The sequence below is a fragment of the Streptomyces sp. NPDC043746 genome (genome assembly GCF_056436485.1).
Genome location: NZ_JBWKCM010000007.1, coordinates 216,580 through 268,859, shown reverse-complemented (window position 1 = coordinate 268,859; position 52,280 = coordinate 216,580). Strand labels below are relative to the sequence as shown.

Here is a 52,280-nt window from a genome sequence, read left to right as displayed (position 1 = left end):
CCCCCCCCCCCCCCCCCCCCCCCCCCCCCCCCCCCCCCCCCCCCCCCCCCCCCCCCCCCCCCCCCCCCCCCCCCCCCCCCCCCCCCCCCCCCGCCCCCGTGGCGGGCCGTGATCCGACCGGCCGCCACAGCCACCCGCGCACGACCCGCGCGGCCTTTCCCGAAACGCGGCCTTTCCCGAAACGCGGCCTTTCCCGAAACGCGGCCTTTCCCGAAACGTGGCCTTCGCCCCTCTGCGGCACGCCGTCTTCTGTCGAAGTCTTCTTTCGAGGAATGGGGGAACTCTCGTGCTCGATCTCGCGCGCGCCGATGCCGACGGCGACCGCTATCTGCTGCTGCTCGGCTCCGACATCCTGCTGCGCGAACGCGGCATCGTCTCGGCGCTGCGGACCTACCCGGCCCCGTGGTCGGGATGAGCCCCCCGACGAGCTCGTCAGCGGACGATCGAGCGGGCGATCCCCAGCTCCACCAGGTCCTGCGGCCGCAGCCGGAGCTGGTCGGCGGTGGCGCCGGTCTCCTCCGGCGGTCGCTTGAGGATGGCCGCCGCGAGTTCGGGGGCGATGACGGAGAAGTAACTGTCGGCCGTCACGTGGGTGTTGCCGGGTGCCGCGAGGGCCAGCGCACCGCCCGATCCGCCCTCGCCGATCACCAGCGTGGTCACCGGGACCCGGGCCGCCGCGATCGCCGCGAAGGTGTCCGCGATGGCCGCGCCCGCGCCCGCCCGTTCCGCCTCGGCGTCGTTGGCGGCGCCGGGGGTGTCGACCAGAGTGAGGACGGGCACACCGAGCCGGTCCGCGAGCCGGATCGTCCGGGCCGCCGCCCGGTATCCGGCCGGGCGCGTCGGGGTCCCGCACTGCGCGACGTACGCGACGGCCTGCCCGTCCGTCCGCAGCCCGAACCCGCTGAGCAGCCCCGGGTCCCTGCCGCCGCACCGGTCCCCGTGGAGGGGGAGCCGTACGGCGAAGTAGTCGTCCAGATACGCCTTTGCGCGTGGCCGCCCCACCGCCCGCGCCCGCTCCACCGCCTCGCGCCCACTCCCCGGCAGCCCGCCGGAGGAGGTCTGGGCCCGGGGGAGGGGTGCGCCGGCGGATCTCCCCACAAGGCCGGCCCCCTCCTCGCGCACCGCGCCCGCCCCCAGCGCCCGCAACCACAGCCCCACCGTGCGGGGCAGTTCCGGGCCCGCGACCACCGCGTCCACCTGGCCCGCCGCCAACTGGCCCTCGGCGCCGTACGCGTACGGGTCGGCGTCCGGCGGCCGAACCCGGGAGCCGGCGAACCCGATCTGGGCGCCCGGCAGTGCCAGCACCACATCCGCGCCCGCCCCCACCGTGGCCCAGCCGCCGCCGGTCGTGGGGTCGCGGACCACGGCGATCTGCGGGAGCCCCGCCGACCGCAGCCGGGTGGAGGCGGCGGCCACCCGCTGGAGCTGGGTGAGCGCGACCATGCCTTCCTGCATCCGGCTGCCACCCGTGGCGACGAGCGCGACCAGCGGCAGGCGGCGGGTGAGGGCAAGACCGTACGCGGCCTCCAGCCGGTCCCCTGTCAGCTGCCCCAACGAGCCGCCCAGGAAGCCGAATTCGAAGGAGAGCAGCACGCACTCCCGGTCGCCGACGACCCCCGTCCCGTACACGACCGACTCGTCTTCGCCGGTCCGCGCCGCCGCCCGCTCGCGCGCCGCGTCGTACCCCGCCCAGCCGAGCGGGCCGTCCGGCGGGAGCGTGCGCGGCGCCGGGGGCCGGTGCTCGGTGAAGCCCGCCCCGCCGGTGAGCAGGGCGATGGCCTCGCGGGCGGTGGCCCGGGGCGTCGTCCCGCCGGTGGCGTCACCGGACATGGAGCGACCTCTTCATGATCTTCCCCAGGTCGTTGCGGGGCAGCGCGTCCAGGTAGCGCACGGTACGCGGACGCTTGTGCGGGGCCAACTGCCCCGCCACCAGATCCGCCAACTCCTCGGCTGAGGGTGGCGCGTCGGGGTCGGTCGCGACCACCCACGCCACCACCCGCTCACCGAGGTCCGGGTCCGCCTCGCCGGTGACGGCGGCCTCGCGGACCCCGGGGTGACCGAGGAGCACGTTCTCGATCTCGCCCGCGCCGATCTTGTAGCCACCGCTCTTGATCAGGTCGGTGGCCTTGCGCCCGACGATGGTCACGTACCCGTCCGCGTCCACCCTGCCGACATCGCCCGTACGGAACCAGCCGTCGGCCGTGTGCGCGGCGGCGGTGGCGTCGGGCCGGTTCAGATAGCCGGTGAACAGGTTCGGGCCCCGGACCTGGATCTCCCCGATCGCCTGCGGCCCCTCCAGCACCGTGCCGTCCTCCTCCACCAGCCGCAGCTCCACCCCGGCGAGTGGCGGTCCGACCGTGCCGGGGCGCGGTACGCCGTCCGCCCGGGTCCCCGTGTTCATCAGGGTCTCCGTCATCCCGTACCGCTCGATCACGCGCCGCCCGGTCGCCGCCGCGATGCGCTCGTGGTCGTGCACGGGGAGCGCCGCCGAACCGGAGACCAGCAGCCGCGCCCCGGCCAACGCCCCTGCCAGCGCATCCCGTTCGGCGGTCCCCTCAGGGGCGTCCAGCCCCTCCGCCAGCCGGTGGTACATCGTCGGAACGCCGAAGAGCATCGTGCCCCCGGACCCCAGCTCGCGAGCCACGCCCCCGGCCGAGAACGCCCCCAGGTGACGCAGCGAACCGCCCCGCCGCAGCGGCCCGAGGACGCCCAGGATCAGCCCGTGGACATGGAACAGCGGCAGGGCGTGGACCAGGACGTCGTCGCCGGTCCACCCCCAGGCGTCCGCCAGCGCGTCCAGGGACGCGGCGACGGCCCGCCGGGGGAGCACGGCCCCCTTGGGCGGGCCGGTGGTGCCGGAGGTGTAGACGATGAGTGCGGGGGACTCGGGGCCACCCGCACCGGGCGCGCGGCCGTCCGCCGGGGCGACGCCTCCGTCCGTCGCGTGGCCGTCCGCCGCGACGGAGGCCTCGGGCGCGCCTTCGGTCGCCGCGCAGCCGTCCCTTCGGTCGGACTCCCGCGCGTCCACCGCCACCCGCCGCAGTCTCGCCAGCGCGGGCGGCAGCTCGTCGTCCGGCCCCGCCAGCACGGCCGCGGGCCCGCTGTCGGCCAGGATGTGCGCCAACTCGGCTTCGCCCGTCCGCGGGTTGAGCGGCACGACGGGCACCCCGGCCCGCACCGCCGCCACCACCGCGATGACCGTCTCCGCGGTCGGGGTGGCCCAGACGGCGACCCGGCCCGCATCCGCGATCCGGGCGGCGAGCGCGGCGGAGGCCTCGGCCAACCGACCGTACGTCAGGGAGAGATCACCGAAGCGGACGGCCTCCCGGGAGGCTGCCGGGCCGGTGGGGGACTGGAGCGCCGGAAGAAGGAGGGTCACGCCGAGAAGCCTAAGGGCTGGGCCCCGCCGGCACCCCCGTACCGAGTGAGGGCCGCGTCACCATCGGCCGCCCGCGGCCGTGCCCCGGGAGGTCGCCGACCGGGAAGCCGCCGGCCTGGTGAACGCGTCCCGTACCGGGTGGGCAGGTGCCTTGGATATCAGTCGTCATCCGATATCAAAGGCCGTGCTGGGCATACGCAGGACTCCCGGAGCGGGACGGTGGGGCGGGTGGTATGTCGAATGCCGGCATGCCGGGTGATATCTGCGAGGCGAAAACCGCGGCCTGCACCCGGTTGGAAAGGTGGAGTTTCGCGAGGATGCTGCTGATGTAGTCCTTCACTGTGGCTGGGCTCATGAACAAGCGTCGGGCGATCTGCGCGTTCGACAGTCCTTTGGGAAGCAGGACGAGAACCTGGAGCTCCCGCTTGGTCAGGGCGGACAACTGCCGGTGCTCCACAGCGTCCGGCCGGGCGGACGACAGGCGGTCGGCCAGCGCGGTCCCCGCCACGGCCGGCGACAGCACGATGGATCCCGAGGCGAGCACCCGTACGGCGTCGATCAGCTCCGACGGGGCCGCGTCCTTGAGCAGATACCCGGAGACCCCCAGCCGCAGGGCCTCGGTGACCTGTGCTTCTTCCGCGTCAGCGGCCAGTACGGCGACTGCCGGAGGATCCGGGCATTCCCGCAGTGCCGAAAGGGCGGTGAGCTCGTCGGTGCCCGGCTCCCGCTGAGCGACGAGGAGTACATCAGGCCGGTGGCGCATCACTTGGGCCACCGCGTGCGGTTCCTCGCACGCGTCCGGCACCTCTATGCCCGGAGCTGACGCAAGTACATACCGAAGACAGTCGATGAGCAGCTTTTCATCGCCTATGACCATAACCTTAATCACGTGCTGTTTCCCCCGACTTGGATCATCTCAGCTACATGTGTGCGAGGGCGGTTCGCCTGCGGTGGGAGCGCATTTCTCGGCGAGCGCCTCGCCCACCCCGCCGACCGGCGGGGGCCTCTACCGCTGGTCGGCGGATGTGGAGGCGTGAGCGTTGCGCGATTGTACTTCGAGAGGGTTCGTGGCCAGAAGGCCGTCGAGCCCGCCCGGTCCCCGCCCTGCTCGAATCAGGGCGGGGACCGGTGCGCGGTCGTGCCCGGCACGCCGCGAAGTCCAGCCTAATTCGCACACTGCATGAAGGGCCGGTGCTCCGGCCCTCGGGAGGTATGTCATGACGAAGTCATTCAGCCGCGCCACGATCGCCGGCGCGGGTGTCGCTGTCGCGGGCAGCGCTCTGCTGTTCCTCGGCGTGGTCGCCCCGGCCGTCCTGACCGCTTGGTTCGGGTTCACCTCGGCCCAGGCCGCCGGTGCCGCGACCGCGATCATGGCAGGCATGGACGTGGCCACCGCGCTCTCCGTGTTCGGTGGCGCCACCGCCATCGGCGGCATCGGCCTGGCTCTGCTGCGCAAGGCCGTCGGCAAGGCCGCGATCGTCAAGTAACCGGGAGGGCCGGGCTTCCGGCCCGCCCGCCCCTGCCTCCCGCGACGACCATCGCGGGGGGCGGGGAAACTGCCGGCGGTCCCACGGGGAGCCAGGACCGCCGAGAGCGCCTGCGAAGGAATGACGTGAGTGGGGGATCCGTAGTGACCGTAGTGCCGCTGACCGACCTGCTACGGCGGCAGCGCTTGGCGCTCCTGCTGGGTGCCGCCATGTGGTTCGGGCCCATGCTCATCGGCATCGTGATCGGCGACCGCCTCGACTTCGGGGTCGAGGCACGCAAGGTCGAGGCGACTCCAGGTCTGTGGTGGTCGATCTACAGCACGAACGCGAGCGTCGCCCTGCTGGCGTTCGGGGGCATTCTCACCTGCGGGCTGGCGACCATCGCCTTCACCCTGGTAAGCGGCCTGCTCACGGGCATGGGCCTCGCTCAGGCGACCGCGATCGGCGGGTTCGGCCCCATGGCACGGCACATCCTGCCGCACGCCTGGCTGGAACTGCCCGCCCTGGGCATCGCCGTGGCGGCCGGGCTGGTGCCGCTGGTCACCCTGGGCAGACATTTCCTGGGGCGAGGCGGGCCGCGCCCCAGCGTACGGGGCATCGTCAACGACGCGTTCGGCCTCCTGGCAGTCTCGCTCTCCCTGCTTCTGATCGCCGCAACCATTGAGACTTGGGTGAGTACCTGATGGAGTTCGCCGCGCCACGCACGAGCGACGCCGTGGACGAGCGCCGCACCCCCGCGCGTTCCCTCGCCTCCCACGACCATCCCGCTGAACCCGGAGCGGACGGTTCGCCCCGGGAAGCCTCGCGAGCGCGGCGGGCCCAGCAGGTCGGACTGCTGGGCTGTGTGACCCTGCTGGCTCTTCTGATGGGCCGCTTCCTCGGCGTCTACCAGGAGGAAGCCTCCCGCAAGCTGACGGACGCCACGGCCGGAGAGCTGGACGTCGCCGTGTGGGCGGCCTGGGCGACAGCCTGGCTGTTCAACTCCGTCGCCTACATCGTCCTCGCCCTGGCGATCGGTGCGCTGGGGGCCGCCGGCTGCCGGTGGTGGGGAGTCCAGGCCGACTTCCGCCGGCTCAGACACCTGCTGGGCGCCGTCATCGCCGGGTATCTGGCGGTGCGTACCGGCGTTCTTCTCCTTGCCTCACTCGCGGGAGCCGAGGACCGCACGGTCCTCTCCTGGCTGTCGGCCCCGGAGCCCGGTCTGGCCGTCCTGGCCGTGGTGATCGGCGTACTGCTGCGACGCATCGCGCCGGGCCTGGGATGGCCGCGCACGGCGGCCTGTGCCGCACTGCCGGCAGCGGCGCTCGCGCTGTTGATGGCAGTGGTGTGACCAGGGGCCCGGCACCCCGTCCCCCGACCGTAGAGCGAAGGCGTACGACCGTGAACGACCGCACCGAACACTCCGCGAGCAGCCGTCGACGGCGGCTGGCCTGCGCGGCCCTCCTCGCTGCCGCGCTCGTCGCGTGGACCCGCGCGTTCCTCTACTCGGCACGCCACGACGAGGTGCGGGAGGTCGTCGCGTCCTCCGGCCGACTGGCGGACAGCAACCGGGACTTCGTGCTGTCCGCTCAGGACTGGCTGCAGTGGGTGTGGTGGTTCTTCCCGCTGCTGCTGCTCGTTCTCGCCTTCGTCGTCATCACGCTTCGCGTGGGGGAGTTCGTCCTGGTGCTCGTCGCGGGCGCGGGCGGAGTGGTGCCCGCGGTGGCCGGTGTGCTGTTCCCGGCTCCCGGTCCCCTGCAGGTGCTGGCGGGGGCGTTCCTCGTGGCGCTGGCGACCGCCACGCTGCTGACGGTTCTGCCGGGGCGGCGATGACGCCCCACGGCCGGGCGGAGCGCGCTCGCGGACCGCTGGCCTACGCGTCGGACTGTCTGGCGCTGGGCATCGCGGACGGTCGCCGGAAGATCAACCTGCTTCAGGGGCGGGCCACCCCGCTCTGGATGCAACTCGCGGTCGTGGGCTGCTATGTCCTGGGGGCCGTGCTCGCGTTCGCCGCGGTTCTGGGCGCGGGGCTGCTGGCCGCCCGGTTCGGCCCGGTGCAGGAGGCCGGCCTCCCGGAACTCGCCCGCTACTCCTGGCCACTGGTGGTGCTGTTGGTGGTGACGCTCGCCGCCGGTACCCAGCCGCACCAGGTGCGCCTGCTGATCGACCCCCCCGACCGGGCCATGCTGACCGCGCTGCCCCTACGTCCCGGCCAGGTCATCCTGGTCCGAGGCGTGCTGCCCGCTCTGCTGGGTTCGGTGGCGTTGGCGGCCTTCGCCTCGGTCTTCCTGGGTTCCTGGCTGAGCGCCTCCCCGGCGGGGCGTGAACTGCTGCCGTACGCCTGGACGCTCACCCTGTGCACCGTCCTGCTCGGCAGCTGCGTCCAGCTGTTCCTGCTGGGCGTCTACGCGCGCAGTGGTGGCGGGGAGGTGGGTCTGGTCAAGATCCGCCAGCTCGTGGTGATGGCGGGCCTCGGCGGCCTGGCGGGCTGGTCGCTGGCGCTGGTGACCGGGGCGCTGCGTGAGCAGGGCCCGCTGGTGGAGGCCCTGCCGCGGATCCTGCGCGACACCCTCACGGCCGTACAGCCGGGCTGGTGGGAGGAGCTGTTGCGCTCGGGAACCTGGTGGACGGGGCTGGTGACCGTCGCCGTGTCGCTGCCCTTCGCGCTGCTCGGCGGCTGCTGGCTGGCCGCTGCGGGCAGGCACCGGATGCTGCGGGCCGACGCACCCGTCCGGTACGCGCCCCGGCCCGGGCGCCTGGTGATGCCGAGAAGCCTGATGGCCGGATTCCTGCTCAAGGACGCGTATGCGGCGGTCCGCGGTCTGCCCGGCACCACTGCCGTACTCCGGCTCTGGTTCGCGGGCAGCGTCGCGCTGGGGGCGACCGGCCTGGTCCACTCCGCTGTCGGCGGCGTACCGCTCGACGTACCGTTCCCGGCCGCCGCCGCCATGCTGGTCGGCGGGATGCTGGTGATCGGAGACGAGGCTGTACAGACCGCGGGGGTCGAGGGCGAGCGCCGCGCCTGGGACCTGCTGCGCCAGTCGACGTTGTCCGAGCGGGCCCTCGGTGGCTACAAGGCGCTCTCGGTGGCCGCCACCACCGCTGTGCTGGCGGCACCCGGTGCGCTGGGCTGGGCGCTGCTGACGGCGGGAGGCGGCCGAGGCCTGCCGGCGATGGCCGCCGTGGCGCTGGCGGCGGCCGCGTCCTGCGGCGCGGCGGCCACCGTGACCGCACGCATCACCCCACCCGCCGAGGCGGCGGGCCAGTCCAGGGTCACCCGGGCGCCCTCGGCGGGCATTCTGCAGGCCGTGCTGACCTGGGTCCCCCTGGCGCCCGTGCTGCTGCTCGCCCCGTCGCTGCCAGGCGGCACCGGGGTCGTGAGCGACCTGCTGGCCTGCGTGCCGGCGCTGGTCGTGCTCGCTGTGCTGGCCGCCGCTGCCGCCTGGACCGTCCGGCCGGGCCGCCGCACTACCGCCGCGGTCGTCGACCCCGCGGACCTGAGGAGCTGACCAGTGATTCGAATGCGAGACCTCTCCGTGAGCTACGGCGACCGGGAGGTGCTGCGAACGCTCGACACGGAGCTGGGACCACCTGGTCTCATCGCGCTGTCCGGAGAGAACGGCTCCGGCAAGAGCACCTTCCTGAGGCTGCTGGCGGGACTGCTCTCACCGACCACGGGAGAGGTGACCATCGACGGTCACCGCCCGGACAGCGCCGCGGCCTGCGCGCTGCGCGGCTTCGTCCAGGACGAGCCCCCGTTGTACGAGTACTTGACGGTGCGTGAGCAGCTCGCCTTCGTCAGCCGGCTGTGGGGGACACCACTGCGCCGGGCGCTGGCGGAGCTTGAGCGGTACGGCGCACAGCACTGGTGCGACACCCTCGTCAGGGAACTGTCACTCGGCACCCGCAAGAAGATCGGCCTGGTGGCGGCGACCCTGCACGAACCCCGGCTGATCCTGCTCGACGAGCCGTTCAACGCACTGGACGCGGCTGCCGCGGCCGAGCTCGACGGGCAGCTCACGGCATGGAAGGAGGAGGGGCGTCTCGTCCTGGTCGTCAGCCACCGGACGAGCGGTGAGTACGCGGACCTCGCCGACCGGCGGTTGACCCTGGTGGACGGAGAGCTCACCGAGGAGGCGGCACCGTGATCGAAGTCCACCGCCTCACCAAGAAGTACGCGGGAAAGACCGTGGTGGACGACCTCGGTTTCCGGGTCGAGCCGGGCGCCGTGACGGGGTTCCTCGGGCCGAACGGCGCCGGCAAGTCGACGACCATGAGGATGATCCTCGGGCTGGACCGCCCGACGTCGGGATGGTCCACGGTCGCCGGCCGCCCGCTGCGGGACATACCGCACCCGCTGCGCACGGTCGGCGCCCTGCTGGACGCCCAGGCCCTGCACCGCGGCAGATCGGCGCGGGATCACCTGCTGTCGCTCGCCCAGAGCAACCGCATCGCGCCTTCCCGCGTGGACGAGGTGCTGACCCGGGTCGGGCTGCAGACGGTCGCGGGCCAGCGGGTCAAGGGCTACTCCCTCGGGATGCGGCAACGTCTCGGCATCGCGGCGGCGATCCTCGGCGACCCCGAGGTGCTGCTGCTCGACGAGCCGGTCAACGGCCTTGATCTGGACGGCGTCCGCTGGCTCCGCGGTCTGTTGCGGGCACTGGCGGCGGAAGGGCGGACGGTGCTGGTGTCCAGCCACATGATGAGCGAGATGGCGCTCACCGCCGATCGGTTGGTGGTCATCGGGCAGGGCAGGCTGCTGGCGGACACCACGGTGCGGGAGTTCAGGGAGTCGCATTCACCCAGGCGCGTACGTATCGCATCGCCCCGGCCGGACCGGCTGCGACAGCTCCTGGAAAGCGCAGGAGCCTCCTACACACCGGCGCTCCCGGCGGAGGCCGAGGAGCCCGGCGACGCCGACGGTGGCTTTGACGTGTACGACCTCTCACCCGGCGCGTTGGGCGAGATGGCCGCGCGCGAAGGGCTGCCCCTCTGCGAACTCACCCCACACCACGCCTCGTTGGAGGACGCCTACATGAACCTCGTCGGCGACACCGCCCAGTTCCGCACTCGTCAGGCGGTTGTCGCCCCGGCGGGCCCCGGACACCGGCAGGAGGGCTGACGCATGGCCGGAACCGTTCAGAAGGCGGACACCGCTCCTCAGGGCGCCCCGAACGCCGTCGGCCGGATGGCCACCGCCGTACGCCCCGTCCTGCTGTCCGAGTGGACCAAGCTGCGCACCGTCCGTTCGACGCCGTGGACCCTGGGCACGGTCGTCGCCGTCACCGTCCTGCTCGGTCTGGGGTTCTCGTGGCTCACCCGGCACAGCGCCGACGGCCTCACCGAGGCGGACCTGGCGGCGCTCGACCCGACCGCCACGAGCCTCGCCGGCCTCAACCTCGCCCAGCTCGCCGTCGTCGTCCTCGCCGTACTCAGCGTGTCCGCCGAGTACTCCACCGGGCTGCTCGCCGTGTCCCTGCACGCCGTGCCCCGGCGCGGGCTGTTCTACGGCTGCAAGGCCGCCGTGCTGGCGGGGGTCACTCTCCTCACGGGGTGGGCGGCCTCGGCGGCCGCTTTCGGCGTCGGCCGGCTCGCCATGGGTGACTACGCCGCCTCGGTGTTCGACCCGGGTGTCCTGCGCGCCTTGCTGGGCGCGGGGCTGTACCTCGCCTTGCTGGCCCTGTTCTCGTACGGCGTCGCGATGGCGCTGCGCAGCGCGGTGCCGGCGCTCGGCGTGCTGATGCCGCTGTTCTTCCTCGTCTCCCCCCTCCTGTCGGTGCTGCCCGCCACGGAGCGGTTCGCCGGCTATCTCCCCGACACCGCCGGGATGCGGATCACGCAGACGGGACTCGACGGTTCGAGCGCGTGGACGGGCCTGGGGGTGCTGCTGGTGTGGGTGGCGCTGGCGCTGGCGCTCGGGTACTCCTGCCTGCGGGCCCGGGACGCGCATACGGGGTGACGCCCCGCCGCCGCCCTCCGCGTACGGCTCACCCGCCACGCCGCAGGGTCCGCATCCGCCCGTACGCGTACACGCAGCCCGCCGGCGCCGGATCGGACAGGAGCATGAAGCCGACCAAGGGCGCGGGGGCGCGCACAGCCCGCTGGTCTGCGCCGACCGGGTGACGGGGGGCTCCCCCGGCCGCCACGCGCTCCCTGCGGTCCTCCCCGGTTCTTCTTCGGCTCCAGTCCTCGCCCTTCCCCTGGACTCCCTCAGCCGATATCGCCGCAAGCTGGGACAATCGCGGTATGGATCGGCTGGACAGGGAAATCATCGGCATCCTCCAGGAGGACGCGCGGATCTCGTACCGGGACCTGGGCGTCCGGGTGGGGCTCAGCGCCAACGCGGCGGGCGACCGGGTCCGTCGGATGCGTCGCGACGGGGTGATCCGGGGCTTCACCGTCATCGTCGATCCGGCCGCCGACACCCGTTCGGGCCTGGTCGTCTTCATCGACGTGACGCTGCGGCTGGACACGACGAACGAGGAGTTCGAGCGCTCGGTGCTGATGCTGCCCGGGATCACGGAGGTGGTGCACCTGACGGGCGGCCACGACTATCTGATCCGCGCCACGGCGGCCGACCCGGTGGCGCTGGACACGCTGCTGCGGCGGCTGAAACGGGAGGCGGGCGTGGCCCACTCCACCACCCGGATCGCCCTGCGGGCGGCCCCGAAGCACTGACAGCGCGGAGCTACGGGCGGCTCCCGAAGCACGGACAGGGCCGAAGCTACGGGCGGCCCCCGAAGCACCGGCCGCCACGGCTTGGCCCCGCCTCTACAGGGCGGCCCCGAAAGCACCGGCCGCCCCGGCCCGCCCCGCCCCGGCCCGCCCCGCCCCGGCCCGCCCCGCCCCGGCCCGCCTCACAGCGGCGCCTGCCAGGTCACCGTCGTCGACCGGCCCCCCTCCTCGTCGCGGCCGTCGTCCACCACCACCAGCCGCACCGCGCCCCGCCCGTCCTCCAGCCGCACCGTCGCGTCCACCTCCACCTCGATGGCCGAGACCCCGGGCCTGCGGTGAGCGGCGGCCAGCGCCTTGCGGAGCACGGCCAGCAGCTCCCGGCCCGTCGCCTCGCGCACCAGCGCGTCCACCGCCCCCGTGAAGTGCACCGACGGCAGGAAGCCCAGCAGCGCCGAGGCGCCTCCGGTCTCCCGCAGCACCCGCCCCCGGAACGTGCTCGGAGCCTCGGTCGGCGGCTGCTGGAGAGCGAAGATCGCGGTGCGGACCTCCTGGATGGTGGAGTCCAACTCGTCCACGGCCCGCCCCAGCAGCTCACCGGCCTCCTCCGCCGTGGCCCGCCGGCGCGTCGACTCCAGCATCATCTCCGTGGCGAAGAGCCGCTGGACCACCAGATCGTGCAGGTCGCGGGCGATCCGGTCGCGGTCCTCGTACACCGCGAGCTGCTCCCGGTCCGCCTGCGCGTCCGCCATCACCAGCGCCAGGGCGGCCTGCGAGGCGAACTGGGTCGCCAGCAGCCGGTCGACCGCCGTGTACGGGGGTGCGCCGCGCCGCCGGGGCAGCGCGAGGGTCCCGATGAGCCGACCGCCGCTCTGCAGCGGCAGCATCATGCTGGGCCCGAACCGGGACCGTACGTCGGTGGTCATCCGGGGGTCGGTGGCGGAGTCGTCGATGAAGACCGGTTCGCCGCCGAGCAGCTGGACCAGGACGGGGGAGCCGGGCGCGATGGTCGTGCCGACGATGCCCCCCGGGCCGTCGGGGGTGGAGGCCGTCACGATCTCCATCCCGCCCTCCTCGGTGGGCTGGAGGATCACACCTGCCGAGGCTCCGGCGAGCACCCGGGCGCTCTCGGCCACGGTCGTCAGGGCGTCGGCCGCGTCCGTCCCGGTCAGCAGGGCCGTGGTGACCGCCGCCGCCCCCTCGATCCACCGCTCGCGCTGCCGGGCGCTCTCGTAGAGCCGGGCGTTGCCGATCGCGATGCCCGCCTGGGAGGCGAGGACGTGCAGCAGCGCCCGGTCCGTCTCGCTGAAAGGGCCCGAACTCTTCCCGGCCAGGCTGAGGTGGCCGAAGAGTTCGGTGTGCACCTGGACGGGGGCGACGAGGAACGCCGGAGCGGGTGCGCCCTCCGGCTCCCCCTCCCCGGCCTCCGTCGGCAGCCCCGCCCGGCGCTCCGGGAGGAGCCGGTCGACGAAACGCCGCTCGGCCTCCGTCATCCCGGTCGTGTAGAGCGCCCCGGTCCGGTCGTCGTCGGGCTCCAGCATGCCGAGGGCGCCGTGCCGGGCCCCGGTCAGGGTCGTGGCGGTGTCCACGATCTGCTGGAGGGTGGCGCGGAGCCCGAGGTCACTGCCGATGCTGAGGACGGCCTCCAGAAGCATCGGCAGTCGGTCGACGGGGGACAAGGGGCCCGGGAGCCTTCCGGGCCTAGCCCGCCAGCGGGTTGAGGACCATGGGCTGGATCCTGCCGTCCAGCATCGCCCCGAGGCCGAGCACCGAGCAGACGTCGGGGCGGTCCGCGATGAGCACCGGCATACCGGTCGCGTCCCGCAGCATCCGGTCGAGGCCCGGGAGCAGGGCGCTGCCGCCCACCATCATGATCCCGCGGTCCGCGAGGTCGGCCACCAGATCGGGCGGGCACTCCCGCAGCACCTTGCCGACCCCGTCGAGGACGGCGGTGAGCGGGGCGTGGATGGCCTGCCGTACGGCGGCGGTGTCGACCTGCACCGAACGGGCGAGCCCGGTCGCCACGTCCCGGCCGTGGATCTCGGTCAGGGCGGGTCCGGTGAGCTGGAGGCCGTTGCCGTGCAGCGCCAGCTGGAGCGGGCGCACGGACTGGCTCGGGAGCATCAGCGCGTGGTGCTGGCGCAGGTACTGGATCACGGCCTCGTCGATGGCGTTGCCACCGACCGGGATGCGGACGGCCGTCACGATCGAGCCGAGCGAGAGCACGGCGATCTGGGTGGTGGCCGCCCCGCACGCCATGATCATGGTCGCGGTCGGCTGCTCCACCGGCAGCCCGCATCCCGCCGCCGCCGCGATCAGCGTGTCCACCAGCTCGACCCGCCGGGCGCCGAGCCCGACCAGGGTCTCCACCGTGGCGCGCTGGGCCAGCGGATCGGCCTCGTGCGGGATGCAGGCGGCGGCGCGCAGCCGGGGCTTGCGGCGCAGCTGGCGGCGGAGCTTGTCGCCGAGGAGGTGGCGCAGCATCCGCTGGGCCATCTCGATGTCGACGACGGAACCGCCGGAGACCGGGCGGACGACCCGGATGTACTCGGGGGTGCGGCCGGTCATCTGCTCGGCGAGCACGCCGACCGCGATGAGCGATCCCGTACGGACGTTGACGGCGGCGACGCTCGGTTCGTCGACGACGAGCCCGAGCCCCTTCACGTAGACCCGGGTCCTCGCGGCCCCGAGATCGACGGCGACGTGGCAACGTTGCAACTGCTCAAGGCTGACGGTCACGGCGGATTCTCCCGAGGGCGCGGACGGTGGCACCGGCGGCGAGCCGGCTTCTCCTCGCATCGTCGCGTTCCGCACCGGGTCGCGCGCGCTGGGCTGGTCCGTCGAGGGGACCCGCGAGCCGACGCCCCGCCAACCCGGGGTCGGCAGGCAGCCCCGGGCCACGGACCGCGTCGCGCCCCGCTTCGCGGCTTCTCCCGCCGACTCCCCGCTCAGCCCGGCAGCAGGCGCTGGAAGAGCCCCCAGGTGAACTCCGCGACATACGGCCGGCCGCTCCCCGGGTCCGTGACGGCCAGCGCCCACCGGGTCGGCGCACTCCCCTCCATCGGCCGTGCCGGGGGAAACGCCCGCGCCACCTCGTCCACGGTGCACGACCAGGGGCGCAGCGAGGCCACGGAGGTCAGCCCGGGGCCCGCCGCCCCCGGAGCCCGGACCAGCCACTCGTTCCACACCGCCCCGCCCGGTCCGGCCATCACCTCGAAGCGCAGGTCCGGCCAGAGCGGCGCCGGCCAGAGCAGCGCCTCGCACTCCACATCGCCCACCCGGCGCCTCAGCGTCAGCTCCGGCTCCCCGAGCACCGCGCGGTAGCGCCGCAGCGACCCCCGCCCCCGGGGCGCCCGGACCATGGCCTGCCAGCGGCGGTTGGCCTCCCGCATGTCGGCGGGCGAGGCGCTCAGCTCCTGGCGGGCCTCCTCGACCAGCTCCGGCTGGTGGTCGGCCATCCGGCGGAGCAGGACGAGCTGGAATTCGAGCGGGCCGAAGGGGGCGGGGGCGGTCATGCCGCCCATCTTCCCGCAGGTCAGGCGTATCGGACCGGCTGCTCGCGGAATCCGGTGTTCCGCACCGGGCCCCCGCCTGGGCTGCTCCTCTGCCGATCCGCCCGCATCCGACCCGCGGGCGGATCGGACTGCCGCGGCACGGTCCCTCCGGTGGTGCGCGCGGAAAGCGGGCCTTCACTGCGAAGGTCTGGTCGCCTGCTCCCACTGCCGCGTGATGCGTTCGAGCGCGGCTTCGAAGGACGGATCGGCTCCGGCATCGGATGTCATCGGAGTCGGCAGGCGAAACGAACTGCCGTCGTGGCGATCGATCCGGATCCAGTAGTCGTAGCGCCCGTGGTACCCGCCCTCCTTGTCCACTTCGATCTTCGCGATCTCGTGCCAGGCGGCAGCGGAACGAGTGATCAGCCTCCGGGCCCGGATGCCCTGCGCGTCCACGGTCGTGCGCCCGAGCGCCATGCCTGCCAGCCAGGGGGCCGCGGGAATGCCCATCAAGCCCAGCGCCGAGAGGAACGCGCCGGTGTTCGTCCCCCGGGACCACCCCGTCGCGAAGGCGGCGACGGCGTAGACGGACAACGCGACCGCGACCGCGAACCAGAACCACCAGGTGTTCCGCTGGGCGGGCAGATACTCGACCTCCTGCATGAAGTCACCCTAAAGGAGTGGCTGATCGCCCCTTCGTCCGCCGTCGGCGCTCGACCGGGGCCGCGTCGCCTCACCCGCGCCCAGCATCCGCCGCAGCAGATCCCGTAGCGCCGTCCGCTCCGCCTCCGACAGCTCGGCCAGCGGCTCCCGGGCGAAGTCCAGCGAGTCCCGCAGCTCCCGGGCCGTCTGCCGGCCCGTCTCCGTCACGGCGGCCAGCTTCACGCGGCGGTCGGCCGGGTCCGGGCGGCGTTCGACCAGGCCGCGGGTCTCCAGGCGGTCGACGATGCCGGTCACGTTCGACGGCTCGCACTTCAGCTTCACGGCGATCTTCCGCATCGGGGTCGGCTCCAGCGCCAGCAGCCCGAGGACCCGCGCCTGGGCCCCGGTGAGGGAGTGTGCGGCGGCGGCACGGTCGTACTCCTCGTGGTAGCGCGCCACGACGGTGCCGATCAGCTCGACGACCTCAAGGGTCAGGGGGTCTGTGCGGGTGGCCATGGGGACCAGCGTACCGATTTACTTGACATCATGAAACATCTAGGAGCATGGTTGTTTCATGTAATGAAGCTTTTCTGCAAGGCTTCCCCCGTAGGACATTGAGGAGAACCCGAGCCCATGTCTGCAGCACTTCCCACGTCCAGCCGTGAATGGCACCTCGTCGCCCGCCCCCACGGCTGGCCCGAGGCCGAGGACTTCGCGCTGCGCGAGGCCGCCGTCGCCGCTCCGGCGGAAGGCCGCATCCTCGTCCGCAACAAGTACTTCTCCGTCGACCCGTACATGCGGGGCCGGATGAACGACGTGAAGTCGTACACCCCGCCGTTCAAGCTCGACCACCCCATGGACGGCGGCGCGGTCGGTGAGGTCATCGCCTCGAACGCCGAGGGCTTCGCCGTCGGCGACCACGTCCTCCATGGTCTCGGCTGGCGCGAGATCGCCGATGTGCCCGCGAAGCACGCGGTCAAGGTCGACCCCGACCTCGCCCCGCTCTCCGCCTACCTCGGCGTGCTCGGCATGACCGGACTCACCGCCTACGCGGGCCTGTTCGAGGTGGCCTCCTTCAAGGAGGGCGACGCGGTCTTCGTCTCCGGCGCCGCCGGTGCCGTGGGCAGCCAGGTCGGCCAGCTCGCCAGGCTCAAGGGCGCCTCCCGGGTCATCGGCTCGGCCGGCTCCGACGAGAAGGTCAAGCTGCTCGTCGAGGAGTACGGCTTCGACGCCGCGTTCAACTACAAGGACGGGCCGGTCCGCGACCAGCTCAGGGAAGCCGCCCCCGACGGCATCGACGTCTACTTCGACAACGTCGGAGGCGACCACCTCGAAGCCGCGATCGGCGCGCTCAACGTGCACGGCCGCGCCACCATCTGCGGGATGATCGCCCAGTACAACGCCACCGAGCCGACCCCCGGCCCGCGCAACATGGCGCTGATCATCGGCAAGCGGCTGCGGCTCCAGGGCATGCTCGTGGGCGACCACGCCGACCTCCAGCCGAAGTTCGTCGAGGAGGTCGCCGGCTGGCTGGCCTCGGGCGAGCTGAAGTACCAGGAGACGGTGGTCGAGGGCATCGAGAAGGGCTACGACGCGTTCGTCGGCCTCCTGCGCGGCGAGAACACCGGAAAGATGATCGTCTCGCTCGTCTGACCCGTCCCGGGCCGAGGGCCGGCCGTACCGGGGCGAGGGCCGGTCGCCCGCGCGCGCGGGCCGGTCCACGTCGTACTCGATGCGGCGGTCCCGCTGTCCCGGTCGTACCCGAGCGAGGGCCGGTCCCCCCGTTCGGGGTCCGGCCCGCACCCGCGCGAGGAAGGTCACCCGTTAGGCTCATCCCCAGGCCGTCGCGATCGTGGGCGCGAGTCGCGGCGCACCAACAGGAGGAATCCTCACATCATGACCATCCAGAAGATCGACGTCGCCTACACCGCTGTCGCCACCGCCGAGAACGGCCGCGACGGCCGGGTCTCCTCGGACGACGGCCGGCTCGACGTCGTGGTCAACCCGCCGAAGGCGCTGGGAGGCAGCGGTGCGGGCACCAACCCCGAACAGCTCTTCGCGGCGGGCTACAGTGCCTGCTTCCAGGGCGCGCTCGGCGTCGTCGCCCGCCAGGAGAACGCCGACATCTCCGGCTCGACGGTCACCGCCGAGGTCTCGATAGGCAAGACCGAGGCCGGTGCCTTCGGCCTGGAGGTCGTCCTCAGCGCGACCATCCCCAACGTCGCCGCCGACACCGCGCGGGCGCTCGTCGAGAAGGCCCACCAGGTCTGCCCGTACTCGAACGCGACCCGCGGCAACATCAGGGTCGAGCTGTCCGTGGCCTGACCACCGCACCGTCGTCCGAGGACCGCACCCCGCCCCCGGGGTGCGGTCCTCGCCGTATTCCGTACGCCAGTACGCTGACGCCCATGAACGATCTCGGGGCAGGCTTCGGCTACCTGCTGAAGGGGCAGCGCTGGGTCGTCCGGCACGGACGGTGGTTCGGCTTCGGACTGCTGCCCGGACTCATCACCCTCGTCGTCTACGCCGGAGCCCTGGTCGGACTCGGTTACGGCGCCGACGACTTCGTCGCCTGGGCCACCCCGTTCGCGGACGGATGGTCCTCGCCCTGGCCGGGCCTGCTCCGCACCACCCTGACCGCGCTGGTCTTCGTCCTCGGCCTCTTCCTCGCTGTGATCACCTTCACCGCCGTCACCCTCCTGGTCGGCCAGCCGTTCTACGAATCGCTCTCGGAGGAGGTCGAGCGCGGCGAGGGCGGAGACGTTCCCGAGTCGGGGCTGCCGCTCTGGCGCGAACTGTGGATCTCCGCCCGCGACTCGGTCCGCGTCCTGCTGCGCGTCGCGCTCCTCGGGATCGCCCTCTTCGCCTGCGGCTTCGTCCCGGTCGTCGGCCAGACCGTCGTCCCGGCCCTCGGCTTCTGCGTCTCCGGCTACTTCCTGGCCCAGGAGCTGACCGGTGTGGCCCTCCAACGGCGCGGGCTGCCCCTGAAGAAGCGGCTCGGGCTGTTGCGCGGCCGACTGCCGCTGGTGCTGGGCTTCGGCGTCCCGCTGGCCCTGTCGTTCCTGGTCCCGTTCGTCGCGGTGTTCCTGATGCCGGGAGCGGTCGCCGGGGCCACCCTCCTCGCCCGCGACCTGGTCGACCCGGCGAGGGGCTTCCCGGCCACCGGCCCCGGCGGGGCCGCCACCCCGAAGGAGCGGGCCGTATGACCGAGCCGCCGGTCACCGCCGCCGACGCCCACACGGTCCGGGCGCCCCGCCCCCCGGCGGACGTCCGTGCGACCACGATGGTGGGGATCACCGGGGATCAGTCGAAGTAGGACTCCAGGGTCCCGCGCCGCCGCACGTCCAGCGTCGCGCAGTGGAAGGAGCCGCCGAACGGCGCGTAGTGCATCAGGTCGCACGGGATGGGCTCGAAGCCCCACCCTTCGAGCGCGCGCAGCATCCCCGTGTGGTGCCGCTCAGCGATGACCCGCTTCTCGTCGACCATGAGGATGTTCATGCTGAGCCACTTCCCGCACATCGAGGTCGTCCGGAGCACCAGGTCCTTGACCGGCTCGGGCTCGGGGGCGACCAGGATGTCCCAGGAGTCCAGGACGGACGGCAGCCGGTCGACGTCGATGTACTCGGGGTTGACCAGCGCCTTGCCGGGCGCGAGCACCATGAACGTCGTGTCGATGTGCATGGGCGTACGGCAGCGGCTCTCGATCTCGTGGACGCGGTAGCCGCGACCGAGGTGGCGGCGCAGCCACTCGATGCCCAGGGCGTTGGTGACGTTGGAGCGCGTGACGAAGAGGTCGCGCCCGGCCCGGACGAAGTCCGCCGCGTCGAAGACCGGCTCGAACTCGGTGAGGATGTACCGCATCGGCTCGCCGCTCTTCGGCGCCCGGAACTCCTTCTCGAACAGCTCGTCGGTGAGCTGCGGTTTCGGCGCGGAGGTCCAGCGGGCCCCGCGCCGGAAGTAGTCCTTCAGGATCCGGCGGTAGGAGTGCGTCTCGAAGTACCGGCACGGCCACGCCATCGGAGTCTCGATGATCTCGTCACCGATCACCAGCATGCTGTCGCGCGGACAGGTGTTGCAGAAGCCCCGGGACGACCAGCCCGGGGTGGTGAACCGCTGCCGGTGGTCGACCGCGTCGGGACGGGTGACGGTGACGCCCAGCGAGTGCAGCAGCGAGACGAACCCGTCCAGCTCCTCCTGGGCCGGCTCGATCAGTCGGCGCGGGTACTTGTATCCGGCCGCCAGCCCCTGGAAGCGGGCCGCCCAGGGCGGGATGTTGCAGGAGACCACCGGGTGGCTGGAGGGGATCGTGGCATCGTCGAGCCGCCCGACGATGATCTCCTCCAGCGGGTCCCACTCGTTGTGTGAGTTGACCGGCGAGACGAGCTGGGCGGTGCCCTCGGGCTCCGGGGCGCCCGGCCTCTGCTCCACTGTCGTCATGATCAACCACCCTTGGTCGCCGACGGGCACGTCACGCTCCCCATGGTGTACGGGGGGACCGGGGTCGCGCCACCCGCCGGAGCCGTGCGGCGCGGCCGCGCCGCACGTCGGGCCCGGGTATCGGGGTCGCTCCGTCCGCGGGGCCGTGCACCGGGGAGGCGCCGACCCGTGCCCGGCCTACGCGGGTGGCTCGGCCGCCGTGATGTTGCGGTACGCGATCTCCGCCAGCCGCGCCTGCCCGTCCCGGCTCGGGTGGAACCAGTCCCACGGGCTGAGCTGCGTTTCGGTGAAGCGGAAGCCGAAGACCGCTCCGTCGTCGTACCGGCAGTGCCGGTCGTTCGCGCAGACGTCCCGCAGCACCTCGTTGTACGCCACCACCCGCTCCCGCACCGCGTCCCGCCGGGCCACGGCGGCCGGCCCCAGGTCGTCGGCGTCGGCCAGCATGGACCGGCAGACCCCCAGCTCCCAGATCCGCTTGCCGGTCTCGTTCGTCCGCCCGGTCGACCAGAGCCGCTTCAGGTCCGGCACGCTGGCCACGTACACCTGGGCCTTCGGCGCCCCGGCCCGCAGCTGTCGCATCGACGCCTCGAACGATGCCCGGAAGTCCGCCACCGGCGTCATCAGCCGCACCGAGTCCCGGCAGGCGTCGTTCGCGCCGATCATCACCGTGACCAGCTCGGGCCGCTCCTTCGCCGCCAGCGCCATCTGCTCCGGCAGCTGCACCATCCGGGCCCCGGAGACGGCATGGTTCCAACTCCGGTCCGCCGCCTTCGCCTCCCCGAGCAGCCGCACGGCGACGCTGCGCACCAGGCGGTCGCTGCCGGTCGCCCAGGACACCTCGGGGCAGTCCGCCAGCATCGAGCAGGCGTCGAAGCCCCGGGTGATGGAGTCCCCGACGGCCGCGACGGACCCGGGGTTCGGATTCCAGCCGGAGGCGGACGTGGGGGAGGGCGACGGTGATGCGGAGGGTGATGTTCCGGACGAGGGGGCCGCCGTGCTCCGTGACACGCCGTCACCCGAACCGCTCCCCGGCCCGCCACCGCCGCACCCCGCGAGCGCGGTGGCACCGACGAACGACAGCGCGACGGCCGCCGCCCCGGCCCCGCGCATCCGAGGGCGTGTCGCACGCTCCGCCATCTCGCTGATCCCCTCCGGTCAACCCCTGCTCCATGCCCCTGGTCAATGCCCCCGGCACGTCCGCGATCCCCAGGTCGCGGGCGTGCGCGCCCTGGCGGGTGAAAGCAGGCGAATCAGGGGCCCGGGACCGACGGTACGTCACACGGACGGCCCCGGCGCACGGTAGCTTTTCCCCGTCGAACCAGCGGCACCGCTTCCGCCCCCGTCGGCGCGGGCGGCTCCGGTACATTACGTCACGTCACACACTGTCCCTTTTCAGGAGATTGACCCCCGATGCTGTTTACTGATGACAACCTCGGGCCCTGGCCGGAAAAAGATGGTCCGGAAAGAGACGGTGCGGACGCGAGGCCGCTGGGGAAGGCGTACCTCGTCCCACACGGGAGGTTCCGGTGACGACACGTGGAGTCCTGTACGTTCACTCCGCACCGCGCGCGCTGTGCCCACATGTCGAATGGGCAGTGGCGGGCGTCCTCGGTGTGCGGGTCCAGCTGGACTGGATCAGACAGCCGGCCGCGCCCGGCACCTGGCGGTCCGAATTCTCCTGGAAGGGCCGCGCCGGCACCGCCTCGCAGCTCGCCTCGGCCCTGCGCGGCTGGGACATGCTCCGCTTCGAGGTGACCGCCGAGCCGTGCCCCACCGCCGAGGGCGAGCGCTACAGCTCCACCCCCGGCCTCGGCATCTTCCACGCCGTCACCGGCATGCACGGCGACATCCTGATCCCCGAGGACCGGCTGCGCGCCGCGCTGGCCCGCTCGACGCGGGGCGAGAGCGACCTGGAGGCGGAGATCGCCTCCCTGCTCGGCAAGCCGTGGGACGACGAGCTGGAGTCCTTCCGCCACGCGGGCGAGGGCGCGCCGGTCCGCTGGCTGCACCAGGTCGTCTAGCGGCCTGACCCAACTCCCCGGCGGGGGCAGAATCAAGCCCCTCCGGCGATTGAGGAGCGGGGACCGGGGCAGCGCCCCGAAACGCCCCGCGCACGCGGAAGCCCGCCTCCCAGAACCTCGGGAAGCGGGCTTCACGACGTACAGAGTCAGGCGGACGGCCGCCCCGTCACACGGAGCGGAACGCCAGCACCACGTTGTGCCCGCCGAACCCGAACGAGTTGTTGATCGCCGCGATCGGCCCCTCGGGCAGCGGCCGGGGCTCCCCGCGCACGATGTCCGCGTCGACCGCCTCGTCGAGGTCGTCCACGTTGAGCGTCGGCGGCGCGGTGCGGTGGTGCAGCGCCAGCACCGTCGCGACGGTCTCGATACCGCCCGCGCCACCCAGCAGATGACCCGTCATCGACTTCGTCGCCGAGATCGCGACATGGTCCAGGTCGTCGCCCAGCACCTTCCGCAGCGCCTTGATCTCCGCGATGTCACCCTGCGGCGTCGACGTGGCGTGGGCGTTGAGGTGGACCACCTCGGACGGCTTGAGGTCGCTGGTGTCCAGCAGGTTCTGCATGGCGGCGGCGATCCCGCGCCCGGTCGGCTCGGGCTGCGCGATGTGGTGGGAGTCGGCCGACAGGCCCTGGCCCAGCACCTCGCAGTAGACCTTGGCGCCGCGCTTGGCGGCGTGCTCGGCCGACTCCAGGATGACGACGCCCGCACCTTCGCCGAGGACGAAGCCGTCCCGGGCCGTGTCGTACGGGCGCGAGGCCTTCTCCGGCTCGTCGTTGCTCTTGGACATCGCCATCATGTTGGCGAAGGCCGCGATCGGCAGCGGGTGGATCGCCGCCTCGGTGCCGCCGGCCACGACCACGTCGGCCCGGCCGGTGCGGATCATCTCGACGGCGTACCCGATGGCCTCGGCGCCGGACGCGCAGGCGGAGACCGGGGTGTGGACACCGGCCTGCGCGTTGACCTCCAGGCCGACGTTGGCCGCCGGGCCGTTGGGCATGAGCATGGGAACGGTGTGCGGGGAGACGCGGCGTACGCCCTTCTCCTTCAGCACGTCGTACTGGTCGAGCAGGGTGATCACGCCGCCGATACCGGAGGCGATGACCGAGCCGAGCCGCTCGGGGGCGATGGACTCGTCCTCGCCGGCCTTGGCGGTGAAGCCCGCGTCCGCCCAGGCCTCGCGGGCCGCGATCAGCGCGAACTGCGCCGAGCGGTCCAGCTTGCGGGCGAGCGGGCGGGGGAGTACGTCGTTCGGGTCGACTGCCGCGAGGGCGGCGATCCGGACGGGCAGCTCGGCGAAGCGCTCGCCTTCGAGAGGCTTGACGCCGGACCGGCCGGCCATCAGACCTTCCCAGGTCGATGCGGAGTCGCCACCCAGCGGAGTGGTTGCGCCGATACCGGTGACGACCACGGTGCGATTGGTCGAGTTCACTGGAAAATCTTCTCCACGTGTAGAGGGTCGTGAATCAGCGGCGCCACCGCCGGGTGGCGACACAGCCGGGCTGGGATCAGCCCTGGTGCTTCAGGATGTAGTCGGCAGCGTCGCCGACCGTCTTGAGGTTCTTGACGTCCTCGTCGGGGATCTTGACGTCGAAGCGCTCCTCGGCGGCGACGACGACCTCGACCATGGACAGCGAGTCGACGTCCAGGTCGTCGGTGAAGGACTTGTCCAGCTGGACGTCCTCGACCGGGATCCCGGCGATCTCGTTGACGATCTCGGCGAGACCGGCGACGATCTCTTCCTGCGTGGCGGCCATTTTGGCGCTCCTTCGGTGGGTTTGTTCGATGTTCGTACACGCGGACCGGAAGGCCCGGTGTGACTAGGGGAGAGTAACGACCGTCGCGGCGTAGACGAGACCCGCCCCGAAGCCGATGACGAGCGCGGTGTCGCCGCTCTTGGCCTGACCGGTCGCCAGGAGCCGCTCCATCGCGAGCGGGATCGAGGCGGCGGACGTGTTGCCGGTGGACTCGATGTCACGGGCGACCGTGACGTGTTCCGGCAGCTTCAGGGTCTTCACCATCGAGTCGATGATCCGCATGTTGGCCTGGTGCGGGATGAAGACGTCCAGGTCCTCCGGGGCGATCCCGGCCGCGTCCAGCGCCTGCTGGGCGACCTTCGCCATCTCGAAGACGGCCCAGCGGAAGACCGCCTGGCCCTCCTGGGTGATGGCCGGGAACTTGATCTCGCCCTTGGAGTCGAGCGGCAGCTTGGAGACGTCACCGACGTGCAGGTCGTTCCAGGCCACCGTCTGCTTGATGGTCTCCGACTTGTCGCCCTCGGAGCCCCACACGGTCGGGCCGATGGCCGGCTCCTGGGAGGGGCCGACGACGACCGCTCCCGCGCCGTCACCGAAGAGGAAGGCCGTCGCGCGGTCCTCCAGGTCGGTGAGGTCGCTGAGCCGCTCCACGCCGATGACCAGGACGTGCTCGGCCGAGCCCTCGACGATCATGCCCTTGGCGAGGGTGAGGCCGTAGCCGAAACCCGCGCAACCGGCCGAGATGTCGAAGGCGGCGGGCTTGCCCGCCCCGATCCTGTGCGCGATCTCGGTGGCGACGGCCGGGGTCTGCTTGAAGTGCGAGACGGTCGAGACGATGACCGCGCCGATCTGCTCGGGCGTGATGCCCGCGTCGGCGATGGCCTTGCCGGACGCCTCGATCGACATCGCGGCCACGGTCTCCTCGTCGGACGCCCAGTGGCGGGTGACGATGCCGGAGCGGGAGCGGATCCACTCGTCGGAGGAGTCGATCTTCTCGAGGATCACCTCGTTCGGCACGACCCGGGTCGGGCGGTAGCCGCCGACCCCGAGGATGCGCGCGTACGGGGCGCCCTTGCTGGGCCTGATCTTCGACATGCTCTCGGGCTCCTTAGGCGCCTGCGTGCTCGGAGATGAGCGCGCGGGCCGCGTCGAGGTCGTCGGGTGTCTTGAGCGCGAGCGTCCGCACACCGGGCAGAGCCCGCTTGGCGAGCCCGGTGAGAGTGCCGCCGGGGCTCAGCTCGACCAGAGCGGTGACGCCGAGCTTCTGGAACGTCTCCATGCACAGGTCCCAGCGGACCGGGTTGGCGACCTGGCCGACCAGCCGGGCGACGACCTCGGTGCCGGTGGCGACGGTGTGGCCGTCGGCGTTGGACACGTACCGCACCGTCGGGTCGGTGACCGTGAGGTCCCCGACGGCCGCGCGCAGCTTCTCCACGGCCGGGGCCATGTGGTGCGTGTGGAACGCGCCGGCCACCTTCAGCGCGACGACCCGGCGGACGCCCTCGGGCTTGTCGGCCTCCAGGGCGGCGAGCTGGGCCGCGGTGCCGGCGGCGACGATCTGGCCGCCCCCGTTGACGTTGGCGGGGGTCAGGCCGAGCTTCTCCAGGTGCGGGACCGTGACGGCGGGGTCGCCGCCGAGCAGGGCCGCCATACCGGTCTCCGTGACCGCGGCGGCCTCGGCCATGCCGAGCCCCCGGGTGCGGACGAAGCGGAGCGCCGCCTCGTCGTCGAAGACGCCGGCGATCGCCGCGGCGGTGATCTCACCGACGCTGTGACCTGCGACGACGTCAGGGGAAACGGCATCCAGGGCGGCAGCCGAGAGCAGTCCGGCGGCGACCAGGAGCGGCTGGGCCACGGCCGTGTCGCGGATCGCGTCGGCGTCGGCCCGCGTGCCGTAGTGGGCAAGGTCGAGCCCGATGGCGTCGGACCAGGCCGCGATGCGGTCGGCGGCACCGGGGAGGTCGAGCCAGGGAGTCAGGAAGCCGGGCGTCTGAGCGCCTTGGCCGGGAGCGACGAGTACGAGCACCCTCACACTCTCTCTTGTGGACGGCTCCGGCCGCCCGTGGGGACAGGGACGAAGAACCGTCAGGGGAATTGTTGAAGTCCGACAAAAGTCTAGGACTGCTGATCCGCCGCGGCCAAGCGCCCCAGAATCAGGGCGATCCGCAGGGTGAACGCCGAGCGGACATCGGAGGGTGACCACCCGGTGACGTCGGTCACACGTCGCAGCCGGTAGCGCACGGTGTTGGGATGCACGAAAAGCATCCGTGCCGCCCCCTCCAGACTGCTCGCCTGCTCCAGATAGACACTCAGCGTCTCCAGCAGCGCGGAGCCGGCTTCCTCCAGCGGTCTGTAGATCTCCTCCACCAACTGCTCCCGCGCCGCCGGGTCCCCGGCCATCGCGCGCTCCGGCAGGAGATCGTCCGCCAGGACCGGGCGCGGGGCGTCCTGCCACGCCAGGCACGCCTTGAGCCCCGCTGCCGCCGCCTGCGCGGACCGGGTGGCCGCCAGCAGGTCCGGCACGACGGGCCCGGCGACCACCGGCCCGGCCGCGTACGGCCCGATCAGGCCCTTCGCCACCTGGAGCGGGTTGTCGCTGCCGCCCGCGATGACGACGAGCCGGTTGCCGAGGACGCCGGTGAGGACCTGGAGCTTGGCGTGGCGGGCGGCCCGCCGGATCGCCTCCACGGTCAGCTCGCTGTCCCCGTCGGGCGCGGTGCCGAGGATGACGCAGACGTGCTCGGGCGAGTTCCAGCCGAGCGCGGCGGCCCGGGACACGGCCCCCTCGTCGGCCTCCCCGGAGAGCACCGCGTTCACCACCAGCGACTCCAGCCGCGCGTCCCAGGCGCCCCGGGCCTCGGCGGCCTGGGCGTAGACCTGGGCGGTGGCGAAGGCGATCTCCCGGGCGTAGACGAGCAGGGCCTCCCGCAGCACCGACTCGTCACCCGGCGCCGCCACCTCCTCGATCGCGGCCTCCATGACCTCGATCGTCGTCCGCACCATCTCGACGGTCTGCCGCAGCGTGATCGCTCGTGTCAGCTCACGCGGGGCCGTGCCGAACACATCGGTCGAGATGGCCTGCGGGGTCTCCGGATGCCGGAACCACTCGGTGAACGCCGCGATACCGGCCTGGGCGACCAGGCCGATCCAGGATCGGTTCTCCGGTGGCATCGCCCGGTACCACGGCAGCGATTCGTCCATGCGGGCAATCGCGTTCGCGGCCAGCCGGCCGGAGGACTGCTCCAGCCGTTTCAGGGTCGCGGCATGCAGGTGGGCGTCGTGGGCGGCGGGCTGCTCAGGATCGGGTCGGGGCACGAGGACAAGACTGCCTTATCGGGCCGGTGGGTCGGTGGGGCGGGGCGACGGTCCGCCCCACCGTGGGAACGGGAACGTCCGGATCGGGGCCGCCGTACCCGGACAGCAGCACCGTACGACCGCCCGGCGGGCTACCGTGGCCGGGTGATCTCCGTACACAGGTCGAAGGACCGCTACCGGGGCGGTGAGCCGGACGCCGGTATCGAGACCCGGCACGCCCTCTCCTTCGGCCCCTTCTACGACCCCGACAACCTCCGCTTCGGCCCGATCCTGGCCTGCAACGAGGAGCGCCTGGCCCCCGGCGCGGGCTTCGACGAGCATCCGCACAGCCATACGGAGATCGTCACCTGGGTGGTGGAGGGCGAGCTGACCCACCGCGACTCGGCCGGTCATTCCCACGTCGTACGGGCCGGAGGGCTGGCCCACCTGAGCGCCGCCGCCGGGGTCCGTCACGTCGAACGCAACGACGGCGAAGCCCCGTTGGCCTTCCTCCAGATGTGGCTGGCCCCCCTGGAGTCGGGCGGCGCACCCTCGTACACGGTCGTCCCCGGCTTCGCGGACACGGCCGCCCCGTACGCACTGCCGGCGGCCGGCGCGGTGCTGCATGTGCGGCGGTTGGCGGCGGGCGAGCGCACGGCCCTGCCGGACGCGGTGCGTTTGTACGTGCATGTGGTGCGGGGCCGGGTCGAGGTGGACGGGGAGGAGCTGGGGCCCGGTGACGCGGCCCGGATCACCGGGGCGGAGGGCCTGGAGGCGGTCGCCGTCGCGGGAGCGGGAGCGGGGGAGGGAGCGGAGGGCGTGGAGATCGTGATCTGGGAGATGGCGGTCTGACCGGCCCCGCAGCGGGCGGGCGGGAGCCTCCGGTACGGGCCTTTGTAGGGTGCTGGGTGCGACACATTCCCGTACGCCGCGTGTTCGGAGGAGATTCCCGTCAATCCCATCGAGACCAGCCCCGATGCCCTGGCCGCCCACCGAGACCGCGCGCGGCAGGACTACGCAGAGCTGGTGACGCGGCGCCTCTCCCTCGACCTCACGCGCGGGAAGCCGTCCGCCGACCAGCTCGACCTCTCCGCGCCGCTGCTCGCCCTGCCGGGCGACACGTACAAGAGCGCAGAGGGCCTGGACACCCGCAACTACGGCGGTCTCCACGGCCTGCGGGAGCTGCGGGAGATCTTCAGCGGCCCGCTCCAGGTGCCCGTCGGGCAGCTCGTGGCCGCGGGCAACTCCAGCCTGGAACTGATGCACGACAGCCTGGTGCACGCGATGCTGAGTGTGATGCCGGGAGCCGCGTCCCGGTGGGTGGACGAGGAGCGCATCGCCTTCCTCTGTCCCGTCCCCGGATACGACCGGCACTTCGGCGTCTGCGAACGCTTCGGCATCGAGATGATCCCGGTCCCGATGACCGACGAGGGCCCGGACATGGAGACCGTGGAACGGCTCGTGGCCGAGGACGCCTCGATCAAGGGCATCTGGTGCGTCCCGAAGTACAGCAACCCGGACGGGATCAGCTACAGCGACGAAGTCGTCACCCGGCTCGCCGCCATGACCACCGCCGCCCCGGACTTCAGGATCTTCTGGGACAACGCCTACGCGGTGCACCACCTGACCGACGAGCGCGTGGAGATCGCCGACCTGCTCACCGCCTGTGCCGACCACGGCCACCCCGACCGGGCCTTCGTCTTCGGCTCCACCTCCAAGATCACCTTCGCCGGCAGCGGCGTCGGCTTCTTCGGCTCCTCACCGGCCAACGTCACCTGGCTGCTGGCCAACGCCGCCAAACGCACCATCGGCCCGGACAAGGTGAACCAGCTGCGCCACGCGCTCTTCCTCAAGGACGAGGCGGGCGTGCACGCCCACATGGATCTCCACCGGGCCGAGCTCCGCCCCAAGTTCGACGCCGTTCTGCGCACCCTCGAAGCCGAGCTGGGCGGTACGGGTCTCGCCACCTGGACGGAGCCCAAGGGCGGGTACTTCATCACCCTGAAGGTGCTCGACGGCTGCGCCCGCGAGGTGGTGCGCCGCGCCGCCGAGGCCGGCATCGTCCTCACGCCCGCAGGCGCCACCCACCCGCACGGCCAGGACCCGGACGACGCGGTGATCCGGATCGCCCCCAGCTTCCCCACCCTTGAGGAGCTGGAGAAGGCCATCGCGGGCGTCACCGCCTGCGTACGGCTGGTCGGTTACGAGAAGCTGCTGGCGGAGAAGTAGGCGGGGGAGGGGGAGGGGGAGGGGGAGGGGCGTCCAGGCCCGGGGCCGGGCCGGGCCCGGTCAGGAAGGGCCGGGGCCGGAACCCTTCCCCCGCTCGTCCGCCAGCCTGTCCAGGTCGCGCATCGCCTGGCCGTGCGCGCTCATCCGGCGGCACACCAGACCGGTCGTGAACAGCGCTGTCCCCACGATCGACACGGGCACGGAGAGCAGCAGGACGGCCAGCGCCTGGGACCAGTCGGGTTCGGCCGAGGAGCCCGTCAGGAGCAGAAGCCCGCACCAGCCCCACAGCAGGACCGACACGAGCAGGAGACCGGCTCCCCAGTCGCGTACACGGGTGGACTGCTCCCGGAATTCGAGGTCGTACGCAAGTGATCGCATGGCGCACGAACCTAGCAAGCCTGTACGAGCCCCTCCCCGCGGCCGCACCCCCGCCGGGGCGGGCGGGGAGGGGGTCGGGGCAGTGTGTCCTGGTGATCGCCACTACCGGCGGCGCTTCAGGCGGGTGGCGCTTCCGCTGCCCGGGGGCGAGGGGAAACGAACAATGAAGCTGTCCGATGTACTGATCATCGTCTGCGTCCTGGGCGCGGCGGGAGGGCTGTCCGTCCTTCTCGGGGACGGCTGGCAGAGCCAGGTCGTGCTACCGCTCGCCGCCGGATTGGCTGCCGGGATCGTGGGTGAGAGGATCAAGGAACGCCGCAGGAGCCGCCGTAACGGCGGGGGATGCGGGTAAGGCCGTACGGGGGCGGGTTCGGGTCCCTCAGTCGTTACGTGCGCGGACGGCCAGGACGGCTACCAGCAGGGTCGGCACCAGCAGGAGCGAGAAGGTGAGCGCGTAGCCGCCGAGTCGGCCGGTCCCCGCCGCCAGGCTGACGTTGAGAGCGGCGGTGGCGAACCCCAGGACCACGACCTGCCCCAGGTTCATGTTCGTCTGCATGGCGCTGGTGGTGTGGCCCAGCCGGCCCGGCGCGCTGTGGGAGAGCGAGAGGACGGTGACACAGGGATCGAGCATCCCCATCCCGATCGCCGCCAGCGGCATGGCGACCATGGCGACCAGCGGGGACACCCCGGAGAAGCTGCCCACGACGGCGAACGCGACCGACGCCGCCATGATCAGGGCACCCGCCGTGACGAGCCGGTGCCGGGCGACGTGCTGGAGGAGCTTGCCCTGCACCCACGACGCGCCCGCCCACAGCACGGCGGAGGCGGTGAACGCCACGCCGACCGTCACGGCGGCCACCCGCCGCTCGGTGATCAGCATCAGCGGCACCAGCGCCTCGACGGTGAAGTACGTTCCCGAGGTCAGCCCGCGCAGCAGCACCGCCGTGGGCAGACCGCGAGCGCCGCGCCAGGTGCCCCGTGGAAGCAGCCGGGGGGCGAACACCACCAGGAGCACGACCCCGGCGACGACGAACAGCAGGTGGCGCACATCCCACCCCGAGACGCCGTACTGGCCGAGCGCCGCACCCAGACTGAGCATCGCCGCGACGAACAGCGGCGGCCGGGAGGCGCGTTCCTCCGCGGGCGGCAGGTCGGGCAGGGCCGGGCCGCCGTCCCCGTCCCCCTCGCCCGCCGGGGCGGCCCGGCGCAAGACCGCCACCAGGGCTATCGCGGGCAGCGCGGTCAGCACGGCCAGGCCGTAGAACACCGCACGCCAGGACCACGCCTCGGCGACCACCCCGGCGATCGGCGGCCCGACGAGGGACGGGATGATCCAGCTCGCGCTCATCATCGCGAGCATCCTGGGCCGCAGGGACTCCGGATACGACTGACCGATGGCGGTCGTCACCGACACCGCGACCATTCCGGCCGACAGACCGTCGACGAAGCGGCCGATCACCAGCTGCCAGACCGACGCACTGGACGCCGACACCAGCAGCGTCAGCACGGAGAGGACCATCCCCAGCGCCAGCGGACGCCGAGCACCGGAACGGTCCGCCCAGTGCCCGCCCAGCACTCCACCGAGCAGACTCGCGGCCACAAAGCTGCCCGCCACCAGGGGGAACAGGGACACCCCGTCCAGATCCTGGGCAGCCGTCGGCAGCGTGGGCACCACGGCCAGCGCGGCGAACCCGGTCAGGAACATCACCGCGGCGAAGGTCAGCGTGACCGCCGCGTACGGCCGGGAGAAGATGCCCGGCTCGGTGTCGCTCGGCGGTCGAACGGCCTGTTTCGCGGTCATCAGCGCCCCGGGGCAGTAGCTCGACACCCCGGGCTTGGTCCAGACCACCCGGGGCCAGGCGAGAAGCTACGTGCCGACCTGATCCCGGGCAACCGAATTACGTCTGAACTCAACGCTCTGAGGGGCGAGTCGGAGCGAGGTGGGTCGGGTCAGCGCAGCCCGTCCACGAACGCCTGCCAGGCGGGGGCGCTGATGGTGATGGCGGGGCCGGTGGGGTTCTTGCTGTCCCGGACGGGGACGGCGCCGCAGGGGGCGGGGGCCATCTCGACGCACTCGCCGCCGTTGGGGCCGCTGTACGAGGACTTCTGCCAGGCGGCGCCGCCGGTGACGGTGCACTCGACGCATTCGCCCCCGGTGGACCCGCTGTAGCTGGACTTACGCCATTCCGCGCTCTTCAGGTCGGGGCCGGTCTCCATAACGCTCCTCCATCACGCGGCTGATCCGCGCCACCGATTCCTCGACGGAGAGTGCGGTGGCCTGGAGGTGAGCGTATCGGAGCGAGGCCTCCCGGATCGTGTCGGGGTTGGCCGTCATATGGCCGGAGATGAGGTCCTCGGTGTAGATGATGTCCGGGTCGTTCTCGAAGCGCATGGTGGTGAACGAGCCGTCCAGGCTCGCGTGTTCGCCAGCTTCGAAGGGCAGCACCTGGATGCGCATCCAGCGGTTCGCGGCGGACTCCAACAGCCTGCCGAGTTGGGCGCGCATCACCTCGTGGCCGCCGATCGGCCGGTACAGCACGGCCTCGTCCAGAACCACCCAGGTGAGCGGCGGCTGCTCCCGCTCCAGGATGCGCTGCCGCTCCATCCGGGCGGCCACCAGGCTCTCCAGGTCGTCGGGCATGCCGGTGGCCAGCACCGCCCGCGCGTATGCCTCCGTCTGGAGCAGCCCGTAAACGACCTGGGACTGGTACGTCGCGATGTACGCGGCCTTCGCCTCCATGTCCGCGTACGGACGAAACCAGCTCGGCAGTTGGCTGCGCAGGACCAGCCCCACCAGCCGGGAGAACAGCCCGTCCGTGCGGAGCGCCTGGTCCAGGGCCTCGGCGAACTCGCGGGTGGGGACTTTTTTCGTCGTCTCGATCTGGCCGATCAGCGAGCCCGTGCAGTAGAGCATCGAGCCCAGGTCGGCCTGCTTCAGGCCGTGCGCCTCGCGTACCCGGCGCAGCTCCGAGCCGAAGTAGTCGAGGGGGGAAGCGCACGGGTCGAGCGTTTGGACGTTGGGCACAGCACGGACCTCCGGTGTGCAACGCCTTGCGGCGTTCGTTTCACGGCGTAGCCGAGCGTAGTCATCTGCTTGCACGCTGGAGGCATGAATCGTGTATCCATCCCCCGAATCGATCCGGGGGAGCCCGTGTACCGCGCCGACCTCGCCATGGGTGAGCACTCGGCCGGGCATCTGCGCCGCATCCTGCGGCTCTACCTGACCGCCTGGGACCTGCGCGACCTCGCCCCGGCGGCGGAGCTCGCGCTGACAGAGCTGATCGCCAACGTGGTGCGGCACGTGCCCGGTCGGCGCTGCCAGACGTTCATCTTCCGGCTGCCGACCGGGGACGGCGTACGGGTGGAGGTCGCGGACAGCAGCCCGGTCGTGCCGCTGGCGATCAGGGGCGACGAGCTCGACGACGGCGGGCGGGGGCTGATTCTGGTCAATGCCGTCACCGACGACTGGGGCGTGGTGAAGCGGTGGGACGGCACGGGGAAGACCGTGTGGTTCGAGTGCGTCGACCGGAGGAAGGCGACCGGGCTTCGCGCCCGGTTCAGCCCGCGACCTCAGCCAGCACCGCGTCCGTGAACGGGGTCCACGCCTCCGCCGCCCACGGCCCGAAGGCCCGGTCCGTCAGGGCCACGCAGGCCACCCCGGCCACCGGGTCGATCCACAGGAACGTGCCCGACTGGCCGAAGTGGCCGAAGGTCGCCGGGGAGGAGGAAGTGCCCGTCCAGTGCGGGGACTTGGCGTCGCGGATCTCGAAGCCGAGGCCCCAGTCGTTCGGGCTCTGGTGGCCGTAACCAGGCAGGACGCCCTTGAGGCCCGGATGGACGACGCTCTGGGCTTCGAGGACCGTACGGGGGTCGAGCAGGCGGGGTGCCTGGACCTCGGCGGCGAAGCGGACCAGGTCGTCGACGGTGGAGACGCCGTCGCGGGCGGGGGAGCCGTCGAGCGAGGTGGAGGCCATGTTCAGCGGCTCCAGGACGGCCTGGCGCAGGTACTCCGCGAACGGGATGCCGGACGCCTTGGTGATGTGGTCGCCCAGCACCTCGAAGCCCGCGTTGGAGTAGAGGCGGCGCTCGCCGGGCGGGGCCGTCACCCGGTGCTCGTCGAAGGCGAGGCCGCTGGTGTGGGCGAGGAGGTGGCGGACGGTCGAGCCCTCGGGCCCGGCCGGCTCGTCCAGCTCGATCGCCCCCTCCTCGTACGCCACCAGCGCCGCGTAGGCCGCGAGCGGCTTGGTGACCGAGGCGAGGGGGAAGCGGTGGCCGGTCGGCCCGTGCGTGCCGAGGACGGTGCCGTCCGCCCGTACGACGGCTGCCGCCGCAGTCGGGACCGGCCAGGTGTCGATGATCCGCAGGCTCTCCATGGACCCGAGCCTAACGTTCAGAGGCGGAGCCGCATCGCCGGGTCCGGAGTGCGGGCGAAGCCGAGCGCGGCGTACAGCGGCTCGGCCTCGTCGGATGCGCGCAGGTCGACCTGGGGCACCCCGCGCTCGCGGAACCAGCCGAGGAGACCCTCCGTGCAGGCGCGGGCGTGGCCCCGGCGGCGGTGGGCGTGGTCGGTGGCGACGCTGAAGACGTAGCCGGTGGCGCCATGGGGGTTGGAGGGGCTGCCGAGCCGGTACTCGATGGTCCCGACGGCACAGGCCACCAGGCCCGTACCCTCCGCGTCGTCCACGACGAAGGCGGTGAGGTTCCCAGCGGGGCCGGAGAGCTTGGTGCGGAGCGTCTCCACGGCGGTGGCCTGCCAGGCGGCGCTGCCGTCGGGTGCGGAGGCGTAGGCGGGGTGGCTCGGTACGGAATCGAGCATGACCGTGCGGAGGCGGACCAGCTCTTCGGCGTCTTCGGGGGTGGCGCGGCGTGCGGTGCTCATGATCGGTGAGGCTACGTACCGAAGATCCGGAGCGGCAAGGCCATTCCCGGGACGGCACCTGAGCGAGAACGACGGGGCCGGCTTCCCGCACCTGAATCCGAGCCCTGTTCCGTAGGGCTCGTATCGCGATCATGTGCGGGTCTTCTTGAGGCGTCTGAAGCAGATCAGGCTGCGGGCCAGGGACTTCCGGGGCCGACCGCCAACGTGCTCAGGTGTGGCCCGAGGTGACCGGGCCTGGGCGGGGGGCTACGTTCCGAAGGCACCCAGCGCTATCAGGGCATGCGGGATGAAGTAGGCCGAGCCACAGGCCGCGAGGTGCACATGAGTCATACGGGTCATCCAAGCGGAACTCTCCATCCCCGTGCGGACTTCGCTTGCTTCGAGTGCACTCCAAGGATTTAGCGTGGAGGGCATGACGGTGATCGACGGAACTTCCCGGACCACCCCTGCCACCACTCCACAACCACAGCCCCCCGCAGGGCTGAACGCCTGTACGGCCCCGCCCAGGCCGCACCCCCGTCCCACCGGCAAGGACAGCTACACGATCAGCGAGGTCGTCGCCTTCACCGGGCTCACCGCGCACACCCTGCGCTGGTACGAGCGGATCGGGCTGATGCCCCACGTCGACCGCTCGCACACCGGCCAACGCCGCTTCTCCAACCGCGACCTGGACTGGCTGGCCTTCGTCGGCAAGCTGCGGCTGACCGGGATGCCCGTCGCCGACATGGTGCGGTACGCGGAGCTGCTGCGCGAGGGCGAGTCCACCTTCGAGGAGCGGCAGGAGCTGCTGGAGTCGACCCGCCGCGACGTGATCACCCGCATCGCGGAGCTGCATGACACCCTCGCCGTCCTGGACCACAAGATCGAGTTCTACGCGGGCGCCCGCCGGGCGCCGGAAAGGCACAGCGCCTGATGACCGACAACGACAACCACGGCACGCCCATCGGCACCGTCCGGCTCGGCGGCGACGGCGGGCCGACGGTCGGGGTCCAGGGCCTCGGCTGCATGGGCATGAGCGAGTTCTACGGTGAGACCGACGAGAGCTCCGCCCGGGACACCCTCGACGCGGCGCTGGAAGCCGGCGTCACCCTCTTCGACACCGCCGACATCTACGGGCGCGGGGCCAACGAGGAGTTCCTCGCTCCCTTCGTCGGCGCCCACCGGGACGAGATCACGCTCGCCACCAAGTTCGCGATCGAGCGGACGGACGACCCGCGGTACCGGGCGGTGCGCAACGACCCCGCGTACATCCGCACCGCCGTGGAGGCCAGCCTCCGCCGGCTGAGGACCGATGTCATCGACCTCTACTACATGCACCGCCGCGATCCGGCCGTCCCGTTCGCCGAATCGGTCGGCGCCATGGCGGAGCTGGTCCAGCAGGGCAAGGTCAGGCAGCTCGGCCTGAGCGAGGTGACCGGACCCGAGCTGCGCGAGGCGCACGCCGTGCACCCGATCGCCGCCCTTCAGTCGGAGTGGTCCCTCTTCAGCCGGGACGTGGAGCTGAGTGCGGTCGGCGCGGCGGCGGAGCTGGGTGTCACCCTCGTGCCGTACTCCCCGCTCGGCCGGGGCTTCCTCACCGGGGCCTTCACCGACGCGGGCCAGGAGCTGGGCGAGGGTGACTTCCGCAAGCACCAGCCCCGCTTCACCGGCGACAACGCCCGCACCAACGCGGCCCTGCTGGAGCCCGTCCACAAGATCGCCGCCGCCCGCGGGGTGACGGCCGCGCAGGTGGCGCTCGCCTGGGTGCAGCAGCGGGCGCAGGCGCACGGCCTGACGGTCGTCCCGATCCCCGGCACCCGTAAGCGCAGCCGCCTCCTGGAGAACGTGGCGGCGACCCGGCTGACCCTGACACCCGAGGAGCTGGCCCTCCTGGAGCCGATCGCGGGCCAGGTGGCGGGGGACCGCTACCCGGACATGAGCAACACGTCGGCGGCGCGGGAGTAGCCGGTACGGGGAAGGGGCGAGCCCTGTGAAGTCATCGCCTGGTTCATGAAGTTCATCAGTGCCCGGCCACCCCGCCCCCCTCACGCCAGCCCCAGTGCGAAGACCGCGAACCCCGCCGCGAGCAGCCCCGCCACCACGCGGCGGGCGTTCGCGGCGCGGGTGCCCGTCTGCCACGGGGCGTCGAAGCGGCGCGCATACCGGGCGATCAGCACCAGCAGCCCCGTGAACACGGGCAGCCATGCCAGCCGGGCCAGGATCCAGCCGACCGTGTCCGGCCCGGTCGTCAGCCCCGCCACCGTCGTGTCCATGAGCGAGACCGGTACGGCTGCCGCCAGCATCGCGCTCTGGTGCCAGCACAGGATCGTCATCGCGGACAGGTTGACCGCCACGACCGGCGCCCACAGCAGCGGTCGGCGCAGCAACCGCCCGAGCCGCTCCCGTATCAGCATCGCCGCCCCGCTCTGGGCCGCCGCCAACGCCACCACCAGCAGCGACGGCGGATGGGAGTTGGTCCGCACCTCGCCGGGCACGCCGACCATCGACGCCGGGTAGTGGAAGACCAGCAGGAGTACGGCGAAGAGCACCGCACCTCCGAGCAGCAGCAGCCGCGCTCCCCGCTTCCCGACCCGGCCCTCGCCCCACGCGACGCCGAGCAGGTAGGCGAAGAGCCAGCCGGGCAGCAGGTTGGCCAGGCTCAGCCAGGACGGCATCCCGCCCGCGAGCGGCCCGTACCGCAGGAAGTCCACCACCGCGACCGACCCCAGCAGCGGCAGAGCCGCCCACCCGCCGAACCGTCGCGCCAGGCGGACGCAGAGCGGGGTGAGCGCGGTGACCACGGTGTACACCCCGACGAACCAGAGCGGCTGGATCACCAGCGTCGACCCCGTACGCAGGGTGTCGCCCGGCACGCCGAGCCAGGACAGGACTGCCAGCAGCACCGCCCACACGGCCGCCACCCCGAGCACGGGTCTGCCGAGCCGGACCAGCCGCCCGCGCAGCCAGTCGGCCGTCGTCGACGGCCGACGGTGGTAGGAGAGGACCGAGGCGTACCCGCCGACGAGGAAGAAGATTCCGAGCATCTGGAGCACCCAGCTGAACGGGGCGAGGGCACCGAACGTGGCGAGCGGACTCGCGTTGTGCAGCCCGTCCGCGTCGAGCCGGAAGCCGCCGAGCATCCAGTGGCCGAGCGGCACGGCGACCAGTGCGAGCGCGCGCAGCCCGTCGATCGCCCGGTCCCGGTGGGCTGGGGTGGCGGCCTCGACCCGGGTGGCGAGCCGGTGCGCGCGCGTCTGCGTGAGCGTGTGCGTGTGCGTCGTCATCGGGCCGCACCCTCCGCCGAGGACCCCCGGGCGATCGAAGCGAAGACCCGCAGCGACTCCGTACCCGGGGCGAAGTACCCCGTGTGCCCCTCGGCGTCGTAGGCGGGTATGCGGCGGGCCCCGAACGCCGGGTCGGTGGGGTCGGTGCCGTGGCCCAGCCCGGCGAACCGCACGCTCGGCACGTCGTCGATCCAGTCGTCCGGGGCCTTCGCCGCCCACACCCGGGCCCGCGTCCGCAGCGCGTCCACGTTGTCGGCCCGCATGCCGGGGGAGCCGAGGACCACCAGGTCGGTGGCGGGCAGGCGGTGGGCGGCGAGCCCGCAGACGACCGAGCCGTAACTGTGGCAGAACACGGCCGGTTCGGGCAGCCCGTCGGCGATCAGCCCCTCGGTGAACCGCTCCAGCCGCCCGGCCCCCGCCTCCGCGAGCCGCCCGGTCGCGGCGTCGATGCCGACGCCGACGGGGGTGGTGTATCCGGCCCAGGCGATGACGGCGGTGCTCGGACCGGCCGCCGCGTGCAGGGTCCTGGCCACACCGGGCGGGGCCCCGTGGGCGGCGGCCTTCCGGTCGAAGGTCCCGGCGTCGTTGTCGGAGCCGGGCACCACCACCGAGACCCGGCGCGCGGTGCGCAGCTCCCCGAAGACCTCGGCGACCTGGCCGCGCCCGCGGGGATCGAAGGCGAGGATCTGCCGACCGGGCGCGGCGAGCGAGCGGTAGCGGGGATCGTCGGCAGCTGCCAGCGCGAGGGAGTTGGCGCGGTAGCGCAGCTCCAGGGGTGCGCCGTCGAGGTTGCCGACGACGGACGGATGCCGTACGAGAAGGAGTTGACGCTCCTGGTCGCTCAACCCGGCGAAGAAGGACGCCACTTCGGCGGGGGTCGAGTGCTCCGGATCCGGCAGCTCACCGCCCGGCGTCCGGTCCGCCCGCCAGGACGCGCTGCCGGGCGGCGGACCGGTCAGTGCCTGCTGCGCATCCCCCGAAACCCAGCCCGCCGTCCCCGTCACCACGCTGGCGGCCAGTGCCAGTGCGGCCACGGTCCTCGCGTATCGGCGCATCGTGCCCTCCCTCTCTGCCGTCGCACCGATCGGTGCGACCGGGAGGAAGGTAGGAAGAGGGCGGGTGAGGGGGCGTCACACCGGGGAGCCAACTCCGGTCTACTACCGGGGTACTCCAGGGTGCTACCGGGGTAGGGGGTGGAGTGGATCCCGGACAGTGGATCCCGGACAGTGGATCCCGGACCGGAACCCATGCTCGGGCGTCCCCTACCGGCCCGGAGCTACGCCCGCGCGTTGCCGGCCCGGGGCTACGCCCGCGCGTCGCCCGGAGTCACCAGCCCCGACTCGTACGCGAAGATCACCGCCTGCGCCCGGTCCCGCAGGTCCAGCTTGGCCAGCACACGGCCGATGTGCGTCTTCACGGTCTGCTCGGCCAGCACCAGCCGCTCCGCGATCTCCTGGTTCGACAGGCCCCGGGCGATCAGCTCCAGCACCTCTCTCTCGCGCGGCGTCAGCCCGTTGAGCCGCAGCGCCTGCTTGCCGCGCGTCACCGCCGAAGGCCGCTGTGCCGCGAAGTCCGCGATCAGGCGCCGGGTCACGGAGGGCGCCAGCAGGGCGTCGCCCGCTGCCACCACCCGTACCGCCGCGATCAGATCGGTCGGCGGGGCGTCCTTCAGCAGGAACCCGGAGGCACCCGCGCGAAGGGCCTCGTACACATAGTCGTCCACGTCGAACGTGGTCAGCATCAGCACCTTCGGGCGGTGCACCACACCCACCGGAGGGCTCAACAGCTCGCGTGCGGCGGCCAGTCCGTCCATCTCCGGCATCCGGACGTCCATCAGGACCACGTCCGGGTGCTGGTGACGGCTGACCTCCACGCCCCGCCGGCCGTCCGCCGCCTCGCCCACCACATCGATGTCGCTCTGCGCGGACAGCAGCGCCGCGAACCCGGCCCGCACCATGGCCTGGTCGTCGACGATGATCACGCGGATGGTCACAGATCCTCCGAAGGGGGTGGAGCGGGCGGGGTCGCGGCCGGTGGAGCGGCCGGGGGCAGCGGTATCCGGGCCGCGACCCGGAACCCGCCGTCCGGCAGCGGGCCGACGTCCAGCGTGCCGCCGGTCAACCGTACGCGCTCCCGCATCCCGACCAGGCCGTGCCCGGTCCCGCTCGTCTCCAGCGGTGAACTGCGACTGGCGGCGCGCCCGTTGACGACGAGTACGACGAGGTGGTCGATGTCCCTCGCGACGAGGACCCGGGTGTGGGCCCCCGGCGCGTGCCGCACCACGTTGGCCAGCGCCTCCTGCACGATCCGGTACGCCGACAGGTCGACGGCCGACGACACCTCGCCCAACTCCTTGGAGAGCGACAGTTCCACGGGCAGCCCCGCCCGCACCGTCGCCTCCACCAGCTGCTGGAGCCGGTCCAGGCCCGGCTGCGGAGCCCGGTCCCCCTCCGTACCGTCGCTCCGCAGCACCGACAGCAGTCGCCGCATCTCGCCGAGCGACTCCCGCGCTGCCGCCGCGATCGCCGCGAACTCCTCCTCGGCGGCCTTCGGCAGCCCGTCGATCCGATACGGGGCGGAGTCCGCCTGCACGGTGATCACCGACATGTGGTGGGCGACCACGTCGTGCAGCTCGCGCGCGATCCGGGTCCGCTCCTCCAGCAGTGTGCGCTGCGCCCGCTCGGCCTCGCTGATCGTCTCCTGCTCGGCGAGCCGGCGCTGCGCCACACCCCGCTCCCGTACCGCCCCGCCGATCACCAGCACCACCGCGCCGAGGATGGTCAGCAGCAGGGCGCTCCCACTGCCGCGCTCCGGGGCGATCAGATGCAGTGCGGCTCCGGCGGCGCCCGTCACCGCCCAGACGGCGATCACGGTCCGCCGTGTCTCGCGGAGCCCGAGCGCCAGCAGCAGGAAGAGATAGGCGACGATCACCGGCGGGGTCCACGGCCAGTTGTCGTGCCGACCGGCGGGTTGCGCCAGCAGCACCAGCGCCCCCAGGACATCGGCGGGGAAGATGATCCACCACGCCTGGAGGGGGCGGTGGGCCAGCATCAGCAGCGGCGCCGCCTGCGCCACGCCGAGCGCCCCGGCGAGCGCGCCCGGCACGCCGTACTGCGAGGTCAGGACCGTGATGGTGACCGGGATGAAGGTCGCGGTCAGCGCGAGGACGACGACGTACGGGAGCAGCCGCTGCCACAGTTTCGGGGCACCGGCCAGCAACGGCGTGGAGGGATGGGAGGCGTGGGACAGCCCGTGGGCCAGCTCGCGCAGATTGCGGCGGGCGGCGCTCAGCAGGCCGTCGGCGGGCGGCGGCTCGGTGGGGGAAGTGGACATGACCGGGCCAGCCTAGGAGGACGACCGCCACCGGCACGTCATACCAGGGTCCCGAACCAGCCCCGGCCCACCTCATACCGGGGTACGGGGTGTCGTGACCGAACGGACCCGATCCCGAACCCAGACCCGGGCCCGGACTCAAGCCCGGACCCAGACCCGGTCCCGAACCCAGACCCGGGCCCGGACTCAAGCCCGGACCCAGACCCGACCCCGGGCCCCGACCCGGATCGACCCCGAGCCCGGATACGGAGCCGCACGGGACCCCGCGCTCCGTCGGCGGTTCCGCAGGCCGGTAGGGACCTCACAGCTCCGCGAGCAGCTCCGCCTTCTTCGCGCTGTACTCATCGTCCGTCACGAGCCCCGCCCGGTGCAGCTCCCCGAGGTGGTGTATCCGCTCGGCGATGTCCGCCGGATCGCGCCGCCCGGCGTTCACCAGGACCGGGGCCGGGACGGCCGGCGCGCTCGCGGTCCGGCGTACGGATTCCAGTACGGCGGCGGCGAAGGGCAGCGACTCGTGCACCGGCCCGTAGCCGAGACCGAAGAGCACGGCCGCCGGATCCTGGTCCGCCGCGGCCCTGACCTCGGAACCGTCCCGGGGCAGCAAGCGGAGGTGGCCGTCCAGGGCCTCGGGGGAGCGCCACTCGATTCCGGCCAGTTCGCTCACCCGGTACGTCTGGTCCCCGGCCTTCCACTTCGCGCTGGAGGCCCCCGTCCAGAACCACCGGAAGGAGACTCGCTCCCCGTCGAACCCGGCCCGCCCGTCGTACGCCTTGAACTGCATCGGCGCCTCGGGCGCGGCGACCAGGAAACGGTCGGCGGGCTCGTCGGACGCGGGGCCCAGACAGGACCGCAGCTCTTGCGCGTAGTACTCCGCGAGCAGCTCCCGCTCGGCCGGAAGCACCAGGCGGTAGGGGTCGCACCCCTCCTTGAGCTGCCCCGCGGCAGCTTCCAGGAGCGGGTCGGCACCTGGTCTCGGGACGGCACGCAGCACCACCGTGTCCCGCTTGCCCGGGGTCAGCGTCACCGACGACAGCGCAGCATGCGGGATGCGGCGCTCCCGCAGGCTCTGCAAGAGCTTCGGCGTGCGGATACCCCGTTCGAAGCGGATGAGCACGGAGTCGGTGTCGAACTCCCAGGTGGCATGAATTCCGGCCAGCGCATCACCCATGTGCCTCATCGTATGCGGCACAGGCCCGCACGTCCCCCCTCGGCGTAAGTCCTCATTAATCGGTTCGTCATGCCGCTCTACGCGCGTCGGGTCTCGCGTTCACCGGAAATACCACTGCGGCATGCGCCATCGGCGCTTGCACAGCGGACCGATCCATATGCGCCGACTCCGATGGCGGCGAGGTTGCCGAGGCTCTCGGTGCCGGGTTCGAAGTAGCCGCTGTGCCCGAAGGCCCCGGCCGCGGAGACCAGCCGGGCGCCGAAGGCCGGGTCGACCGGGTCGGCGCCGTGGCCGATCCCCCCGAACTCCAGGTGCGGCACGTCCTCGATCCAGTCGTCCCGGTCCCGCATCGCCCAGATCCGGGCGTCGGTGTCCAGCCCGGCGGCGCTCTCGGTCCGCATGCCGGGGGACCCGGCGACCGCGATGTCGGCCACCCGGTGGGGTGTCTCGCCTGCGGCGAGACCGCACACCACGGAGCCGTAGCTGTGGCAGAACAGGGCGACCGTGGATGTGCCGGGCAACGCCCCCACCAGGGCGTTCAGCCGCACGGCACCCTCCGTCGCGAGCCCGCCGAGCATCGCGTCCATGCCGAGTCCGGCGGGGGCGGTGTAGTCGGCCCAGGCGATGACGGCGGTACGGGTCCCGGGGGCGGCCGCGCGCTCCGCCCCGTACAGGGACCTCGCCATGCCGACGGGGGCGGAGTTGACGCGGCGGGTCCGCTCCAGGGTCAGCAACTCGGTGTCGACGCCCGGAACGACGACGGAGACCCGCGAGGCCCGGTCCAGGTCGCCGAAGACCTCGGCGGCGCGGCCCCGGCCCGACGGGTCGAAGGCCAGGATCTGGCGGTCCTTCGCGAGCATCGACCGGAAGCGGTGCATCCGCCGGGCCGCCTCGTCGCGGCCGCGTGCCGTGAGCCCCTCGTCGTACGTGCGCCGCTGCTCCACGGCCGCCGCGCGCTTCAGAGCCAGCCGGTTGGCGTGGTAGCGCAGGGTGACCGGGGCGCCGTTCAGATTCCCCACGATCGAGGGGTGCCGGTCTGCCAGCGCGATCCGCTGCCCCGAGGTGAGCGTGGCGAAGAAGTGGGCCATCCGGTGGGCGGGCGTCCCGACCTCCGGCAGCGCACGGCCCACGGTCCGGTCCCGCGCCCAGGAGGCCAGGGCGAGTTCCCGCTCCCCCTCGGCGTGGCGGTCCCGTACGGCGGACCAGCCCGTGGTCGCCAGCATCACGAACACGACGGCCACGGCGAGCAGCGCGCGCCAGGCGGTCAGGGTGGGGGAGGAGTCGAAGGAAGTCACTGCGCCACACCCTAGGAGACGGGCGCGGACGACTGTGATCCAGGTGAGGCACATCACCCGGCCGCGTGCACGTCACTCGTCCGCGGGGCCGGTCACCCGGCTGCGCGCACGTCAGCCGGTCGCGGCACGTCGCCCTCCGGCCGACGCCAGTCGCCCGCCAGGGCCGGGACCAGTTGGTCCAGGTACTCCTCGGTGAGGTCGCGCAGGGCCTCCACGCTCGAATCGTGGCCCTGGCCCCACAGCTGCCCGGTCACCCGCATCACCCCGGAGAACGCGGCCACGGCGACCCGGGGGCGCGGGTCCCGCTCCACATCGAGCCCCTCGCGCTCCGCGATCAGCCGGGCGATCTGGTTCTCCAGGGCGACCCCGCGCCGCATGTGGGCGGCGAGCAGCGAGGGGGTCGACTCGATCATCTGGTAGGTCCGCATATGGAGGTCCACCGTGATGACCTCCTCGATCGCCTCGCCGATGCTGTTCCAGGCGCAGAGCACCGCGCCGCGCATGGCCTCGAAGGGGGCCTCGCGGGCGGGACGGCGGCGCAGCTCCGCGATGAAGCGGGACTCCACGATCTCCTGCACGGCGAAGGTGACCTCCTCCTTGCTCGTGAAGTAGCGGAAGAAGGTGCGCTGGGAGACGTCGACCGCCTCGACGATCTCGTCGACGGTGGTCCGCTCGTACCCCTGGGTGGTGAAGAGTTCGAGGGCGGCCCGCAGCAGGGCGTCACGGGTGCGCTGCTTCTTGCGCTCACGCAGTCCGGGCCGGGTCACGGCGCTCTGCCCGTGGGTCACGTATGAGTCCTCTTTCTGCTTGTTTGTCCAGGTCAGCTTACCTGTGAGCTACGCGACAGCTACTGACTACTGAAAGCGTTTGTCAACTGTCAGTGGCTGTCACTAGTCTCCGCGTATGACTAGTCAGACCACCGTCGAGAAGGCGCCGCGGGAGCCCGGGAAAGGCCCCGTACCCGCCGCGGCCAAGGGGCTTCGCGGCCACCCCTGGCTGACCCTGTTCGCCGTCGCCATCGGCGTGATGATGGTCGCGCTCGACGGCACGATCGTCGCCATCGCGAACCCCGCGATCCAGAAGGACCTCGGCGCCACGCTCGCCGACGTCCAGTGGATCACCAACGGCTATCTGCTGGCCCTCGCCGTCGCGCTGATCACCGCGGGCAAGCTCGGTGACCGCTTCGGCCACCGCCAGACCTTCCTGATCGGCATCGCGGGCTTCGCGCTCTCGTCCGCGGCGATCGGCCTCTCCGGCGAGATCGCGCTGGTCATCCTCTTCCGTGTGCTCCAGGGCCTCTTCGGCGCCCTGCTGATGCCCGCCGCGCTCGGCCTGCTGCGGGCCACCTTCCCCGCCGAGAAGCTGAACATGGCCATCGGTATCTGGGGCATGGTCATCGGTGCGTCCACCGCGGGCGGCCCCATCGTCGGCGGTCTGCTCGTCGAGCACGTCAGCTGGCAGTCGGTCTTCTTCATCAACGTGCCGGTGGGCATCGTCGCGCTCGTCTTCGGCCTGGTGATCCTCAAGGACCACCGCGCCGCCAACGCGCCGCGCTCCTTCGACATCTTCGGCATCCTGCTGCTCTCCGGCGCGATGTTCTCCCTCATCTGGGGCATCATCAAGGCCGGTGAGTCCTGGGGCTGGGGCGGTGTCTGGACGTGGGTCTTCCTCGGCCTCGCACTCGTGCTCTTCCTCGCCTTCGGCGTCTGGCAGACGCAGGTGCGCGAGCCGCTCGTCCCGCTGACGATGTTCCGCTCCATCCCGTTGACGGCCGGCACCATCCTCATGGTGCTGATGGCGTTCGCCTTCATGGGCGGCCTGTTCTTCGTGACGTTCTTCCTTCAGGGTGTCCACGGCCTCAGCCCGGTCGACAGCGGGCTGCACCTGTTGCCGCTGACCGCCATGATGATCGTCTCCTCGCCGGTCGCCGGTCTGCTCATCACCAGGTTCGGCCCCCGCGTCCCGCTGGTCGGCGGCATGGTCTGCACGGCCACCGCCATGTTCGGCATGACGACGCTCAGCGAGTCCACCGGAACGTTCACCATGTCCCTCTGGTTCGCCCTGCTCGGCTGCGGCCTCGCCCCGGTCATGGTCGGCGCCACCGAGGTCATCGTCGGCAACGCGCCACTGGAGCTGTCCGGGGTGGCCGGTGGCCTCCAGCAGGCCGCCATGCAGGTCGGCGGCGCGCTCGGCACCGCCGTGCTCGGCGCGGTCATGTCCTCCAAGGTCAGCTCCGACTTCGCCGGCAACTGGTCGGACGCGGGCCTGCCCGGCACGCCCGACCCGGCTCTGGAGAGGGCCGCCGAGTTCGGCATGGTCCCGGTCGAGGCGATCTCCGCGGCCCCCGGTATGACGCCGGAGGCCGTGGGTGCGATCGGCAAGGTCATCCACGACACGTTCATGTCCGGCATGGGGCTGGCCTTCACCGTAGCGGGCGTCGTCGCCGTCATCGCGGCCGGTGTCGCCACGTTGACGAAGCGAGGCGAGAACGCCGAGGCGGGCGCCGGAGTGGGCCACATCTAGGAAGCGCACCCGGTACGGGGGTTCACCCCCGTACGCCGTCAACACAGCACACGCGACAGCCCTGCCGAACCCTTTCGGCGGGGCTGTCGCCTATCAGGGTGGCGTGGCCCGTCCGCTCTTCCCCACCCGCCGCCGCGCTGGTCAGGGTGGTCAGGACAGCGCAGCCGCCGACGACCGGCGGCGCGCACGACCACGGGGGTTGATCCACCATGCGCACGATCCGTACCGACCGCACTTCCCGCACCAGCGGCACAGCACGCACGCCCCGCACCGGCATGTCCCGCACCTCTCGCACCGCCCGTCCCAGCCGCACCTCCCGGACGCTCCGCACCTCCCGGACGACCGCTCTCGCCGCGGGCCTGGCCGTCACGGCACTCACCGCGCTCGTCCCGCAGGCGCAGGCACAGGCGTTCGCCCAGGACCGCTCCCTGGCGCGCAGCACGCACCCGGCCCCGGACACCAGGCTCGGCACCTGCGAGGCGGGGAGGCTCTGCCTCTGGAAGAAGCCCGACTTCGCCGGCGCCCGGCAGACGTACGAACTCTCCACCGTCGACATCGAGAGCTGCACCCCGCTGCCCAAGGGCGCCGACGCCCAGTCCCTCGCCAACCGCACCGGACGGCCCGTCACCACCTACCAGTCGGCCGAGTGCCGGGAGACGGGCGAGTTCGAGACGTACCCGGGCGGCGGGACCTGGGTGCCCCGCACCCCCTACCAGGTACGCGCGTTCAAGATCTGGGAGAACTAGAGCCTGCCGTCCGGGTCGGGCCGGACAGGGTGCGGGTGCCCGGACACGCCGAAGGGCGGCGGCGCACCCGCGCCACCGCCCCTCGGGCCGCGTACAGCAGCTCTGCGGTTACGCGTCGCCACCCGCCGCACCCGGATCGGCCGCGGCCACATCCAGGAGGTCGTAGCGGTCCAGTGCCGTCTTCAGGGCCGACCGGTCGATCTTGCCGTCCTTCGCCAACTCCGTGAGTACCGCGAGGACGATCGACTGGGCGTCGATGTGGAAGAACCGGCGCGCCGCGCCCCGCGTGTCCGCGAAGCCGAAGCCGTCGGCGCCCAGCGACTGGTACGTCCCCGGCACCCAGCGCGCGATCTGGTCCGGCACCGAGCGCATCCAGTCCGAGACCGCCACGAACGGCCCCTCGGCCCCGTCCAGCTTGCGCGTCACATACGGAACGCGCTGCTCCTCCTCCGGGTGGAGCAGGTTGTACCGCTCGACATCCACGGCCTCGCGCCGCAGCTCGTTCCAGGAGGTGGCCGACCAGATGTCCGCCTTGACGTTCCACTCCTCGGCGAGGATCTTCTGCGCCTCGACGGCCCACGGGACCGCCACACCGGACGCGAGGATCTGCGCCGGGATCTCGCCCGCCTCGCCCCGCTTGAACCGGTAGACACCCTTGAGGATGCCCTCCACGTCCACGTTCTCCGGCTCGGCCGGGTGCTGGATCGGCTCGTTGTAGACGGTGAGGTAGTAGAAGACGTCCTCGTTCGCCTCGCCGTACATCCGGCGGAGCCCGTCCTGCATGATGTGCGCGATCTCGTACCCGAAGGCCGGGTCGTAGGAGACGCAGGCCGGGTTGGTCGAGGCGAGCAGCTGCGAGTGGCCGTCCGCGTGCTGGAGGCCCTCACCGGTCAGCGTCGTACGCCCGGCGGTCGCGCCCAGCACGAAACCGCGCGAGAGCTGGTCGGCCATCTGCCAGAACTGGTCGCCGGTGCGCTGGAACCCGAACATCGAGTAGAAGACGTACACCGGGATCAGCGGCTCGCCGTGCGTCGCGTACGCCGAACCGGCGGCGATCAGCGAGGCCGTACAGCCCGCCTCGGAGATGCCGTCGTGCAGCATCTGACCGGTCGGGGACTCCTTGTACGCGAGCAGCAGATCGCGGTCGACCGCCTCGTACTGCTGGCCCAGCGGGTTGTAGATCTTCGCGCTCGGGAAGAACGCGTCCATGCCGAACGTGCGGTACTCGTCGGGGGCGATCAGCACGAAACGCTTGCCGATCTCCTTGTCCCGCATGAGGTCCTTCAGGATGCGGACGAACGCCATGGTGGTGGCGATCGACTGCGAACCCGAACCCTTCTTCGCAGCCGCGTACGTCTTCTCCTCGGGCTGCGGCAGGGGCTTCGCACGCACCACCCGGGTCGGCACGTAGCCGCCCAGACTGTTGCGGCGGTCGTGCATGTACTGGATCTCCTCCGAGTCGCGACCCGGGTGGTAGTAGGGCGGGTAGCCCTCGTCCAGCTGCTTGTCGGTGATCGGGATGTGCAGCCGGTCCCGGAAGCGCTTGAGGTCCTCGACCGTGAGCTTCTTCATCTGGTGGGTCGCGTTGCGGCCCTCGAAGTTCGGCCCCAGCGTCCAGCCCTTGACCGTCTGCGCCAGGATCACGGTGGGCTGGCCCTTGTGCGCCTTGGCCGCCGCGTAGGCCGCGTACACCTTGCGGTGGTCGTGGCCGCCGCGCCCCAGGTGCAGGATCTGCTGGTCGGTCATGTCCTTGACCATGTCCCGCAGCCGCGGGTCGTCACCGAAGAAGTGCTCCCGGATGTACGCGCCGGTCTCGGTGGCGTACGTCTGGAACTGCCCGTCCGGCGTGGTGTTCAGCTTGTTGACCAGGATGCCCGTGCGGTCCTGCGCCAGCAGCGGGTCCCAGGAGCGGTCCCAGACCAGCTTGATGACGTTCCATCCGGCGCCCCGGAACTGCGACTCCAGCTCCTGGATGATCTTCCCGTTGCCGCGCACCGGGCCGTCGAGGCGCTGGAGGTTGCAGTTGACGACGAAGGTCAGGTTGTCCAGGCCCTCACGGGCGGCGATGGAGAGCTGCCCCAGCGACTCGGGCTCGTCCATCTCGCCGTCGCCCAGATACGCCCAGACGTGCGACTTGGAGGTGTCGGCGATCCCGCGCGCCTCCATGTAGCGGTTCATCCGCGCCTGGTAGATCGCGCCGAGCGGGCCGAGGCCCATCGAGACGGTCGGGAACTCCCAGAAGTCCGGCATCAGCCGCGGGTGCGGGTAGCTGGACAGCCCGTTCGGCGCCTTCGACTTCTCCTGGCGGAACGCGTCGAGCTGGGCCTCGCTCAGCCGGTCCAGCAGGAACGCGCGGGCGTAGATCCCGGGGGAGGCGTGCCCCTGGAAGAAGATCTGGTCGCCGCCGTCGCCGTGGTCCTTGCCCCGGAAGAAGTGGTTGAAGCCCACGTCGTACAGCGAGGCGGAGGAGGCGAAGGTGGCGATGTGGCCGCCGACACCGATCCCGGGACGCTGCGCCCGCGAGACCATCACGGCCGCGTTCCAGCGGGTCGCGTTGAGGACCTTGCGCTCGATCTCCTCGTCGCCGGGGAAGAACGGCTCGTCCTTCGTGGCGATCGTGTTCACGTAGTCCGTGCTGCGCATCTCCGGCACGGCGACACGCTTCTCCCGCGCGCGCTCGATGAGCCGGAGCATCAGATAGCGGGCCCGCTCACGGCCTCGCTCGTCGACGGCGGCGTCGAGGGAGTCGAGCCACTCCTGGGTCTCCTCCGGATCAAAATCCGGGACCTGGCTCGGAAGGCCGCCAATGATGATCGGGTTGCGATCGGATCCGGAAGCCACGCTGTTCCTTCGCTGTTCGGTGGTGCTCTGCGGGATCTGTTACGGGAAACGTACCCCCGGGACAACTGTGTGTGCGCCGCCTCCATCGTGCTACCGCGAAGGCCCGAACGTCATCTCTACCGTGGGGTAACCCCGAGGCCGCGAAAATTCTCCGGCAGGGCACGAGTATGGGCGCCACGCGGCTGGGTACGGGCAAACCGCAACCTTACGCCCAACCCGTCCAAGCGTTCCCAAAGGCCGTTCGAATCCGATTGGCGGAGCGAAACGGCATAAGCTGAGGAAGGACGTAAACGGATGGGGCGACCTCGTGGAGCCCCGGAGGGACCGGTCCAGGCCCCGGAGGAGACATGCCGGAGCCTGCGGTGACGTGGCAGGGAACGTCACCGTTTAGGCGGTCTCGCACGCCGGGTACTTGCGCGATTCGCCGGGCCCGTGTGGACTACGGCCTACGCCCCGCGCACGCGCGAGGCAGCAGCATTTTCCGAAGACATGATCAGGAGGCATCCCGTGAGCGCGACCGCGGACCACGCGGAGGAGCGGACCAACCCGGCGGCACGCCTGGGGTTCGAGCCCGGACAGGTGGTCCAGGAGATCGGCTACGACGACGACGTCGAGCTGGAGCTCCGTGAGGGCATTGAGGCCACTACCGGCCAGGAACTCGTCGACGAGGAGTACGACGACGTCGCTGACGTCGTGCTGCTCTGGTTCCGCGACGAGGACGGCGACCTTACGGACGCGCTGGTGGATGCCATCGGTCTGCTCGAGGACGGCGGTACGGTCTGGCTGATGACGCCGAAGACCGGCCGTGACGGATACGTCGAGCCGAGCGACATCAATGAGGCTGCCCAGACGGCCGGTCTCGCCCAGACCAAGAGCATCAGCGCGGGCAAGGACTGGACGGGCAGCCGTCTGGCCACCCCCAAGGGGGCCAAGGCCAAGCGCTGAACGACTCGCAGGACCACCCGGGGCCCCCGGCCGCGCCCAGGCGCCGCCGGGGGCCTTCGTCCACGCCCGTACGGCCGTGCGTAGGGTGGGTGTCACCCGGACGGACGGGCCTCCCAGGCCCGGGCGGCGGGACGTGAGAAGCGGGAAGCGGCGAAGGGAAGCGTGTTCCATGGCGATCGAGGTCGGCACCCAGGCCCCGGATTTCGAACTCAAGGACAACCACGGCCGGACCGTGCGGCTCTCCGACTTCCGGGGTCGGAAGAACGTGGTGCTGCTCTTCTACCCGTTCGCCTTCACCGGCGTCTGCACGGGTGAGCTGTGCGCGCTCCGCGACGAGCTGCCCCGCTTCGAGAACGACGACACCCAGCTGCTCGCCGTCTCCAACGACTCCATCCACACCCTGCGCGTCTTCGCCGAGCAGGAGGGCCTCGAATACCCGCTGCTCTCCGACTTCTGGCCACACGGCGAGGCCTCGCGGGCCTACGGGGTCCTCGACGAGGACAAGGGGTGCGCGGTGCGCGGCACCTTCATCATCGACAAGGACGGCACCGTCCGCTGGAGCGTGGTCAACGGGCTGCCGGACGCGCGTGACCTGAAGGACTACATCAGGGCGCTCGAAGCGCTCTGAGGCGATCTTCCGGTGGCGCCCGGCCAAAAGCCCGTTCGGCCGGGAACGGTCACTAGGATCCAATCGTTGATCCGATGCCAACGAACGACGGGGACGCTGGTGTCTGCCGGCCCCTGAGAAAACTACTGGAGGACTCGTGGGAGTCAGCCTCAGCAAGGGCGGCAACGTCTCGCTGACCAAGGCCGCGCCCAACCTGACCGCGGTCATCGTCGGTCTGGGCTGGGACGCCCGCACCACCACCGGCGGTGACTTCGACCTCGACGCCAGCGCGCTGCTGACGAACACCGAGGGCAAGGTCGCGACGGACGGCAATTTCGTCTTCTTCAACAACCTGAAGAGCCCCGACGGCTCCGTCGAGCACACCGGCGACAACCTCACCGGTGAGGGCGAGGGCGACGACGAGGTCATCAAGGTGAACCTCGCCGGTGTCCCGGCCGACGTCGACAAGATCGTCTTCCCGGTCTCGATCTACGAGGCCGAGAGCCGTCAGCAGAGCTTCGGCCAGGTCCGCAACGCGTACATCCGCGTGGTGAACCAGGCCGACAACACCGAGCTGGCCCGCTACGACCTGAGCGAGGACGCCTCCACGGAGACCGCCATGGTCTTCGGCGAGCTGTACCGCAACGGTGCCGAGTGGAAGTTCCGCGCCATCGGCCAGGGCTACGCGTCGGGTCTGCGCGGCATCGCGCAGGACTTCGGCGTCAACGTCTGAGGCCGCCGGTCACTCCGGTGACCGCGAACGCGCGGCGTTCACGCGGCATCGAGCAGCGCTGAGCGCATGGCCTTCGCGCAGTGCCGAGCGCGCGGCGCTCACCGCACCACCCCGTCCGGCGCCGCACCCCCGGTGGCTCTGGGAGGGTTTCACACCCGGGGTTTGGAGGCCCCCAGGACGG

54 protein-coding genes are annotated in these 52,280 nt (G+C 72.0%); 25 read left to right on the top strand and 29 right to left on the bottom strand.

What is annotated here, in order from left to right; all coding sequences use genetic code 11:
- The first annotated feature begins 286 nt into the window (after positions 1-286).
- Positions 287-415: a hypothetical protein gene (locus AC0682_RS11150; RefSeq protein WP_478532316.1), complete on the top strand. Its 129-nt coding sequence runs from the start codon at positions 287-289 to the stop codon at positions 413-415.
- A 17-nt stretch (positions 416-432) separates the two neighbouring features.
- Here the strand turns inward: AC0682_RS11150 and AC0682_RS11145 are convergent, their stop codons facing one another.
- The 3 genes from AC0682_RS11145 to AC0682_RS11135 all read right to left on the bottom strand — a co-directional run bounded on the left by AC0682_RS11145 (position 433) and on the right by AC0682_RS11135 (position 4,268).
- Positions 433-1,830 carry a carboxyl transferase domain-containing protein gene (locus AC0682_RS11145; protein WP_478532315.1) on the bottom strand — a complete coding sequence of 466 codons (1,398 nt, stop codon included), beginning with the start codon at positions 1,828-1,830 and terminating at the stop codon, positions 433-435.
- Complete coding sequence (locus tag AC0682_RS11140; protein ID WP_478532314.1) at positions 1,820-3,379, bottom strand: AMP-binding protein; 1,560 nt, start codon at positions 3,377-3,379, stop codon at positions 1,820-1,822. Before AC0682_RS11140 ends, AC0682_RS11145 begins: the two co-directional genes overlap by 11 nt.
- 175 nt (positions 3,380-3,554) lie before the next feature.
- On the bottom strand, positions 3,555-4,268 hold the full coding sequence (locus AC0682_RS11135) for a LuxR C-terminal-related transcriptional regulator (protein WP_478532313.1): 714 nt from the start codon (positions 4,266-4,268) through the stop codon (positions 3,555-3,557).
- A gap of 328 nt (positions 4,269-4,596) precedes the next feature.
- On the opposite strand from AC0682_RS11135, the gene AC0682_RS11130 reads away from it, so the two are divergent.
- The 9 genes from AC0682_RS11130 to AC0682_RS11090 all read left to right on the top strand — a co-directional run bounded on the left by AC0682_RS11130 (position 4,597) and on the right by AC0682_RS11090 (position 11,523).
- A complete protein-coding gene (locus AC0682_RS11130; RefSeq protein ID WP_478532311.1) occupies positions 4,597-4,866 on the top strand; it encodes a hypothetical protein in 270 nt (89 codons plus the stop codon).
- 143 nt (positions 4,867-5,009) lie between these two features.
- Complete coding sequence (locus tag AC0682_RS11125; RefSeq protein WP_478532310.1) at positions 5,010-5,549, top strand: stage II sporulation protein M; 540 nt, start codon at positions 5,010-5,012, stop codon at positions 5,547-5,549.
- A complete protein-coding gene (locus AC0682_RS11120) occupies positions 5,534-6,196 on the top strand; it encodes a hypothetical protein (RefSeq protein WP_478532308.1) in 663 nt (220 codons plus the stop codon). Before AC0682_RS11125 ends, AC0682_RS11120 begins: the two co-directional genes overlap by 16 nt.
- 50 nt (positions 6,197-6,246) lie before the next feature.
- Positions 6,247-6,678: a hypothetical protein gene (locus AC0682_RS11115; protein ID WP_478532307.1), complete on the top strand. Its 432-nt coding sequence runs from the start codon at positions 6,247-6,249 to the stop codon at positions 6,676-6,678.
- Entirely contained in the window at positions 6,675-8,354 is a 1,680-nt protein-coding gene (locus tag AC0682_RS11110) for a hypothetical protein (RefSeq protein ID WP_478532306.1), read from the top strand. Before AC0682_RS11115 ends, AC0682_RS11110 begins: the two co-directional genes overlap by 4 nt.
- Before the next feature lie 12 nt (positions 8,355-8,366).
- Entirely contained in the window at positions 8,367-8,993 is a 627-nt protein-coding gene (locus tag AC0682_RS11105; RefSeq protein WP_478532335.1) for an ATP-binding cassette domain-containing protein, read from the top strand.
- Complete coding sequence (locus tag AC0682_RS11100; protein WP_478532304.1) at positions 8,990-9,967, top strand: ATP-binding cassette domain-containing protein; 978 nt, start codon at positions 8,990-8,992, stop codon at positions 9,965-9,967. Before AC0682_RS11105 ends, AC0682_RS11100 begins: the two co-directional genes overlap by 4 nt.
- Positions 9,968-9,970: 3 nt before the next feature.
- A complete protein-coding gene (locus AC0682_RS11095; protein WP_478532302.1) occupies positions 9,971-10,804 on the top strand; it encodes an ABC transporter permease in 834 nt (277 codons plus the stop codon).
- Positions 10,805-11,091: 287 nt separating this feature from the next.
- Entirely contained in the window at positions 11,092-11,523 is a 432-nt protein-coding gene (locus AC0682_RS11090) for an Lrp/AsnC family transcriptional regulator (RefSeq protein WP_478532300.1), read from the top strand.
- A gap of 179 nt (positions 11,524-11,702) precedes the next feature.
- On the opposite strand, the gene AC0682_RS11085 is transcribed toward AC0682_RS11090, so the two are convergent.
- The 5 genes from AC0682_RS11085 to AC0682_RS11065 form a co-directional block, all read right to left on the bottom strand.
- A complete protein-coding gene (locus AC0682_RS11085; RefSeq protein ID WP_478532298.1) occupies positions 11,703-13,172 on the bottom strand; it encodes a GAF domain-containing sensor histidine kinase in 1,470 nt (489 codons plus the stop codon).
- Between the two features lie 46 nt (positions 13,173-13,218).
- Positions 13,219-14,256: a rod shape-determining protein gene (locus tag AC0682_RS11080; RefSeq protein WP_478532296.1), complete on the bottom strand. Its 1,038-nt coding sequence runs from the start codon at positions 14,254-14,256 to the stop codon at positions 13,219-13,221.
- A gap of 209 nt (positions 14,257-14,465) precedes the next feature.
- The gene (locus AC0682_RS11075; protein ID WP_478532294.1) at positions 14,466-15,032 is read right to left on the bottom strand and encodes a hypothetical protein; all 567 of its coding nucleotides are present in this window, start codon (positions 15,030-15,032) and stop codon (positions 14,466-14,468) included.
- A 174-nt stretch (positions 15,033-15,206) separates the two neighbouring features.
- Positions 15,207-15,674, bottom strand: coding sequence for a PH domain-containing protein (locus AC0682_RS11070; RefSeq protein WP_478532292.1), 468 nt, complete (start codon positions 15,672-15,674; stop codon positions 15,207-15,209).
- Positions 15,675-15,683: 9 nt separating this feature from the next.
- On the bottom strand, positions 15,684-16,169 hold the full coding sequence (locus tag AC0682_RS11065; protein WP_478532290.1) for a MarR family winged helix-turn-helix transcriptional regulator: 486 nt from the start codon (positions 16,167-16,169) through the stop codon (positions 15,684-15,686).
- Between the two features lie 117 nt (positions 16,170-16,286).
- Here AC0682_RS11065 and AC0682_RS11060 point away from each other — a divergent pair, with 117 nt between their 5' ends.
- The 3 genes from AC0682_RS11060 to AC0682_RS11050 all read left to right on the top strand — a co-directional run bounded on the left by AC0682_RS11060 (position 16,287) and on the right by AC0682_RS11050 (position 18,859).
- Positions 16,287-17,306, top strand: a complete 1,020-nt coding sequence (locus AC0682_RS11060; RefSeq protein WP_478532288.1) for an NADP-dependent oxidoreductase — start codon at positions 16,287-16,289, stop codon at positions 17,304-17,306.
- Positions 17,307-17,549: 243 nt separating this feature from the next.
- Positions 17,550-17,978 (top strand): organic hydroperoxide resistance protein, encoded by a 429-nt coding sequence (locus tag AC0682_RS11055; RefSeq protein ID WP_478532286.1) that lies wholly within the window; start codon positions 17,550-17,552, stop codon positions 17,976-17,978.
- An 83-nt stretch (positions 17,979-18,061) separates the two neighbouring features.
- Entirely contained in the window at positions 18,062-18,859 is a 798-nt protein-coding gene (locus AC0682_RS11050) for an EI24 domain-containing protein (protein WP_478532284.1), read from the top strand.
- 97 nt (positions 18,860-18,956) lie between these two features.
- Here the strand turns inward: AC0682_RS11050 and AC0682_RS11045 are convergent, their stop codons facing one another.
- Complete coding sequence (locus AC0682_RS11045; RefSeq protein WP_478532283.1) at positions 18,957-20,090, bottom strand: amidinotransferase; 1,134 nt, start codon at positions 20,088-20,090, stop codon at positions 18,957-18,959.
- A 177-nt stretch (positions 20,091-20,267) separates the two neighbouring features.
- Positions 20,268-21,200 carry an SGNH/GDSL hydrolase family protein gene (locus tag AC0682_RS11040; protein WP_478532333.1) on the bottom strand — a complete coding sequence of 311 codons (933 nt, stop codon included), beginning with the start codon at positions 21,198-21,200 and terminating at the stop codon, positions 20,268-20,270.
- 416 nt (positions 21,201-21,616) lie between these two features.
- Here AC0682_RS11040 and AC0682_RS11035 point away from each other — a divergent pair, with 416 nt between their 5' ends.
- A complete protein-coding gene (locus AC0682_RS11035) occupies positions 21,617-22,111 on the top strand; it encodes a DUF3145 domain-containing protein (protein WP_053561392.1) in 495 nt (164 codons plus the stop codon).
- Positions 22,112-22,277: 166 nt separating this feature from the next.
- Here the strand turns inward: AC0682_RS11035 and fabF are convergent, their stop codons facing one another.
- The 5 genes from fabF to AC0682_RS11010 form a co-directional block, all read right to left on the bottom strand.
- Positions 22,278-23,540, bottom strand: coding sequence for a beta-ketoacyl-ACP synthase II (gene fabF, locus AC0682_RS11030; RefSeq protein WP_254812631.1), 1,263 nt, complete (start codon positions 23,538-23,540; stop codon positions 22,278-22,280).
- 76 nt (positions 23,541-23,616) lie between these two features.
- Entirely contained in the window at positions 23,617-23,865 is a 249-nt protein-coding gene (locus tag AC0682_RS11025; RefSeq protein WP_018486956.1) for an acyl carrier protein, read from the bottom strand.
- 63 nt (positions 23,866-23,928) lie between these two features.
- Positions 23,929-24,960: a ketoacyl-ACP synthase III gene (locus AC0682_RS11020; protein WP_254812632.1), complete on the bottom strand. Its 1,032-nt coding sequence runs from the start codon at positions 24,958-24,960 to the stop codon at positions 23,929-23,931.
- Positions 24,961-24,973: 13 nt separating this feature from the next.
- Positions 24,974-25,891, bottom strand: a complete 918-nt coding sequence (locus AC0682_RS11015; protein ID WP_254812633.1) for an ACP S-malonyltransferase — start codon at positions 25,889-25,891, stop codon at positions 24,974-24,976.
- Between the two features lie 89 nt (positions 25,892-25,980).
- Entirely contained in the window at positions 25,981-27,180 is a 1,200-nt protein-coding gene (locus tag AC0682_RS11010) for a PucR family transcriptional regulator (protein WP_053561394.1), read from the bottom strand.
- 144 nt (positions 27,181-27,324) lie between these two features.
- Here AC0682_RS11010 and AC0682_RS11005 point away from each other — a divergent pair, with 144 nt between their 5' ends.
- Both AC0682_RS11005 and AC0682_RS11000 read left to right on the top strand, forming a co-directional pair.
- Positions 27,325-28,011 carry a pirin family protein gene (locus AC0682_RS11005; RefSeq protein ID WP_478532279.1) on the top strand — a complete coding sequence of 229 codons (687 nt, stop codon included), beginning with the start codon at positions 27,325-27,327 and terminating at the stop codon, positions 28,009-28,011.
- Between the two features lie 108 nt (positions 28,012-28,119).
- Complete coding sequence (locus AC0682_RS11000; RefSeq protein WP_478532331.1) at positions 28,120-29,388, top strand: aspartate aminotransferase type Ic; 1,269 nt, start codon at positions 28,120-28,122, stop codon at positions 29,386-29,388.
- A 60-nt stretch (positions 29,389-29,448) separates the two neighbouring features.
- Here the strand turns inward: AC0682_RS11000 and AC0682_RS10995 are convergent, their stop codons facing one another.
- Positions 29,449-29,766: a hypothetical protein gene (locus AC0682_RS10995; protein ID WP_478532277.1), complete on the bottom strand. Its 318-nt coding sequence runs from the start codon at positions 29,764-29,766 to the stop codon at positions 29,449-29,451.
- Between the two features lie 163 nt (positions 29,767-29,929).
- Here AC0682_RS10995 and AC0682_RS10990 point away from each other — a divergent pair, with 163 nt between their 5' ends.
- A complete protein-coding gene (locus AC0682_RS10990) occupies positions 29,930-30,118 on the top strand; it encodes a hypothetical protein (RefSeq protein WP_478532276.1) in 189 nt (62 codons plus the stop codon).
- Between the two features lie 27 nt (positions 30,119-30,145).
- On the opposite strand, the gene AC0682_RS10985 is transcribed toward AC0682_RS10990, so the two are convergent.
- The 3 genes from AC0682_RS10985 to AC0682_RS10975 all read right to left on the bottom strand — a co-directional run bounded on the left by AC0682_RS10985 (position 30,146) and on the right by AC0682_RS10975 (position 32,791).
- Positions 30,146-31,567, bottom strand: a complete 1,422-nt coding sequence (locus tag AC0682_RS10985; protein ID WP_478532329.1) for an MFS transporter — start codon at positions 31,565-31,567, stop codon at positions 30,146-30,148.
- Between the two features lie 149 nt (positions 31,568-31,716).
- Positions 31,717-31,983 (bottom strand): DUF397 domain-containing protein, encoded by a 267-nt coding sequence (locus tag AC0682_RS10980; protein ID WP_478532275.1) that lies wholly within the window; start codon positions 31,981-31,983, stop codon positions 31,717-31,719.
- Entirely contained in the window at positions 31,943-32,791 is an 849-nt protein-coding gene (locus AC0682_RS10975; protein WP_478532274.1) for a helix-turn-helix domain-containing protein, read from the bottom strand. Before AC0682_RS10975 ends, AC0682_RS10980 begins: the two co-directional genes overlap by 41 nt.
- Positions 32,792-32,875: 84 nt before the next feature.
- On the opposite strand from AC0682_RS10975, the gene AC0682_RS10970 reads away from it, so the two are divergent.
- Positions 32,876-33,358 carry an ATP-binding protein gene (locus tag AC0682_RS10970; protein WP_478532273.1) on the top strand — a complete coding sequence of 161 codons (483 nt, stop codon included), beginning with the start codon at positions 32,876-32,878 and terminating at the stop codon, positions 33,356-33,358.
- Here AC0682_RS10970 and AC0682_RS10965 read toward each other — a convergent pair.
- A complete protein-coding gene (locus tag AC0682_RS10965) occupies positions 33,324-34,139 on the bottom strand; it encodes a serine hydrolase domain-containing protein (protein WP_478532272.1) in 816 nt (271 codons plus the stop codon). The genes AC0682_RS10970 and AC0682_RS10965 overlap by 35 nt on opposite strands.
- A gap of 17 nt (positions 34,140-34,156) precedes the next feature.
- Positions 34,157-34,645, bottom strand: coding sequence for a GNAT family N-acetyltransferase (locus AC0682_RS10960; RefSeq protein WP_478532270.1), 489 nt, complete (start codon positions 34,643-34,645; stop codon positions 34,157-34,159).
- A 412-nt stretch (positions 34,646-35,057) separates the two neighbouring features.
- On the opposite strand from AC0682_RS10960, the gene AC0682_RS10955 reads away from it, so the two are divergent.
- On the top strand, positions 35,058-35,558 hold the full coding sequence (locus AC0682_RS10955; RefSeq protein ID WP_478532269.1) for a MerR family transcriptional regulator: 501 nt from the start codon (positions 35,058-35,060) through the stop codon (positions 35,556-35,558).
- Positions 35,558-36,589: an aldo/keto reductase gene (locus AC0682_RS10950; RefSeq protein ID WP_478532268.1), complete on the top strand. Its 1,032-nt coding sequence runs from the start codon at positions 35,558-35,560 to the stop codon at positions 36,587-36,589. Before AC0682_RS10955 ends, AC0682_RS10950 begins: the two co-directional genes overlap by 1 nt.
- A gap of 80 nt (positions 36,590-36,669) precedes the next feature.
- Here AC0682_RS10950 and AC0682_RS10945 read toward each other — a convergent pair whose 3' ends face one another.
- The 7 genes from AC0682_RS10945 to AC0682_RS10915 form a co-directional block, all read right to left on the bottom strand.
- Positions 36,670-37,908, bottom strand: a complete 1,239-nt coding sequence (locus AC0682_RS10945; RefSeq protein ID WP_478532267.1) for an acyltransferase family protein — start codon at positions 37,906-37,908, stop codon at positions 36,670-36,672.
- On the bottom strand, positions 37,905-38,963 hold the full coding sequence (locus tag AC0682_RS10940; RefSeq protein ID WP_478532265.1) for an alpha/beta hydrolase: 1,059 nt from the start codon (positions 38,961-38,963) through the stop codon (positions 37,905-37,907). The genes AC0682_RS10945 and AC0682_RS10940 overlap by 4 nt, the downstream gene beginning before the upstream one ends.
- A gap of 248 nt (positions 38,964-39,211) precedes the next feature.
- Positions 39,212-39,901, bottom strand: a complete 690-nt coding sequence (locus tag AC0682_RS10935; protein ID WP_478532263.1) for a response regulator — start codon at positions 39,899-39,901, stop codon at positions 39,212-39,214.
- Positions 39,898-41,241, bottom strand: a complete 1,344-nt coding sequence (locus AC0682_RS10930) for a sensor histidine kinase (protein WP_478532261.1) — start codon at positions 41,239-41,241, stop codon at positions 39,898-39,900. Before AC0682_RS10930 ends, AC0682_RS10935 begins: the two co-directional genes overlap by 4 nt.
- A gap of 301 nt (positions 41,242-41,542) precedes the next feature.
- Complete coding sequence (locus AC0682_RS10925; protein ID WP_478532260.1) at positions 41,543-42,409, bottom strand: DUF4429 domain-containing protein; 867 nt, start codon at positions 42,407-42,409, stop codon at positions 41,543-41,545.
- Positions 42,410-42,486: 77 nt separating this feature from the next.
- Positions 42,487-43,704 carry an alpha/beta hydrolase gene (locus tag AC0682_RS10920; RefSeq protein WP_478532259.1) on the bottom strand — a complete coding sequence of 406 codons (1,218 nt, stop codon included), beginning with the start codon at positions 43,702-43,704 and terminating at the stop codon, positions 42,487-42,489.
- A 92-nt stretch (positions 43,705-43,796) separates the two neighbouring features.
- Positions 43,797-44,492, bottom strand: coding sequence for a TetR family transcriptional regulator (locus AC0682_RS10915; RefSeq protein WP_478532258.1), 696 nt, complete (start codon positions 44,490-44,492; stop codon positions 43,797-43,799).
- A gap of 115 nt (positions 44,493-44,607) precedes the next feature.
- Here AC0682_RS10915 and AC0682_RS10910 point away from each other — a divergent pair, with 115 nt between their 5' ends.
- Positions 44,608-46,227 carry an MFS transporter gene (locus AC0682_RS10910; protein ID WP_478532256.1) on the top strand — a complete coding sequence of 540 codons (1,620 nt, stop codon included), beginning with the start codon at positions 44,608-44,610 and terminating at the stop codon, positions 46,225-46,227.
- A 275-nt stretch (positions 46,228-46,502) separates the two neighbouring features.
- A complete protein-coding gene (locus AC0682_RS10905; RefSeq protein ID WP_478532328.1) occupies positions 46,503-46,973 on the top strand; it encodes a peptidase inhibitor family I36 protein in 471 nt (156 codons plus the stop codon).
- A gap of 108 nt (positions 46,974-47,081) precedes the next feature.
- Here AC0682_RS10905 and aceE read toward each other — a convergent pair whose 3' ends face one another.
- Complete coding sequence (gene aceE, locus AC0682_RS10900) at positions 47,082-49,814, bottom strand: pyruvate dehydrogenase (acetyl-transferring), homodimeric type (protein WP_478532254.1); 2,733 nt, start codon at positions 49,812-49,814, stop codon at positions 47,082-47,084.
- 507 nt (positions 49,815-50,321) lie between these two features.
- Here aceE and AC0682_RS10895 point away from each other — a divergent pair.
- The 3 genes from AC0682_RS10895 (at position 50,322) to AC0682_RS10885 (ending at position 52,099) form a co-directional block, all read left to right on the top strand.
- A complete protein-coding gene (locus AC0682_RS10895) occupies positions 50,322-50,759 on the top strand; it encodes a DUF3052 domain-containing protein (protein ID WP_018486931.1) in 438 nt (145 codons plus the stop codon).
- 169 nt (positions 50,760-50,928) lie between these two features.
- Complete coding sequence (locus tag AC0682_RS10890) at positions 50,929-51,387, top strand: peroxiredoxin (RefSeq protein ID WP_254812636.1); 459 nt, start codon at positions 50,929-50,931, stop codon at positions 51,385-51,387.
- Positions 51,388-51,523: 136 nt separating this feature from the next.
- Positions 51,524-52,099: a TerD family protein gene (locus AC0682_RS10885; RefSeq protein ID WP_028415393.1), complete on the top strand. Its 576-nt coding sequence runs from the start codon at positions 51,524-51,526 to the stop codon at positions 52,097-52,099.
- Positions 52,100-52,280 lie beyond the last annotated feature (181 nt).

What these genes read in the sequence shown, in the direction of transcription:
- AC0682_RS10945 (WP_478532267.1), bottom strand. Translation starts at nt 37,908, where the DNA reads ATGACGACGCACACGCACACGCTCACGCAGACGCGCGCGCACCGGCTC.
- AC0682_RS11090 (WP_478532300.1), top strand. Translation starts at nt 11,092, where the DNA reads ATGGATCGGCTGGACAGGGAAATCATCGGCATCCTCCAGGAGGACGCG.
- AC0682_RS10965 (WP_478532272.1), bottom strand. Translation starts at nt 34,139, where the DNA reads ATGGAGAGCCTGCGGATCATCGACACCTGGCCGGTCCCGACTGCGGCG.
- AC0682_RS10960 (WP_478532270.1), bottom strand. Translation starts at nt 34,645, where the DNA reads ATGAGCACCGCACGCCGCGCCACCCCCGAAGACGCCGAAGAGCTGGTC.
- AC0682_RS11075 (WP_478532294.1), bottom strand. Translation starts at nt 15,032, where the DNA reads ATGACCGCCCCCGCCCCCTTCGGCCCGCTCGAATTCCAGCTCGTCCTG.
- AC0682_RS11130 (WP_478532311.1), top strand. Translation starts at nt 4,597, where the DNA reads ATGACGAAGTCATTCAGCCGCGCCACGATCGCCGGCGCGGGTGTCGCT.
- AC0682_RS10990 (WP_478532276.1), top strand. Translation starts at nt 29,930, where the DNA reads ATGAAGCTGTCCGATGTACTGATCATCGTCTGCGTCCTGGGCGCGGCG.
- AC0682_RS11055 (WP_478532286.1), top strand. Translation starts at nt 17,550, where the DNA reads ATGACCATCCAGAAGATCGACGTCGCCTACACCGCTGTCGCCACCGCC.
- AC0682_RS11105 (WP_478532335.1), top strand. Translation starts at nt 8,367, where the DNA reads ATGCGAGACCTCTCCGTGAGCTACGGCGACCGGGAGGTGCTGCGAACG.
- AC0682_RS10955 (WP_478532269.1), top strand. Translation starts at nt 35,058, where the DNA reads ATGACGGTGATCGACGGAACTTCCCGGACCACCCCTGCCACCACTCCA.
- AC0682_RS10930 (WP_478532261.1), bottom strand. Translation starts at nt 41,241, where the DNA reads ATGTCCACTTCCCCCACCGAGCCGCCGCCCGCCGACGGCCTGCTGAGC.
- AC0682_RS10970 (WP_478532273.1), top strand. Translation starts at nt 32,876, where the DNA reads ATGAATCGTGTATCCATCCCCCGAATCGATCCGGGGGAGCCCGTGTAC.
- AC0682_RS10910 (WP_478532256.1), top strand. Translation starts at nt 44,608, where the DNA reads ATGACTAGTCAGACCACCGTCGAGAAGGCGCCGCGGGAGCCCGGGAAA.
- AC0682_RS11040 (WP_478532333.1), bottom strand. Translation starts at nt 21,200, where the DNA reads ATGCGCGGGGCCGGGGCGGCGGCCGTCGCGCTGTCGTTCGTCGGTGCC.
- AC0682_RS11095 (WP_478532302.1), top strand. Translation starts at nt 9,971, where the DNA reads ATGGCCGGAACCGTTCAGAAGGCGGACACCGCTCCTCAGGGCGCCCCG.
- AC0682_RS11060 (WP_478532288.1), top strand. Translation starts at nt 16,287, where the DNA reads ATGTCTGCAGCACTTCCCACGTCCAGCCGTGAATGGCACCTCGTCGCC.
- AC0682_RS10980 (WP_478532275.1), bottom strand. Translation starts at nt 31,983, where the DNA reads ATGGAGACCGGCCCCGACCTGAAGAGCGCGGAATGGCGTAAGTCCAGC.
- AC0682_RS11110 (WP_478532306.1), top strand. Translation starts at nt 6,675, where the DNA reads ATGACGCCCCACGGCCGGGCGGAGCGCGCTCGCGGACCGCTGGCCTAC.
- AC0682_RS11025 (WP_018486956.1), bottom strand. Translation starts at nt 23,865, where the DNA reads ATGGCCGCCACGCAGGAAGAGATCGTCGCCGGTCTCGCCGAGATCGTC.
- AC0682_RS10985 (WP_478532329.1), bottom strand. Translation starts at nt 31,567, where the DNA reads ATGACCGCGAAACAGGCCGTTCGACCGCCGAGCGACACCGAGCCGGGC.
- AC0682_RS11050 (WP_478532284.1), top strand. Translation starts at nt 18,062, where the DNA reads ATGAACGATCTCGGGGCAGGCTTCGGCTACCTGCTGAAGGGGCAGCGC.
- AC0682_RS11045 (WP_478532283.1), bottom strand. Translation starts at nt 20,090, where the DNA reads ATGACGACAGTGGAGCAGAGGCCGGGCGCCCCGGAGCCCGAGGGCACC.
- AC0682_RS11065 (WP_478532290.1), bottom strand. Translation starts at nt 16,169, where the DNA reads ATGGCCACCCGCACAGACCCCCTGACCCTTGAGGTCGTCGAGCTGATC.
- AC0682_RS10995 (WP_478532277.1), bottom strand. Translation starts at nt 29,766, where the DNA reads ATGCGATCACTTGCGTACGACCTCGAATTCCGGGAGCAGTCCACCCGT.
- AC0682_RS10940 (WP_478532265.1), bottom strand. Translation starts at nt 38,963, where the DNA reads ATGCGCCGATACGCGAGGACCGTGGCCGCACTGGCACTGGCCGCCAGC.
- AC0682_RS11085 (WP_478532298.1), bottom strand. Translation starts at nt 13,172, where the DNA reads ATGCTTCTGGAGGCCGTCCTCAGCATCGGCAGTGACCTCGGGCTCCGC.
- AC0682_RS10950 (WP_478532268.1), top strand. Translation starts at nt 35,558, where the DNA reads ATGACCGACAACGACAACCACGGCACGCCCATCGGCACCGTCCGGCTC.
- AC0682_RS10905 (WP_478532328.1), top strand. Translation starts at nt 46,503, where the DNA reads ATGTCCCGCACCTCTCGCACCGCCCGTCCCAGCCGCACCTCCCGGACG.
- AC0682_RS11145 (WP_478532315.1), bottom strand. Translation starts at nt 1,830, where the DNA reads ATGTCCGGTGACGCCACCGGCGGGACGACGCCCCGGGCCACCGCCCGC.
- AC0682_RS11020 (WP_254812632.1), bottom strand. Translation starts at nt 24,960, where the DNA reads ATGTCGAAGATCAGGCCCAGCAAGGGCGCCCCGTACGCGCGCATCCTC.
- AC0682_RS10925 (WP_478532260.1), bottom strand. Translation starts at nt 42,409, where the DNA reads ATGGGTGATGCGCTGGCCGGAATTCATGCCACCTGGGAGTTCGACACC.
- AC0682_RS11070 (WP_478532292.1), bottom strand. Translation starts at nt 15,674, where the DNA reads ATGCAGGAGGTCGAGTATCTGCCCGCCCAGCGGAACACCTGGTGGTTC.
- AC0682_RS10890 (WP_254812636.1), top strand. Translation starts at nt 50,929, where the DNA reads ATGGCGATCGAGGTCGGCACCCAGGCCCCGGATTTCGAACTCAAGGAC.